Source organism: Paracoccus hibiscisoli (assembly GCF_005048265.1).
Lineage (GTDB): Bacteria > Pseudomonadota > Alphaproteobacteria > Rhodobacterales > Rhodobacteraceae > Paracoccus > Paracoccus hibiscisoli.
Window position 1 is genome coordinate 1 of record NZ_SUNH01000012.1, and the last position, 56,472, is coordinate 56,472.

Sequence of the window (56,472 nt, forward strand, 5' to 3'; positions counted from 1 at the left end):
TACAACTTCGCGCGCCGGCTCAAGACGCTCGCCAGCCATGGTCCTCGGACCGATGGCGGCCCATGGCTGGCCCTCACGCCTTACGAATACATCTGCAAGATCTGGACATCCGAGCGAGACAGATTCACCCTAAATCCGATCCACCAGATGCCGAGACTGAACAGCTAGCATCCGCGATACCAGCGTCAGGTCCAGCCCGGTCAGGTGCGCCGTTCCCATCCCGCCATCGCCGATCAGCGCCGGGCTAACCACCCGCGCCAGCGTCGGCACGGTCATCAGCGCGACCATCGCCAGCGGCAGGCCCAGGATCATCTTGGCCTGTCGCGACAGCGGCTCCAGCATGGACAGAAAGGCCAGCGTGGACAGCGTGGACAGCGTGGACAGCGTGGACAGCGTGGACAGCGGCGCGACCGCAGCTCCGCCTGCAGCACCAGTGCCGATCGGTCATCGGTCTTCCAGACCGTCGCCAGAGCCACCAGCGCATAGAGGATGAGGGCCATCTCGGCAAAGTGGCGCAGCCCATATTGCGTGCGCAGCTTGATCAGCAGCACGGGCAGGGCCGCGCGTGGGATCTCGTAGGCCGCCAGCAGCCAGGCCGCCGCCGGGGTTGGTCCCCCCGGATCGCCTGCGATCTGCGGCAGGCTGGTCCTGACGAACCCCTGCTGCAGACCCTGCACCAGCCCGATGACCGTGACCGCCCCATCAGGGCCAGCGCCCGCAGCGGCGGTTGGCCCGGGGGGCGGGGCCGCGCTCATGGCCGGTCCAGCCGGACGATGGTGCGCGCGATCAGGTTCAACACCCGTACTGCGCGGTCCGGATCGTCCGGCGCGATCCCCTCCAGCAGCGCGTGGCGCAGCTGACGTGGAAAGGCCACGATGGCGCTGTCGCAGCCCGCAGGCGTCAGGACCAGTGCGTTCTTGCGCTTGTCCCCCTGCTACGAGCGGCGCTCCAAGAACCCGCCCGCGACCAGCGCGTCGACCTGACGTTTCGGCGTCGGCGGCTCGATCGCCAGCAGGGCGGCAAGCTGGGTCTGGGTGATGCGGCCATGGCGGGCCAGCGTGGCCCGCGACATGTCAGCCAGACCTCTAGCCCGCGCGCCCGTCACAGCTGCGCCGCAGGTCGCGCATGACCTGCAGCAATCGGTCCGGAATAAGACTGTCCTGCGTCCTGGGGCGTTCCGCCGACCTGAATTGGTTCGCCAGCGAAGGACCATGCAAAGCGGGATCAAGGCGCGCCCGGGCATTCTTCGCCCATCGCGCAATGCAGCGCCCGCTCAGGCCGCCAGCCGCGCATAGATGCCGCCCCGCGCCAGCAGGTCGGCATGGCTGCCCGTCTCGGCGATGCGGCCCCGGTCCATCACCACGATGCGGTCGGCAATGCGGATCGTGCCCAGCCTGTGCGCGATCACCAGTATGGTGCGCCCCACCGACAGCGCGTCCAGCGCGGCCTGTATCTCGCGCTCGGTCTGGCTGTCCAGGGCGCTGGTGGCTTCGTCCAGGATCAGGATCGGCGGGGTCTTGAGGAACGCCCGCGCGATGGCCACGCGCTGCGTCTGGCCGCCCGACAGCATCACGCCGCGCTCGCCCACGATGGTGTCCAGCCCCTCGGGCAGCGCGGCCACCAGCTGCGCGCGCTGCGCGGCCTCCAGGATCTCGGCCTCCGTCGCGTCCAGGCGGCCATAGGCGATGTTCTGGCGCATCGTGGGCCGGTCCAGCCCGTCGATGGTAATGCGCCCCGCGCCCGGCTCCTAGAACCGCGGTAGCAGCGCCAGCAGGGTGGACTTGCCCGCGCCCGACGGGCCGACAAAGGCCACCGTCTCTCCGGCGCTAACGCTGAGGTCGATCGGGCGGTCGGGGTCATAGCCAAAGCCCACGCCCCGGAACACGATCTCTCCGCGCAGCGCGGGCGCCGCGACGGCATCGGGGGCATCGGCGATCTCGGGGTCGGTGGCAAGCGGCTCCTGATAGCGGCGGAACCCGGCGATGCCGCGAGGATAGGTCTCGATCACGGCGGCGATCTTCTCCAGCGGGCGATAGAACACGCCGACCAGCAGCAGGAACCCCACGAACCCGCCGGTGGTCAGATCGCCCGTCAGCACGAACCCCGCCCCGACCACCATCACGATCACCTGCCCCAACCGCAACCCCATGTATTGCAGCGCGGAACTGACCGCCATCACCTTGTAGGCCTCTAGCTTGGTGCTGCGATAGCGGGCGTTGTCGGCGGCGAACTGGTGGTTCTCATGCGCCTCGTTGCCAAAGGCCTGCACCACGTGGACGCCGCCCAGAGTCTCCACCAGGCGCACGTTGAAATCGCACACCCGCGCATAGGTGGCGCGCCAGATCCGCGTCATCCGACCGCCATAGACGATCACCAGCGCCAGCATCGCCGGAATGATCGTCGCCACGATCAGCGCCAGCTGCGGGTTGATCCAATGCATCAGCCCGAAGGCGCCCGCAAGGGTCATCAGCGCGATGAAGGCACCTCGGGGCCGTGATGGGCGAGCTCTCCGATCTCCTCCAAGTCGCGGATGACGCGGGCCACCAGCTTGCCGGTGCGGGCGCGGTCGTACCACCGCCAGGACAGCCGCGTCAGGTGGTCAAAGGCGCGCTCCCGCATCGCGGTCTCGATGTTGATGCCCAGCTTGTGGCCCCAATAGATCACCACCGTCAGCAGCCCCGCATTCACCGCATACAGCACCAGCAGCCCGCAGGCGGCCGCCGCCGTCAGCCTCCAGTCGCCCTGCGGCAGCTGGTCGATGAACAGCGTTACCGCCAGCGGAAAGGCCCGCTCCAGCAGACCCGAGATGACCGCACAGTCGAGATCCAACCAGAACAGGCCCAGGAACGGACGATATAAGAAAAAGAAATCTATCAGCATTGCGGGTTAATCGGCTAATCACTTGGAAAAGTGGTCGATCTGTCGTCCGTATTCCGTGCCCTGCCTACTGATATCACACCAAGCTTCTGATTATTTTTGTCAAAGATGTTAATCAGCGGTTTCCCCGTTTAACCGTTCATTCTGACCGAAATGCTCACCCGCAACGACCAGCTGATCGGCCTACGGCGTGACACACTTGGGGGCGACGCTAACCGACAATCTGGTGTTCACCATAAGCACTGCAGGTGTCCCATTGACGCGCAGCCTGGCTCGGCGGGCATCGCAGTTCTCGGAGGAATCATTAAGTACGCTTTATCAATGACTTGCGCACTTTTCTCTCCGCGAATTATGGAGGGAGGACAGGGGCACAAGCCCCCTGCCCCCCAAGGTTTCGCAGCGAAACCTCAGCGCTCCAGCAGCGCGCGGATTTCCAGCATCAGACTATCCATCAGCTCCGAGGTCAGCGCAGACCCCTCCAGCCGCAGCACATGCCCCCGGCTATCGGCGGACCTGCGGATCGTGATCCCGCCAGAGGTCCGCAGCGTCTTGTCGTCGATCCAGCCCATGTTGGAGGCCGCCCGCTTGGGCCGACCGCCCCGCGCCGGGTCGCGGATACCCGCCTCCTGCAGGCGGATGACCGGCTCGATCACCCCCCATTCCTCATCGGCATCCACCGGCGTCGCCCGCGACAGCGCCTGGCGCACCTGCGCCTCGGCCCCCTGCCGCAGCGCGGTGGCCAGCTGCAGACCGCGCCGTTCGGTCAGCTGCTCGGGGAACTGCAGCATGTCGCCCAGCTCCTCAAAGATCAGCGCAAAGGACCGGATCTTGGACCGCTTGGCCTTGGACCCGGTCGCGAACAGCTTGTCCACCGCATCCTCGGTATTGGCAAAGGCCCCGTGATTGGCCGCGATGACGGCGATACGCCCCCTCTCGAAATGGCTCAGGTTCTCGCGGACTTCGTTCTCTTCGATCATCGAGACAAAGGCCTGCCCCGTATCCGACCGTGGCCGGATGATCGCCCGGATGGTGGCATAAGTCGGGGCCTGGGTCAGCTCCCGCAGGCCGCGCGTGGCCAGCAACCGCCGATAGCCCGACAGCAGGCCATAGCGCTGCCCGTCCCTGCCCGGCTGCTCCAGCTCGAACACCTCGATCGGCAGCCGCAGGCCATGCGCGGCGATCGACTGGCGCAGCTCCAGCATCTCGGCCTCGCCCATGGTCATGCGGTCGCGGATCATCGCGTCCTCGTCGATCTGCTCCAAGGCCAGATCGGCCATCAGCAATCCGCGCGTCTCTGCGTCGTGCAGACGGGCGGCATCAACCTCGGTCCGGGCGCGGTTGGCGCGGGCCTCCGCCCCCTCGGCCTGGACGTGGGACGCGCTGTCGGCGGCGACCTGCGCGATGGGTGCGATGCCCCGGACCGAGGCCGCCCGATCAAAGGTTTCGCTGCGAAACTCTGCCTCGATCCGGCTCAGGTCGTCGGTGCTGGGGGTTTCAAGGCGTCGGCGCTTGACCATCTGTCGTCTCCTCCTTCTCCATCTGCAGATCGCGCCACCAGGCGCCCAGGATCAGTTCCTTGACCTCAGCCCAGGTCCGGTCAAAGGTCTCACGGCCGCGGACATAGGTGTCGCGGTTGAACTCTCGGTAATCGGCCTCATAGATGCCGTTCACCTGCTCTCCTGCCTGGCCGACCATGGCGGTCAGCTCCTGGCGATAGGTGGTCATGAAATCGCCGAAATAGGCCTGGATCACGTTGGCCAGATCGGTCTGCTGACCGGCCTCGAAGCGGGTGATGATGGCGCGCACCGCGTCCCATTCGAACCGCATCTCGGGCAGGCCGTCGCGGCGGCGGGCGGTATTCTCTCCCTCCTCGACGCTGGCGAAGGTCGAATAGAGCATATCAAAGAACCGGCCCGTCGAATCGAACTCCAGGAAGGTCGCGCCCAAGGGGACCAGCAAAATATCGGCCGCCGCCAAGGCGTTAATGGTCAGATAGCCCAGGGCAGGGGGGGTGTCGATGATGATGATATCGTATTCATCGACGACCCCGTCATGGGTCAGCCCGTTCGACAGCGCGTCCCACAGGGGCCAGCCGCGCAGACCCATGCGCCAGACCGGCACCTGGAATTCCGCCCAATAGAGGTTCAGCTGCGCGCCCAGCAGGTCGATATTGGGCCAATGCGTCTTCTGGATCAGGTCGCGGGCGCCGATGTTCAGCGCCTCGGTCAGGGTCTCGTCGAAGGGCAGGGGGGGCTGGCCGCGGGCCTCTCGGACGCGGTTCTCGTCCTGCAGGGCCAGGGCATAGTCCTTGGCCAGCAGGGGGAAGGCGGTCGACCATTCATCCGTCACCTGACCGCCCATGATAGAGGTCATGCTGCCCTGGCTGTCCAGGTCGATCACCAGCACCTTGTAGCCGTCCAGCGCCGCGGACATGGCGAGATGCGCGGCGGTCGAGGTCTTGCCCACGCCGCCCTTGAAATTCGCGACCGCAAGGATCTTGGCGGGCAGGCCCTCGGGGCGCCAGGGGCGGTATTCGCGGTCGGGCGCGCCTTCGCTGGCGAAATGGTCGCGCAGGCGCAGGACGTCCTCGAGAGTGAACCATTTGGAATTGCCCTCACCAACGCCCTGGGGCAGGTCGGGATGCTTGCGCAGCACGCGACGGAAATGGGCGGTGGCCACGGGGATCAGATAGCGGCAGACTTCCCAGGTGGAGAAGCGGCGCAGACGCTTGCGGCCATCGGGGGCATAGCCCCGCTCGGCCAGATCCTGTCGGCCACGGGCGGCAAAGGCCGCGGCCTTGGCGAATCGGGCGGTGCCGATGGGTTCCGACAGCCGCTTGGCGGCACGGGCCGGGTCGATGCTGAAATAGGGCGGAAGCGGCTCTTTGCCTGACATCATGTTCCTGCTGTGATGTATCATATTGCGAGGCTTAGCCCCTGATCTATCGCACATCAAAAGGCAGTTGGGAATCACGGATGCCCGGTTTCGCGGCGAAACCCCTCATTCCAAGCCAGAAAGACACCCTCAAAGCTTGTATTTAGTTTAGGAACTTTAGAATCTTTGGGACCATAAAATCATTCAGGTTCAATGGTTTTGAGGCAATCTGGTGCCCGTTTCCGGGTTGAAAGGTGCCCGAAAGCGGGCTGAAGGGTGCCCGAATGCGGGGGCAGGGGTGCCGATTCGCGGTTTGAGGGGTGCCAAGCTGCGGGAAGGGCCTGACGAGAGACGAAAAAGGCAGGCCCACGCCCTGAAACCGGTCCGGTCGTCCCGAATGTGGGTGCCTTTGGCTGACGGGACCGTGTTCAGGTGCCCGGTTACGGGACGGCGGAAAACCGGGCTGGGGTGCCCCTTGGGCGCTTGCCGACGGGTGCCTTTTGGGGCAGCATGAAGAAAAAGGAAGCCGGCCCCGGTGATGGACGACATACCCCGCGAACATCTGTCAGGCGCCCTGCGGCGCGGTGCGGTCAAGAAGCATGTGGCCGCCATCCATGTGTCGGGCAAGCTGACGCTGCTGCAGCGCAAGCTGTCGAACGTGCTGCTGCTGAATGCCTATGACACGCTGATGTCGCGGCAGAGCCACCAGATCGACGCGCGCACGCTGTGCCTGATGATCGGCTACAACAGCAACGACATGGACACGCTGAAACAGTCGCTGCGCGGGCTGGTCGAGACGGTGGCCGAATGGGACATGCTGGATGACAAGGGGCGGCAGGAATGGGGCGTGTCCAGCCTGCTGAGCTATGCCAAGCTGAAGGGGGGCGTGTGCGAATATGCCTATTCCCCGGCCTTGGCCGAGAAGCTGCACGATCCCAAGGTCTTTGCGCTGATCAACCTGAACATGCAGCGGCGGTTCACGTCGGGGCACGCGCTGGCGCTGTATGAGAATTGTTACCGGTTCGTGCGGACCGGATCGACGGGCTGGTGGCCGCTGGACCTGTTCCGCCGCCTGATGGGGGTCGAGGGGTCGGCCTATTACGAGGTGTTCAAGCAGCTGAACGCCAAGATCATCAAGCCCGCCGTGACCGAGGTGAACAAGACCTCGAACATCATCCTGGCGCCCGAGACCAAGAAGCAGGGCAGGGCGGTCACCCATATCCGGTTCCTGATCAAGGAGAACCCGCAGCTGGCGATCCTGGACATGGATGACGGCGAGGGGGCGCGCCACGGGCCGGTCTATGCCCGGCTGCGCGCGCTTGGGGTCAGCGACCGGCTGGCGCGGCAATGGCTGTCGGCGCATGGCGATGCGGTGGTCGCCGCCAAGCTGGATTACGTCGAGGCGCGCCAGAACGTGGTCAGCAAGGTGGGTTACCTGAGCGCCGCGCTGGACGGCGATTTCGGCGCGCCCGAGGCGGAACCCGCGCCCGCGAATCCGCAGGCCGAGCGTCTGCGCCGCATCCTGGAGGTGATCCGCGCCCGCACGCCCACGCAGCGCGATGCCGACCGGCGGCTGTTCGCCAGCCAGCTGACCGACCGCGCCGCCCGCGCCGATTTCGAGCGCCACGGCTGGATGTCGCCGCTGAACGCCGCGCGCATCGCGGCCTTCTGGGAGGACATGTCGCCGGGCCTGTTCGCGGATGCCGCAGGGCCGGTCGGCGCCCGCTGAGGGTCAGCCCGGCGCCTGCGGCCATTCCCCACGCTCGATCAGCGCCTGGCGGATCATCGGGCGGGTGATCTTGCCATAGGCCGATTTCGGCAGGCTGTCCCACAGGATCAGGCGTTTGGGCCGTTTGTACCCCGCGATGCGCGGCGCCAGCCAGTCCAGCACCGCCTGCGGATCGGGGGTATGGCCGGGGCGGGGGACGCAGACGGCCAGCCCGGCCTCGCCCCAGACCGGGTCGGGGGTGCCCAGGACCACGGCCTCGGACAGGTCGGGATGGGTCAGCAGCTTTTCCTCGATCTCGCGCGGGTGGATGTTCGATCCGCCCGAAATGAACATGTCCGACGACCGCCCCGTCAGATAGAGAAACCCCTGTTCGTCCATATGGCCCAGATCGCCGGTCAGGAACCAGCCGTCGCGAAAGGCTTTGGCGTTGGCGTCGGGGTTGTCGTGATAGCCCGCAAAGACGGCGGGGCCGGTGACGGCGATCTCTCCGGTCTGGCCGGGGGGCAGTTCGGCGCCCTGGTCGTCCTGGACCTGCACCTGCATGCCGGTGCGCGCCAGACCGCAGGTGCCGATGCGCATCGACGCGTCATCGGTCGCGTGATGCGCAGGCGGCAGGACGGTGATGTTGCCGGTGACCTCGCCCAGGCCGAAATACTGGACCAGGACGGGGCCCAGGGTCTGCAACGCGCGGATCTGGTCGGCGCGATACATGGGCGCGCCCGCATAGATGACATAGCGCAGGCTGGAATGGTCGTGGCGGGCGACGGAAGGGTCCTCGACCAGCAGTTTCAGGATGGTGGGGACGGTGAACATGTTGCTGACCCGGTGGCGTTCGACCAAGGCCCACAGATGGCCCGCGTCAAAGCGGTCGCCCGTGGGCAGGATGGTCGGCACGCCGCGCGCGATCTGGGTCAGGGCGTGGATGCCTGCGCCATGCGACAGCGGCGCCACCACCAGCGAGGCGTCCTGTTCCGTGGTGCCGGGCATCAGATCGCAGAGGTGGTTGGTCACGACAAAGGCCATCTGGCCGTGGGTCAGCACCGCGGCCTTGGGGCGGCCCGTGGTGCCCGAGGTGTAGAAGAACCAGGCCGGATCGTCGCGGGTCATCGCGGCCTCGGGCGGCATCCGGCCCATGTGGCGGGCGATCAGCGCGTCGTGGTCGGGACCAAGGTCAGAGGCGCCGATGGGGATGATCGCCGGGATATGGGGCGCGCAGGCGGCGGCATGGTCGGGGAACTGCGCGCCGCAGAACATGGCGCGCGCGCCCGAGGATTGCGCCAGATACGCCAGATCGTCGGGCGAGAGGCGGAAATTGGCGGGCACCCAGACAGCCCCGATGCGCCAGCAGGCGAACATCGTCTCCAGCATCTGCAGGCAGTTGGCGGATTGCACCAGGACGCGATCGCCCTTGGTCAGGCCATGGTCGTGGATCAGCGCATGGGCCAGCGCGCCGACGCGGGCCTGCATCTGCGCCCAGGTGGTGATGTGGTCGCCATGGATCAGGGCAGGGGCGTCGGGCAGGCGGCGGGCGTTCTGGGTCAGGAAATGGCCCAGGTTCATCACCCGGTCAGAGACGGGGGTCATCGCACCCGCTCCAGGATCGAGACATAGTTCGTCACCGCAGCGCCCCCCATGTTGAAGACGCCCGCCATGGTCGCACCGGGCAGCTGCATGTCGCCCGCATCGCCGGTCAACTGCATCGCGGCCATGACATGCTGCGACACGCCGGTCGCGCCGATGGGGTGGCCCCTGGATTTCAGCCCGCCCGACAGGTTCACCGGCAGGCGCCCGTCGCGATGGGTCACGCCGTCGCGGATCACGCGGTGGCCCTGACCCGGTTCGGCCAGGCCCATCGCCTCGTATTCCAGCATTTCGGCGATGGTGAAGCAGTCGTGGGTCTCGACCAGGGACAGGTCGTCCAGGGTCACGCCCGCGCGGTCCAGCGCCTGTGTCCAGGCGGCGCGGGCGGCGCGCATCGCCAGCATGTCGCGGCGCGACAGGGCCAGCGGGTCGTTGGCCTGGGCGCGGGCGCGAAAGGCGATGGCGCGGCGCATCGTCAGCGCGGTCTCCGCATCGGCCAGCACCAGCACCGCCGCCCCGTCCGAGATCAGCGAGCAGTCGCTGCGCCTGAGGGGCCCCGCCACACGGGGGTTGCGGTCCGACACGGTGTTGCAGAAGGCCACGCCCAGATCCTTGCGCATGTGCGCGTAGGGGTTTCGCATGCCGTTTTCGTGGTTCTTGGCCGCGATCATCGCCAGCTCCTGCGAGCGGTCGCCGTTCTGCTGGAAATAGCTGGCGGCGATCTGGCCGAACAGGCCCGCGAAACCGGCGTCGATCTGCGCCTCCTCGGCGTGGAAGCTGGCGCCCAGCAGGATGTCGCCGACCTCTGCGGTGGGGGTGGCGGTCATCTTTTCCGCGCCCACCACCAGCGCGATGCGGCCCCGGCCCGCGGCGATGAAATCCATCGCGCCATGCAGCGCGGCCGATCCCGTGGCGCAGGCGTTCTCATAGCGCGTGGCGGGGACATGGGCCAGCGCGGGGACCGCCATCCCGACCAGCGCGCCCTGAAAATCCTGGCGCGAAAAGCCGTTGTTGAAGACCCCGGTGAAGATGCCGTCCACGTCGGCTGCCGTGATGCCCGCGTGGTCCAGGGCCTGCGGCACGGCCTCGGCCATCAGGGCGCAGGTGTCGGGGGCGTCGGATCGGCCGAACCGCGTATGGCTCCAGCCGACGATCATCGGGTCGGTCATGTCTGTTGGTCCTTGCTCAGGCGGGATTCGATCTGCGCGGCCTCGGCGCGCAGATGGCGGGTCAGGTCGGGCAGGCGATCGGGGCGCATCCGCGCCTCGACCGTGGCGATGGACAGCGCGCCCGCCAGCCGCCCGTCGGGATGGTGCAGCGCGATGCCCAGGCCCCAGGACCCCTCGATCACCAGGCCGGGGTTGAGGGCCACGCCATCGGCGCGGGTGCGGGCGATCAGGTCGCGCATCCGGTCGGGGGTCAGGGCGGGAAATCGCTCGGCCAGAACCGGCGCGATGGCGCGCAGGATGGTCGCGCCCTCATCGTCGGGCAGGGCGGCCAGCATGGCCAGCGACCCCGCGCCGACGCCCAAGGGATGGGTCTGGCCCGCGACCAGCGCGTGGCTGCGCAGCGGGTGGCTGCCCTCCTCTCGCATCAGGCACAGGGAGCTGGCGCCGCGCCGCACCGACAGCAGCGCCGCATCGCCCGTCACCTGCGCCAGGCGCATCACGCTTTCGCGCGCCGCCGCCATCAGGCCGGGGCGGCGCGCGGCCTGCGCGCCCAGCACCTGAACCTGTACGCCCAGGTGATAGCGGCTGGCGGCGTCCTGTTCGGCCATGCCAGCCCGGATCAGCGCCAAGGCCAGCCGCCGCACGGTCGCCTTGTTCAACCCGGACCCGGCGACCAGGCTGGCCAGCGTGGCCCCATGGTCGCCGCTGGCGCCGATCAGCGTCAGCAGCAGCAGCGCCCGGTCCACGCTTTGGGTGCCGGTCTCGGGCAGGTCCATGATATGAACCGATGGGGCGGGCTGGGTCATGCGAATTTCCGGTCGTTCGGGCCAAGATGGCAAGGGAATCGCGGATCGTGCAAGTTTTTTCTTGCCATGCCGCAAAGGGTCGCACCATGATATGAACCGACGCCACGGGAGGGTGGCAGGTTTCAGGGAAGGGGATTGCGATGTCACGGATGGGATGGGGACGGCTGGCGCTGGCCACGGCTTTGGTGTCGGCGATGGGCATGGGGGCCGCGCTGGCCGAGACGCTGCGCCTGTCGCACAACACCGGCGACGGCACGACCTGGCACAAGGGGGCCGAGCGGTTCGGCGAATTGCTGGCCGAGCGCACCGATGGTGAGATGGCGCTGCGCGTGTTCCCGAACGCCCAGTTGGCGGGCGGCGACCAGATGCGCCAGGCCGACATGGTGGGCCGGGGCGCGCTGGATTTCGTGATGACATCGGCCATCAACGTGACGCCGCTGGTGCAGGAGATGGCGGTGTTCTCGCTGCCCTACATGTACGAGAACTACGCTCAGGTGGATGCCACCACCGCCGATGGCGGCCCGGCCGAGGCGCTGCGCGACATCCTGCGCGACAAGGGCATCGAGGTTCTGGCCTGGGGCGAGAACGGGTTCCGCGAGGTCACGAACAACACCCGCCCCATCCGCACCCCCGCCGACATGGCGGGCCTGAACATGCGGGTCGCAGGCCCGATGTATATCGACGTGATGAACGCGCTTGGCGCCAACCCCCAGCAGATGCAGTGGACCGAGACGCTGACCGCCCTGCAGCAGGGCGTCGTCGACGGGCAGGAGAACCCGATCGGCGCGGTGATCATTCCGCAGCAGGTCTATGAGGTGCAGAAATACCTGACGGCCTGGCATTATTCCTATGACCCGATCTTCCTGGGCATCTCCAAGGCGAAATACGACGCTTACGACGCCGAGACCCAGGCCATGCTGCGTGAGGTCGCGGCCGAGGCGATGGCATACCAGCGCCAGATCACCCGCGAGGGGACCGAGACCGGCGTGGCCTTCCTGCGCGAGAAGGGCATGGAGGTCCATGAGCCCACCCCCGAGGAGCTGGCCGCATTCCGCGAGGCGACGCAGCCCGCCTTCGATCAATGGGCCGAGCGGGTCGGACCCGAGCTGGTCGCGTCCTTCCAGGATGCCATCGCGCAGGCCCAGTAACGCAGGCGCAATCACGCGGGGGGCGTGCGCGCCCCCCATCCCCGCCGGAGGTGCCGATGCTGTCCTTTCTGTTGCGCGAGGCCGAGCGGCTGATCTGCGCCGTCCTGTTTCTGGGCATGACCCTGCTGGGGTTCGCGAATGTGGTGGTGCGCTATGCCACCAACTATTCGCTGGCCTCGTCCGAGGAGCTGCTGACCAACGGGTTCCTGCTGCTGACCGTGTTCGGCGCGGCCATCGCGGCGCGCCAGGGCCAGCATCTGGCGGTCACCGCGGTGGTGTCGATGCTGCCGCGCCGGGCGGCGCAGGCGGTGGTGGTGCTGTCGGTGATCCTGTCGGTGGGGCTGCTGATCGTGTCGGCCTGGCTGGCCTGGGGGGCGGTGCAGGTGCTGTATCGCAACGGCCTGACCTCCTATGCGCTGCGGATTCCGATGTGGTATTATCAGGCGGCGGTGCCGTTCGCCTTCCTGCTGATCGCCTGGCGGTTCGTGCAGCATGCGATGGCCGAATTCCGGCAGGCGGGGGCGGATCATGGCTGAGATCCTAGGGGGGATCGGCCCCGGCACGCAGATGATCGTGCTGTTCTTTGCACTGCTGGCGCTGCGCGTGCCGGTGGCGTTTTCGCTTGGCCTGTCGGCGCTGTATGCGATGTGGCGGATGGGGTTCGGGCTGGAACTGGCGGGCGATCTGATCACCGCGGGGGTCGCGCGCTATTCGCTGCTGGCGATCCCGTTCTTCATCCTGGCGGGCGCGCTGATGGGGTCGACCGGCATCGCGGAACGGATGATCCGGTTCTTTCGCGTGCTGGTGGGGGGACTGCCCGGCGGCATGGGGGTGGTGGGCACGGTCGTGTGCCTGTTCTGGGGCGCGGTCAGCGGCTCGGGTCCGGCATCGGTCGCGGCCATCGGCCCGATGATCATCAAGGGCATGGAGGAGGACGGCTATACCCGCGCCCATGCCGCCGGGCTGGTCTGCGCGGGGGCGGCGCTGTCGATCGTCATTCCGCCCTCGATCGGGCTGGTCCTGTTCGGGGTCATCGCCGAGGTCTCGATCTCGCAGCTGTTTCTGGCGGCGATCATTCCGGGGCTGTTCATGGGGCTGACCATGCTGGCCGTGCTGCCCTTCATCGCGCCGAAAGGGGCGGGCGGGTCGCTGGAGCGGCTGATCCCCGACCCCTATGCGGGCCTGCCCTATGGCGCGCGGCTGTGGCGCAGTTTTCGCGACAGCTTCTGGGGGCTGATGACGCCGGTGGTGATCCTGGGCGGGATCTATTCGGGCATCTTCACGCCCACCGAGGCCGCCCTTGTCGCCACCGTCTATGCGCTGTTGGTGGGCGGGCTGATCTATCGCAGCCTCAGCCTGCGCGCGCTGTACGACACGCTGGCCGATGCGGCGGGGTCGTCGGCGACGGTCATGCTGATCGTGGCCTATGCGGGGCTGTTCGGATGGGTCATCACGGTCGAGGATCTGGTCGGCACCTATTCCGGCGGCCTGCTGGCCCTGTCCGACAACGGGTGGGTGATCCTGCTGGTGATCATGCTGATCCTGCTGGTCGCGGGCATGTTCATGGACGCGATCACGGTCATGTTCATCACCCTGCCCATCGTGCTGCCGGTGATGCGCGAACTGGGCTGGGACCCGGTCTGGTTCGGCGTCATGGTGATGATCAATCTGGCCATCGGGCTGATCACCCCGCCGGTCGGCGTGAACCTGTTCGTGGCCGCCAATGTCGCCCACCTGCCGATCGAGCGCGTGGCGCGGGGCGCGCTGCCGTTTCTGGTGGCGACCCTGGCCGGTCTGGCCGTGGTCGCGGCCTTTCCGCAGATGTCGCTGTGGCTGATCCACTGGCTGAGATGAATTCCCGAAAGGACGATCCATGACCGACAAGACCGCCATCATCACCGGGGCCGCGCGCGGCATCGGCCTGGCCACCGCCCGCCTGCTGTCGGAGCGCGGCTGGCGCGTGGTGCTGGCCGATATCGACGCCGAGGAACTGGACCGCGTGGCGCCCACCGTGCCGGGCGCGCATGCCATCACCTGCGACGTGTCGGACCCCGATCAGGTGGCGGCGCTGATCGCGGAGGCGGTCGACTGGTCGGGGCGCATCGACGCGCTGGTCAACAATGCGGGCATCGCCGATTTCCGCCCGATGGGGGAAACCGACCTGGCCACCTGGCGGCGCATCATGGCGGTGAACCTGGACGGGGTGTTCCTGTGTTCGCAGGCGGCTGTCCCGCATCTGGCGCGGACGGGGGGCGCGATCGTGAATGTCGCGTCGATCTCTGGCCTCAGGGCCAGCACGCTGCGGGTTGCCTATGGCACATCCAAGGCCGCGGTGATCCACCTGACGCGGCAGCAGGCGGCGGAACTGGGCCAGCAGGGCATCCGCGCCAATTGCGTGGCCCCCGGCCCGGTGGACACCAAGCTGGCGCTGGCGGTGCACAGCCCGGCGATCCGCGCGGCCTATCACGACGCGATCCCGCTGAACCGCTATGGCCGCGAGGATGAGATCGCGCAGGCCATCGCCTTTCTGTGCAGCGACCAGGCGTCCTATGTCACCGGACAGGTGCTGGCCGCTGATGGCGGGTTCGAGGCGACGGGCGTGGGCCTGCCCGCCTTGCGCGCCGGGAACTGAGGGCCGATCAGCCCAGGGCGTATCCCACGCCGCGCACCGTGCGCAGCGGGTCGTCGCCGCCGTTCCGCATCAGCGCCTTGCGCAGGCGGCCGACATGGACGTCGATGGTGCGGGTGTCGACATAGATGTCGCGCCCCCAGACCCGGTCCAGCAGCTGTTCGCGCGTCCAGACGCGGCCCGGTTTCTCCATCAGCGTGGACAGCAGGCGGAATTCGGTCGGGCCCAGATGCAGCGTCTGGCCCGCGCGGAACACCCGGTGTTCGGCGGCGTCCAGGATGATGTCGGCATAGGACAGCCGTTCGCCCATCGTCGCGGGCCGGGTGCGGCGCAGCTGGGTGCGCAGGCGGGCCAGCAGTTCGACCACGGAATAGGGTTTGACGACGTAATCGTCGGCGCCGGTTTCCAGGCCGCGGACGCGGTCGACCTCTTCGCTGCGCGCGGACAGCATGATGATGGGGATGTTGCGGGTCGAGGGGTCGGCCTTGACCTGGCGGCAGACCTCGATGCCCGACACCTTGGGCAGCATCCAGTCCAGCACGATCAGGTCGGGCTGTTCCTCGGCGACCAGCAGCAGCGCGTCCTCTCCGTTGTCGGCCATGACGACGTCGAACCCCTCGGCCTCGAGGTTGTAGTGCAGCACCTCGCGTTGGGCGCCCTCATCCTCGACGACCAGCACGCAGGGCGCCTGGCGGGCCATGATCAGCCCTCCCCCAGGGGGGCCACGACCGGCACGCTGTTGCTTTTGGGCCGCGCCTCGTCGGGCAGGTCGCCCGTGACCAGATAGACGACCTGTTCGGCGATGGACGTCGCGTGGTCGCCCATGCGCTCGACGTTCTTGGCGATGAAATGCAGGTGCATGCAGGGGGTGATGTTGCGCGGGTCCTCCATCATGTGGGTCAGGAACTCGCGGAACAGCGCGTTATACATCTGGTCCACCTCCAGGTCGCGCTGGCGGACGTCCTGGGCCAGCTCGGCGTCGCGGCGGATATAGCTGTCCAGCGCGTCCTGCAGCATCTTGTTCACGGCCTGGCTCATCCGGCGCAGCGCCATCCCCGAGCCGGTGATGACCGGCATCTGGGACAGCACTTCGGTGCGCTTGGCCATGTTCTTGGCGTAATCGCCGACCCGCTCCAGCGAGGCCGAGATCTTCATCACCGCCAGCACCATGCGCAGATCGGTCGCGGTGGGGGCGCGCAGCGCGATCAGGCGGGCGGCCTCCTCGTTGATCTGGGCCTCCAGCGCGTCGATGGCGCGGTCGCGGCGGCGGACCTGATCGGCCAGCTCCTGGTCGCGGGTGTCCAGCGCGGTGGAGGCGTCGGTGATCGCGGCTTCGACCATGCCGCCCATCTTGACGACCATCGCCTGGATCGTCTCCAGATCGCGGTCGAAGGCCGAGGAGATATGCTTGTCGCGGTTCATGTCACGTCCTTTCGATCAGCCGATGCGGCCCGAGATATAGGCCTCGGTCCGGCTGTCGCGCGGCCGGGTGAAGATGTCGTTGGTGTCGCCGTATTCCACCAGGCTGCCCAGGTGGAAGAAGGCGGTCTTCTGGCTGACGCGGGCGGCCTGCTGCATCGAATGGGTCACGATCACCACCGAAAAGCGGGTGCGCAGCTGCTCGATCAGCTCCTCGACCTGGCTGGTGGCGATGGGGTCCAGCGCGCTGCACGGCTCGTCCATCAGCAGGACCTCGGGGGCGGTGGCGACGGCGCGGGCGATGCACAGGCGCTGCTGCTGGCCGCCCGACAGGCCGGTGCCGGGTTCGTGCAGGCGGTCCTTGACCTCGTTCCACAGGGCCGCGCCGCGCAGGGCGGTCTCGACGATCTCGTCCATCTGGGCCTTGTCGCGGGCCAGGCCGTGGATCTTGGGGCCGTAGGACACGTTGTCATAGATGGATTTCGGGAAGGGGTTGGGCTTCTGGAAGACCATCCCCACCTTGGCGCGCAGCTGCACCGGGTCCACGCCGCGGTCATAGATGTTCTGGCCGTCGATGGCGATGCGCCCCTCGACGCGGGCGGTGTCGACGGTGTCGTTCATCCGGTTGATGCAGCGCAGAAAGGTCGATTTCCCGCAGCCCGACGGGCCGATGAAGGCGGTGACGGTCTTGTCCAGGATCTCGACGTTCAGGTCCTTGATGGCCTGTTTGGGGCCATAGAACACCTGCACGTCGCTGGCGGAAATCTTGATGTCCTGCTGGCCCACGGCAGCCTCCGGTCGGTTGGTATCATACATGGTCATGTCTCCTGACGGGCCGGGTTACCAGCGACGCTCGAACCTGTTGCGCAGAAAGATGGCGATGGCGTTCATCAGCACCAGAAAACCCAGCAGCACCAGGATAGCAGCCGAGGTGCGCGCCACGAACCCCCGTTCGGGGCTGTCGGCCCAGATGAAGATCTGCGTGGGCAGGGCGGTTGATGCGTCGAAGGGCGTGCCGGGTGCCGAGGTGACAAAGGCGTTCATGCCGATCAGCAGCAGCGGCGCGGTCTCGCCCAGGGCCTGGGCCAGGCCGATGATGGTGCCGGTCAGGATGCCGGGCATGGCCAGCGGCAGGACATGGCCGAACACCACCTGCTGTTTCGATGCGCCGACCCCCAAAGCGGCCTCGCGGATCGAGGGTGGCACCGCCTTGAGCGCCGCGCGGGTCGCGATGATGATGGTCGGCAGCGTCATCAGCGCCAGCACCAGCCCGCCCACGAAAGGCGCCGACCGCTGCATCCCGAACCAGTTCAGGAAGACCGCCAGACCCAGCAGGCCGAACACCACCGAGGGCACGGCGGCCAGGTTGTTGATGTTCACCTCGATGATGTCGCTGATCTTGTTCTTGGGGGCGAATTCCTCAAGGTAGATCGCCGCACCGATCCCCAGGGGGAACGAAATCAGGAAGCAGACCAGCAGCGCATAGAACGACCCGATGATCGCCCCGCGCAGGCCCGCCAGTTCGGGGAAACGGCTGTCGGCATTGGTGAACAGCGCCCAGTTGAAGGGCAGGGTGATGCGGCCCTCGGCCTCCAGCTGGCGAAAGGCGCGGATGTCCTCGTCGTTCAGGCGGCGGGTGGATTCGTCGCTGGCCTCGTTGACGTTGCCCTTGTTCAGCTGGTCATAGGTGTCCGAGGTCGGCACGCGGATCTGCACGACCTGGCCGATCAGCTCGGGGTCGGCCACCACGCGGTCGCGCAGCACGAACTGCGCGGCGTTCGACAGGATGCCCGACAGGGCGCGCATCCGCTCCTGCGGGGCGTCGGGGAAGGTCGCCTGCATCGCCTCGGCGATCACGCCGCGGTAGTTGCCCGCCGCCGGGTCCGCCGGATCGACCATCTGCGCCGAGATCGGCACGTCCAGCGTCACATGCGTCTGCCGGAAGGCCTGCGCCCCGCCCGAGATCAGCGTCCACAGCAGGATGCCCAGCATCAGGAAGGCCAGGGTGAGGGCGCCGAGGCCCAGCAGTTTCAGCCCCAGCTCCTTGCGATGGCGGCGGGCCAGGCGGTTCTTGAAGGCGTCCGAGGACCAGGCGGTGTCGGATGCGCGGCCGTTGTCGGGGAGATCGGTCATCGGGCGCCTCAATCGTATTGTTCGCGGTATTTGCGCACGATGCGCAGCGCGAGGATGTTGATGAACAGGGTGACGATGAACAGCATCAGGCCCAGGGCAAAGGCCGCCAGCGTCTTGGGGCTGTCAAAGGCGGTGTCGCCGATCAGCAGCGTCACGATCTGCACGGTGATGGTGGTCACGCTGTCCAGCGGGTTGATGGTCATCTTGGCGATCAGTCCGGCCGCCATCAGCACGATCATCGTCTCTCCGATGGCGCGGCTGACGGCCAGCAGGACGCCGCCCATGATGCCGGGAATGGCCGCCGGGAACAGCACGTTCAGCACCGTTTCCGACCGCGTGGCGCCCAGGGCGATGGCCCCGTCGCGCAAGCTGCGCGGCACTGCCGACAGCGCGTCATCGGCAAAGGACGAGATGAACGGGATCAACATGATCGCCATGACGCTGCCTGCCGCCAGCGCGGTGTTGGGCGCCACCGGGATGCCAAGCGCGGCCCCCCAGGCCCGCAGCGCCGGGGCCACCGTCAGGATTGCGAAAAAGCCATAGACGACGGTCGGGATGCCCGCCAGCAGTTCCAGGATGGGCTTGGCCACCGCGCGAAAGCGGCGGCTGGCGAATTCGTTCAGATAGATGGCCGACAGCAGGCCCACCGGCACGGCGATGACGATGGCGACGAAGGTGATGACCAGCGTGCCCAGAAACACCGGCAGCACGCCGAAGGCGCCTTCGGCCGCGACCTGATCGGCGCGGATCGGCATCTGCGGTTCCCACCGGGTGCCGAACAGGAATTCGGTCAGCGGCACCATCTGGAAGAAGCGCACCGATTCGAAGACCAGCGAAAACACGATGCCGATGGTCACGAAGACCGCGATCAGCGAGCAGGTGATCATCAGGCCCATCACGATCCGCTCGGCCGCCTGACGGGCGCGGAAATCGGCGGTGACCTGGCGGCGCGAGACATAGAGCAGCGCCGCCGACAGCGCCGCGATGACCGCGACCAGCAGCCAGCCCGAGGTCGCGCGCAGCGAGGCCATGCGATCCGCGGCCTCCAGCTTCCAGGGGTCGGGGGTGCCGAAGATGCGGCCGCCGGCGATGGACTGGATCTCGGTCAGGATCAGCTGCGGGTTGGTCGCGCCGGCCAGCACGCCGTCGGGCAGGCCCGACAGGGTCAGCGCGTTGATGACCGACCCCTCCAGCATGATCCACAGGATGGTCGCGACAAAGGCCGGCACCAGCACCAGCAGCAGCGCGTAAAGCCCGTGGAACGAGCCGAGCGAATGCAGCCGCTCTCCGCCGTTGCGCAGCGCCAGGGCCGCCCGCCGGTTCATTGCGTATCCTGCTAGCGCCGCACTCAGCAGCACGGCAAAGGCCAGACCTGTCATGGCACCCTCTTGATCGGTAAAGGTCCGCCCCGCACAGGCGGGACGGACCAGGCATCGGGGTCGTGATTACTCGGCGACCGAGAATTCACCCTCGCCCGAGGTCACGCGGGCCTGCAGCTCGCTACGCTCGTCATCGGGCAGCGCGACCAGGCCGCGCTCGGCCAGATAGCCGGTGGGGGCCAGGGCGTTCTCGGACATGTATTCGGTCACGAATTCCTGCAGGTTCGGGATCACGCCGCGATGCGCGTCCTTGACGTAGAAGAACAGCGGGCGCGACAGCGGGTACTCACCCGAGGCGATGGTCTCGATCTCTGCGTCAACGTCGTTCAGCTTGACGTCGATCAGGGTGTCCTGGTTCTCGTAGAGGAACGAATAGCCGAAGATGCCCAGGGCGTTCGGGTCGGTGTTCAGGCGCTGCACGATCAGGTTGTCGTTCTCGCCGGCCTCGATGAAGGGACCGTCGGTGCGCATGCGCGAGCAGTTTTCCTTGACCCAGTCCGATTTCTTTTCGGCGGCCTCGGCCAGCGCCATCGCGGCGTCGTTCTCTTCGCAGCCGGCATGCATGGCCAGTTCCACGAAGGCGTCGCGGGTGCCCGAGGTCGGCGGCGGGCCCATCACGGTGATCGCGACGTCGGGCAGCGATTCGTCGATTTCCGACCAGTTGCTGTAGGGGTTGGCGACCAGGTTGCCGTCCTGGACGACCTCTGCGGCCAGGGCCAGATAGACCTGCTCCAGCGTCAGGTTCCAGTCGGCCTCGCTGTTGCGGGCGACGGCCATGACCAGACCGTCATAACCGATCAGCGCCTCGGTGATGTCGGTGACGCCGTTCTGGACGCAGAGGTCGTATTCCGACTTGGTCATCGCACGCGAGGCGCCGGTGATGTCGGGGGTCTGTTCGCCCACGCCCGAGCAGAAGATCTGCATGCCGCCGCCGGTGCCGGTCGATTCGACGATGGGCGCGGGCGCGCCGGTCTGGTTCGAGAACTCCTCGGCCACGGCCTGGGTATAGGGGAACACGGTCGAGGAACCGACGATGCGGATCTGGTCGCGCGACTGAGCGAAGGCGCCGCCCGCCGAAAGGGCGATCACCGAAAGCGCGGTCGCTGTGAGGCCGAGGGTCTTCATGTGCCGTCTCCTGTGGAGTTGATCGTTGCCCGACCCGCTTACAGAGTGTTTGTGACGGCTATGCCCCAGTTTTGTGACACCTTCATGACGCCCGGTGTCGCGGTGGCCGAAAAGGTCGGTGGGTGTCGGTGGCGCGGCTTGGGTCACGGCCCTGGGCCCGGCAGGGTGGCCCTGGTCCGTGACGGCATCAGGAGGGGGCGGCCCGCGCTAGGGCAGGGGGGCGGCCAGGGCGGCCACCGCCCGGTCGATGATCTGCGCAGGCGGCAGGGCCACGTCGACCCACTGCGCGTCTTCGGCGGTGGGGTCGGGCGGTTGCAGCGCCGCCAGCTGGCTGTCGATCAGGCTGGGCGGCATGTAGTGGTCGTGCCGCGCCGCCATCCGCGCCGCGATCAGCGCGCGGTCGCCATGCAGGAACACGATCTCCAGCGGTCCGGCCCCCGCACGCAGCCGGTCGCGATGCGCGCGGCTGAGGGCCGAACAGGCCAGCACCGCGCGGTTGGGCGCCGCCGTCACCTCTGCTGCCAGCCGGTCCAGCCAGCCCCACCGCATGTCGTCGGTCAGCGGCTGGCCCGCGCGCATCCGCGCGACGCTGGACGCGTCGTGATAGAGGTCCGCCTCGATGAAGGTGCCGCCGATGCGTTCGGCGATGCCGCGGGCCACGGTCGATTTTCCCGTGCCGCAGATGCCCATGACCAGAACAGGCCGCGCCGTCATGATGTCTCCTTTCGATGACAGCGCGACCATGGAGGACCGCGCCATCAGTCGTCAACGGATTTCCGCGCTGACCATGCCCGGGTCCCGGTCAGGCGGGCACCATGCCCATCCGGGCCAGCTGGTGCAGGATCAGCGGCGGCACGTGGCGGCGGTCGTCAAAGCGGCGCGCGATGGCGATATGGCGGGCCAGGGATACGGCGCGCATCAGGGGCACATGCGCGGGCAGCGGGCACAGGGTCGCGTATCCGGCCAGGAAAGCCGCGGCCTGGGGGTCCAGCGCGGCGCAGTCCCATCCCCGGCGCAGCGCGTATTCGTCCAGATGGGCCAGCATGTTGCCCAGGTCGATGGCCGGATCGCCCCTGGCATAGAGGTCCAGGTCCAGCAGCCAGACCCGGGCGCCGTCGATCAGCACCTGATCGGGGTAGAAGTCGCGATGGATGCCACAGACCGGCCCCGGCGGCAGGGCCAGCGCCGCGCGGCCCAGATGGTGGGCCAGCGCCCGCGCGTCGGGGGTGTCCAGCGCGCGGTCCATGACGGCGACCTCATCCGCCATGCTCCAGTCGCGGTCGGCGGGGACGCCCGCCGCGTGCAGGCGGGCCAGCGCACGGCCCGTCGCGGCCAGCGGCGCGGTGGGTCCGTCCGGCGCGATCAGCCCGGTCAGCAACTGGCCGGGCGCGATGTCCTGCAGCCATAGGTTCAGCGCATCGACGCGACCGCGCTGCGCCGGAACGCCCGTGTCGCCCGTGCCGTCCAGACCCGCCGCGCGCAGGCGGTCATGCAGCCCGGGCGTGCGCCGGTCGCGGCCCTTGACGCGCATCTTGCCGATCAGCCGGTCGTCATAGCGAAACAGTGCGCGGCGCCCCGGCTTGTGGCGGATCAGGGCGGCATGGGCGATGGGCTGCCCGCTCAGGCGCGTCATCAGCGCCGGGTCGGCGGCGGCCGTGACGGGGTCGGTCTGCGGCACGATCTGCAGCGCGCGGTCCAGCAGGCGGCGGGCCAGGTCGGGCCAGTCGGGGCGGCGGGTGCGGAACCCCTCGGTCGCCAGGGCCGCCAGCGCCGTCGCGTGATGGGCGGCCAGGTCGGGCGGGGGCGGGCCATAGCCTTCCAGCAGCGCCTGCGCGCGGTCTTGGGTCGGCGTGCCGGTCAGCGTGTCGTGGTCCAGCCGCGCCAGATAGGTGCCCAGGTCGTGGGCGGCGGGGGCCAGCCCGGCCTCGTCCCAATCGACGATGGACAGGGTGCCGTCGGGCGCGATCATCACCTGATCGGCGCTGAAATCGCCATGGCTGGGGACCAGCGGCCCCTGAGGGTGCAGCAGCATCAGCGCGTCGCGCAGCCGGTTGATGCGCTCCGACAGGTCGGGGGCCAGCACGGCCAGGTCGTCCAGGGCGGCGGGCGGGGCAAAGGGCGCGCGCGGCGGCAGGTCGGCGGTGCCGCGATGCAGGGCGGCCAGGGCTGCGCCGATGCGGGCGTGGACCGGGGCGGGGGCGGCTTCGGCGCTGTGGCCGGGCAGCCAGGCGGTGGTGATCAGGTGGCGGCGGGCGTCCAGCGCCAGGACCTGCGGCCCGCCATGGCCTGCGCCGAACTGCGCGCCCCGCAGGGCGCGGTCCCAGGTGGCGGGGGACATCGCCTTGATCATCGTGTCGCCCCGGCGCAGGACCAGCCGCCGTTCGGGCTTGAAGCGCAGCGCCACGGCATCGTCGGGCACGGCGCCCTTGCGCAGGGCGGTGATGCGGCGGTCGGCCTGGGGCGGCTGGATGATGACGGCGTGATCGGGCAGCCGTCGTTGCAGGGCGGCGCGGCGGGGGCTGGGGCGGTCGTCATCGAACCGCGCGCGGGTCAGGGCGCGCAGGGTGACAAAGGCCGCACCCATCCGAAAGGTCGCCATGCAGCTGGTCCCGGGCTTGTAGCGCAGATGCACCGGATCGACCGGCGCGCCCAGCAGGGCCGCCACCGCCTGCGCGTCCAGCAGCAGCGCCAGCCCCGGCAGGGCCGGGTCGCGGTTGACGATGGCGCGGTCAGCCGGCTGCAGCATCGCGCACCCCCCGTCCCTGTTGCAGCCGCCACATCGCGGCATAGCGTCCGCCCTGGGCCAGCAGCGTGTCGTGGGTGCCGTCCTCGGCCAGCTGGCCATCGGACAGCAGGATAATCCGGTCCATCCGCGCGGCCAGCGACAGGTTATGCGTCACCATCAGCGTGGTGCGCCCCTGCGACAGCGCGTCGATGGCGCGGGCGACGGCATCCTCGCTGGTGCTGTCCAGACCGGCGGTCGGCTCGTCCAGCAGCAGCAAGGGCGCGGGGCGCAGGGCCGCCCGGGCGATGGCCAGCCGCTGCCGCTGCCCGGCCGAGAAATTCGCGCCCCGTTCGGCCACCAGCGTGTCATAGCCCTGCGGCAGCGCCGCGATAAAGCCATGCGCATCGGCCAGGCGGGCGGCCTCCTCGATCCGGGTGCGGGTGACGTCGCCTGCGCCCAGGGCGATGTTTTCCGCGATGGTCGTGGAAAACAGCAGCGGCTCCTGCGCGACAAAGCTGATCTGCCCGCGCAGCGAAGCCAGTGTGACCGCGCCGATATCGGTGCCGTCGATGGTGATCGACCCCGTGACCGGGTCGCGCAGCCGCAGCAGCAGCGTCAGCAGCGTCGATTTGCCGATGCCGGACGGGCCGGTGACGGCGACGCGCTGGTCGGCGGGGATGGTCAGGTCCAGCCCCGACAGGACCGGCGCGCCGCCGCCATAGGCAAAGCCCACGTCGTGGAACCGCACCGTGCCCTGAAAGGCCGGGGCCGCCACCGCGCCGGGGCGGTCGCGGACGGTGGGCACCTGGTCCAGCAGGTCGAACACCCGGTCGCCCGCCGCCGCGGCCTTGGCCAGGCGGCCCGAATATTTGGCGTATTCGCGCACCGGGCGGAAGGTGTTCTTCAGATAGGTCAGAAAGACCAGCATCTCACCGGGCGTCAGCCGCCCCGAGATGACTGCATGCGCCCCGAACCACAGGATCGCCGCCGTGGCGATGCCGACCATCGCGTCCACCATCCGCTCCAGCGCGGCGGACAGACGACCGGCGCGCACGCCGTCGGTCAGGCTGCGGTCATTGGCGCCCGCGAACATGCGGTTGACCGACCCCTCCAGCCCCAGGGCCTGGATGGCGCGCATGCCCGACAGGGCCTCTCCGGCGGTGGCGGCGATAGCGCCCTCGCGCTTGCGTTGGGCGCGGCTGGCCTGGCCGATGCGGGCGCTGACCCGCCGCGTGGCCCACCACAGAAGCGGCAGCGGCACCAGCGCGACCAGCGCCAGCCGCCAGTCCAGCCACAGCATCACGCCGATCATCCCGGTCAGCACCAGGATATTGCCCAGCAGCGGCAGCGTCGCGGTGACCGCCGTGTCCTTGAGCATGCCGACATCGCCCACCAGGCGCAGGGTGATGTCGCCCGCGCGCGATTTCTCGTGGAAATCGGCCGAGAGGCGCTGGACATGATCGAACAGCGCCGCGCGCACCCGCGTCAGGATGCGCCCGCCGACCAGCGAAAACACCGTCGTGGCCAGGAACTGGAACAGCGCCCGCGCCGCCGTGATGGCGATCAGGGCTGCGGCACACAGCGCGATGACGGTGGCCGCGTCGGTCGGCTGTTCGACGCGCAGCACGCTGTCGACGACGAATTTCAGCGGCCAGGGCTCCAGCAGCTTCATGGCGGTGGCGGCGATCAGCGCGGTCATGCCGCCGGTCAGGACCAACCCCTCGCCGCGCATGTAGGGGCGGAAGCGGCGCATCAGCCCGGTCATGCCGGCACCCGCAATCCGGCCAGATCCAGCACCTGCGCCGCCACGCGGTCCCAGGTGTGATGCGCCATGACATGCGCCCGCGCCGCGCGGCCCAGAGTGTCGCGCAGGGCGGCGTCCCCGGCCAGGCGGTCCAGCGCATCAGCCAGGGCCGCAGGGTCGTCGGGCGGAACGGTCAGGCCAAGGCGGCCGTGGTCCAGCAGCGCCTCCATGTCGCCCACGCGGCTGGCCACGATGGGCAGCGCCGCGCCCATATAGTCGAAGAGCTTGAGCGGAGAGAAATAGAAGGGCTGCGTCGCCGAAAAGGGGGCCACGCCCACATCCAGCCGGGCCAGATGGCGCGGCAGGTCGGCATGGGGGACCATGCCCGTCACCTCGGCCCCGATGGCGGTCAGGCGCGGGGCCAGGCGGTCGCGGTCGGGGCCGTCGCCGATGATCAGCAGATGCGCGGGCATCCGCGCCTGCAGCAGCGCCATCGCGTCCAGCAACACGCCGATGTCATGCCAGGGCCGCAGCGAGCCCAGGAACCCCACGGTGAAGGGGCCGGGCACATGCGGCAGCGCCTGGCGGTCCGCGTCAATGGCATTGGGGATGACCGCGACCCGCGCCGCACCGTGGGCACGGGCGTAATCGGCGACCGCGGGGCTGACCGCCACGACCGCGCCCGCCGCCTGCAGGCTGGCGCGGGTGGTGCGGGCGGCCTCATCGGGGTGGGACAGGCTGCGGTGGCGGGACTGTTCCTCGATCAGGGGGGCGTTGATCTCCAGCACCGAGGGAATGCCAAAGGCCGCCGCGTGATCCATCGCCGCATGGGCGTAAAGCGCGTGGCGTTCATAGATCAGGTCGAACGGCCCCTCGGCGGCCAGGGTCGCGGCCAGGGTGTCGTTGGCGGCTAGCAGCGCGGTGGTGCGGCAGCCTTCGGCCATGGGCAGGGCGACGGTGCGCACCGGCAGGACCGCGTCCCCCGCGATGCGCGGAGAGATCAGCGTGACATCGGCCCCCATCGCCAGAAAGGCGCGCAGCATCGCCTGGACATGGATCGAGGCGCCCTTGGTGCCAAAGACCGGGATGCCGGGGTCCATCGAGACATAGGCCACGCGCATCACGCGGCCCCCCGCACCGGGGCCGCCAAGCGGTCAAAGATGGTACGCAGGGCGGCGGCGCTGCGGGTGACGTCGTAATCGGCCTCGATCCGGGCGCGGGCGGCGCGGGACTGGTGCGCGCGCAGGTCGGGGTCGTCCAGCAGCCGCGCCATAGCCTGCGCCAGGCTGGCCGCGCAGCCCTCATCGGCCAGCAGGCCGGTGGTGCCGTCCACCAGTTCGGGGATGCCCGTGACCGGCGTCGCCACGACCGGACAGCCAAGCGCCATCGCCTCCAGCAGGACGGTCGGCATGCCGTCGCGGTTGCCGTCATCGCCCACCACACAGGGGCAGGCCAGGACCGCCGCGCCCCGCATGGCGGCGATCACCGCATCCTGGGGCAGGGGGCCTGCCAGCGTCACGCCGGTCAGCCCCGCATCGGCGATCTGGGCCGACAGTTCGGCCTGCATGTCGCCGCCGCCGATGATGCGGGCGCGGACCGGGCGCCCTTCGGCCTGCAGCATGCGCAGCGCCTCGACCAGGATGTGAAAGCCCTTCTTTTCGACCAGGCGCCCCACTGCCACGATCTCGGTCGCGTCGGGGGGCGGCGCGGTCCAGGGAAAGCCCTCAAGGTCCAGCCCGTTGAAGATGCGCGTGACCGGATGGCCAAAGCGGTCCTCCAGATAGCGGCGGTTGAAGTCGGATACGGTGACGGTGGCGGGCGCTTCGGCGATCTTGAGGGCCAGATTCCGGTTCTCGGCGTAATCCATGAAGATGTCCTTGGCGTGCAGCGTCATGGACCAGGGAATCTCGGCCAGCCGCGCCGCGATCCGCGCGACCGTCGAGGCGACGGTGCCGAAATGGGCGTGCAGATGCGTGACGCCGCGGTCGCGGCACTCCAGCGCCAGGCGGATGCCCTGCAGGATGTCGCGGCCCGAGGCTTCGGGGAAATCGGCCAGCCGCGCCCATGCGCCGGGGATGGCCTGGGCGGCGGCCAGCTGGGGCCAGCCCTCGTCGATGCCCTTGATGCGGTCGGGGATGCGGGTGACGGGGGCCCGCACGCGCGAGATGATGTTCTGGAAATGCGTCTCCTCGACCGAGCGCAGGGCAAAGATCTGGACCGACCGGCCCGCGGCCTCATGGGCCAGGATCTCGTTCACGACGAAGGTTTCGGAAAAGCGCGGATAGCGTTTGAGGACGTAACCGATGCTCATGCGACGGCCTCCAGCGGTGCGGGTTCGGCCAGCAGCATGCGGGCGCGGGCCTGCATGCGGTCCAGACCGCCCATGTCCAGCATGTCCTGACCCATGCCCGCGCAGGGCGGCGGCCCGGCCATCCAGGCGGTCAGCCGGTCAGGCGTCAGGTGGTCGGGCAGGATCATGCCGATCGCGCCCTTGGCCGACAGGCGTTCGGCCCGCAGCAGCTGCTCCAGCCGGGGCCGGGTGCGCGGCACGATCAGCGTGGGGCGGCGCAGCGACAGCGCCTCGGTCACGGTGTTATAGCCGCCCATGGCGATGATCCGCGCGGCGCCCTGCATCAGGGGCAGCGGCTCGGCCAGGAAATCGACGATCTCCATGTCGGGGCGGGCGGCGATGCTGGCCTCCAACTGGGCGCGGGCGGCGGCGGGCATCTGCGTGCCGGTCAGGATGATGCCCCGATGGCCCGCGGGCAGGGTGGCCCCGGCAAAGGCCCGGCACAGCGCCGCGCCGTCGCGGCCTCCGCCCACCGCGCAGAGGATATAGGGCTGATCCGGCAGATCGGTCGCGGCCATCCCGTCCAGCCGCTTGCGCTGGTCCAGATAGCCCAGGAAATGCGCCTTGGCGGCAAAGGCATCGCCAAAGGCGTATTCCTCGATCAGGTCAAAGAAATTCGGGTCGCCATAGACCCAGATCTCGTCGAACCAGTCGCGGATGGCGGCGAAGTTGCGCCGCTTGAGCCATTGCGCGCGCACCGTTTCGGGGGCGTCGATCACGTCGCGCAGGCCCAGAACGATCCGCGCCCGGCCCCGCTGGCGCAGCGCGGCCAGGGGGCGGTCCAGTTCCGACTGCGCGCCGCGCGGCACGTTGTCCACGATCACCAGGTCGGGGTCATAGGCCTTGAGCGCGCCGCGGATGATGTCGGACCGCAGCCGCGCCAGGTCCTTCAGCTCCAGCCCCAGGCTGCGGGCGTGATAGCTGCCGTCGGCACGCTTGCCATAGGCGGGCAGGGTCAGCACGTCGACGCCCGGCGGCAGCGTGAAGGCCCCGGCCTCGGCCATGCCCGCGATCATCAGCACATCGGGCGCGGGGTCCATCCGCTTGAGCGCCCCGGCCAGCAGCATGTTGCGCCGCAGATGGCCGAACCCAAGCGTATCGTGCGAATACAGCACGACCCGTTTCTGGCGGATGATGTCAGCGGGCATGTCGGTCATCGTCTGGTCTCCTTGGTGCAGGTCGCATTGGGGGGTGACGGCGGGGCCGTCGGTTTTATTCCCGCAAGGGCCGCGGGCAGGCGCAAAAAGGTCTGACGGAATGCTTTGCAAGCACGTCTGTCGCATGCGATCGACGTGGAGACGGCAGGGCCGTCCTTCAAATTAGAAGTTTACGAGACAGGCCGATCGGGCATGGCGGGTCGCGGCGATCCGCCTATCCTGTGACCAGCCGCAAGAGGAACGGGCATGAAGATCCGCAACAAGCTTCTGGTCAGCCACGGTGCGCTGGCGGTCTGCGTGGCGGTCATCTGCGCCTTCATGCTGGTCGCGCTGGAGACGACCGACCGCAACCGCCGCCGCATGGCCGACAGCTATGAAAGCCTGCGCCAGCTGAACGAGCTGAACTCAGACAGCAACCGCATGGCCGAGCAGATCTCAGAGCTGCTGAGCATCGGGCTGTCCAACCGGCGCGAGGTGACCGAGGTGTCGCGGACCCTGCTGGCGCGGCTGGAGGGGGTTCGCGATCAGCTGCGCGACGACATCGCCACCGCCGCCAGCGACGCCGCCCGCCAGCGCGACGCCGAGATGCTGGAGTGGATCGAGGTGATCCTGGACCGGACGGTGCGGCTGGCCGATATCGGCACGCGCATGGCCGATCTGGTGGCGGATGGCCGCATTGAGGAGGCGCGGCGCATCTATGTCGTGCAGGTCGAGGACGGGCTGGACGACGAGATCTCGGACCTGCTGCGCAGCGCGACCGCCGCCGACGAGGCGCGGGTGCTGGACGCCATCGACCGGTGGGACCGCCAGACGGAGCTCCTGCGCGCGCTGGCGATCAGCACGGTGGTGCTGGGGACGGGACTGGCCGTAGGCGCCGCGCTGGTGATGGACCGGCTGGTGTCGCGGCCCATCGAGGCGCTGGCCCGCGCGGTCGACGACCTGGGCCAGGGCCGCGTGACCCGCCCCCGCCCTGCCCCCGGCGGGGACGAGCTGGGGCGGCTGGCCACGCGGTTCGACCAGATGGCCCGCGCCATCGCCCGCCAGCAGGGCGATCTTCGCACGGCCCGCGATTCGCTGATGGTTCAGGTGGCCGAGCGCACCGCCAGCCTCAGCCAGCGCACCAGCCAGCTGGAGGCCGCGAACGCCCGCCTGACGCGGCTGAACGACACCCGCACCCAGTTCTTTGCCGATGTCAGCCACGAGCTGCGCACCCCCCTGACCGCCATCCGCGGCCAGGCCGAGGTGGCGCTGCGCCAGCCGCAGGCGACGGTGGCCGACCTGCGCCAGACCCTGTCCCAGATCACCCGGCGCAGCGGGCAGATGGGGCGGCTGGTCGATGACCTCCTGTTTCTGGCCCGCTCCGAGGCCGGGGCCATCGCCTTCGCCTTTCGCGACACCATGATGCAGGAGGTGCTGGCCGAGGTGATGATGGATGCCGCCCTGCTGACGCGGCAGCGCGACGTGACGATCAGCGTCACCCAGCCCTCGGGGCCGATCGTGCTGCGCGCCGATCCCGACCGGTTGCGTCAGGCCATCGTCATCGTGCTGGACAACGCGATCAGCCACGCCCCCGATGGTACCGCCGTCACGCTGGACCTGGACGAGGCCGGGGGCCGGATCCGCCTGGCCGTGTCCGACCGCGGCCCGGGTTTCACCGAGGACGAGGCCGCGCGCGTGTTCGAGCGGTTCTATCGCGGCCACAGCCGGGGCGCGCGGGGGGGCGCGGGGCTGGGCCTGCCCATCGCGCGCTGGCTGCTGGAGCAGCATGGCGGCGCCATCGCCATCGCCCGCACCGAACCCGGCGCGCGGGTCGAGATCACGCTGCCCCCGGGCGGCGCGCAGGGGGGCGCGGCATGGACATCCTGATCGTCGAGGACGACCCCGAGATCGCGGCCTTTCTGGTCCAGGGCCTGACGGTCGAGGGCTATGCCCCCCATCATGTGGCGACCGGCGCGGCGATGCAGGCTGCGCTGGACGCGCGGCGCTGGTGCCTGGTGATCCTGGACCGGATGCTGCCCGATGCCGAGGGGGCGGATCTGTGCACCCAGCTGCGCCGCGCCGATCCGGGGCAGCTGATCCTGATGCTGACCGCCCGCGACGCGCTGGAGGAAAAGCTGGACGGCCTGCGGTCGGGGGCCGACGACTATATGACCAAGCCCTTTGCTTTCGAGGAGCTGCTGGTCCGCATCGAGACTCTGCGCCGCCGGGGCGGCTCCCGCCAGGAGGCGGTCCAGATCGCCGACCTGACGCTGAACCTGGCGCTGAAAAGCGCGGCACGCGGCGGCCGCGATCTGGGCCTGACGCCCACGGAATTCGCGCTGCTGCGGTTCCTGGTCGAACGGCGCGGCACCATCGTCAGCCGGATGGAGATCCTGGCGGGCGTGTGGGGCAAGAGTTTCGACCCCAACACCAATCTGGTCGAGGTCTATATCGCCTATCTGCGCAAGAAGGTGGACGGCCCCGGGGCCGAACGGCTGATCCGCAATGTGCGCGGCTTTGGCTATGTGATCGACGACGATTAGGGGTCAGGGGGTCAGCAGCAGCGCCTCCTCCTGCGGGGACAGGACCGGGCCCGCGCCGACCTGGGTCAGCCAGTCGTCCAGCGCCTCCAGATCGCCCGAGGCGGGGCGATAGTCGTCGCCCGCGGGCAGGTCCATGGCAAAGCGTTCCTCGAAGGGCTGGCCGGGTGCGGCGCGGCACAGGACCGCCAGACGTGCGCTGTCGTCGCGCAGCGTCTCGACCTCGCGGCACAGCGCGTCGCCGCCGATGCGAAAGCTGGCCAGAACCGTCAGGTCGGTGCCGTCGGGCAGCACGGTCCCTTCTCCGGCGGGCAGCTGGGCCAGGGCGGTCTGCAGCGGCGACCCATCGCGGCGCCCGTCGGTCAGCACCAGCCCGGCCATGACCGCCACCGCGCCCAAGCCTGCCGCCAGCGCCATCCAGGGCGCGCGATTGGCATTGGCCGCACGCATCCCGGTCTGCGGTGGGGCCATGGCCGGGGCCGCTGTCGGACGGGGAGGTGCCGTTGCCGGCGCCGGGCCGGTCGATCCCTGCCGGGGCGCGGCCCCGCCCGTGGCCGCCCGGATGCGCGCGATCAGCGCCGCGTCGCCGGGTGCCGCCTGCGGGGTATCGTCGCGCAGCGCCTCCAGCCGGGCGCGCGTCCGGCGGAACAGCACCAGCCGCGCCTGCGCCGCGGGGTCGGTGGCCAGCCGCGCCTGCACGTCGCGGGCCTGATCGGGGTCCAACTGGCCATCGGCCAGCGCCATCAGGGTCTCGTCGTCAATCGTCACTGTTCCTGTCCTTGCCTGATGGCCCCGATCGCATTGTTGACGTGCCGCATGCTCAGTTTATTCCCAACAGGGCGGCCAGGGCCAGCCTGGCGCGGGACAGGCGGCTCATGACGGTGCCCTTGGGGACGTCCAGCACCTGAGCCGCCTCGGCATAGCTGAGGCCCTCGATGCAGACGAGGGTCAGGATCTCCTCCTGCTCGGGCGACAGGCGGGTCATGGCGCTGCGCGTGGCGGCCAGCATCAGCCGCGCCTCGATCAGCGGGGCGTCGTCGGTCGAGAGGATCTCGGGGTGGTCGGTGACATCGACGCCGGTGCCCTCGGTGCGCTGGCGGCGGGTCGTGTCGATGAAGGCGTTGCGCAGGATGCGGAACAGCCAGGCCTCCAGCCGCTGCGCGGGGTCGCGGGCTGCGTGATGGGTGATCGCGCGCTCGACCGTGATCTGCACCAGGTCATCGGCCAGCTCGGGGCGGCGGCACAGCGACAGCGCATAGCGGCGCAGGTTCGGCAACAATCGGATCAGCGCATCACCGAATGCCGCATCCATGTGGTTCCACCTTGCTGCCTGCCCCGGTCCTGGGGGAATATCTGAAAGGCCGGGGCGTCATTGTCCAGTGCTGACGTCAGGCGGAGAGACCCATGCAACGACTTGTCCTGTTCACCCTGCTGTTCGTGCTGGCCCTGGGGGCCCAGCCCCGCCTGGACCTGGACGGCATCGGATTGCTGTCCAAGGCCATGGCCCAATCGGACGACGATGACGACGATGATGATGACCGCGACGACGACGATGACGATGATGACGACCGGGGCGACGGGGGCCGCAGCAGCGGCGGCACCTCGTTCTCGGGGCGGTCGGGGGATCGCGACGACGACGACCGGCGCCGCGCGACGCCGCGTCGGGCCGCGCCCCGCCAGGCGGCCCCTGCGCCCGTGCGGCGTGCAGCGCCCGCCCGCGCGCCTGCCCCCGCGCCCCTGCCCGACCGTGCCGCCGATGAGATCATCGCGCGGGGCGTGTCCGCGGACGATCTGGCGCAGCTGCAGACCGACGGCTTTGTTCTGATCGAACAGCGCGCCCTGACCGGCGGTGCGAACCTGGTGCGCCTGCGCAAGCCCGGCCCGCTGGATCTGGACGCCGCCCGCGCGGCGGTGCGGGCCCGCGCCTCGGGCACCAGCGCCGATTTCAACCATTTTTATCGCACCGACCAAGGCGCGGCGCAGCCGGCCGACGCTTGTCCGGGTGGGTTGTGCCTGGCGCGTCAGGTGATCGCCTGGCAGCCGATCGCGGGGTGCGGGCCGCTGCCTGCTGTGGGGATGGTCGATACCGGCGTCAATGCCGATCACGCGACCTTCGCACAGGCCGATCTGACCGTCCACAGCCTGGACCCGGCGGCGGAACGCGCGCGCGCCACGGCGTCGGATGCGCTGCACGGCACCGCGGTCGCGGCGCTGCTGGTCGGCGCGCCGGACACGCGCAGCCCCGGCCTGATCCCCGGCGCGCGGCTGGTCGCGGTCGACGCCTTCGTCCGCCAGGGCCAGGATCAGCGCAGCGACGCCTTCAGCCTGATCGCGGCGCTGGACTGGCTGGGCGCGCAGGATCTGCGGCTGATCAACATGTCGCTGGCCGGGCCGCCCAATGACGAACTGGCCCGCCAGATCGCGCTGCTGGTGGCGCGCGACGTGCTGATCGTGGCGGCGGCGGGCAATGTGGGCCCGCGTGCCGCGCCCGCCTATCCCGCCGCCTATGACGGCGTGCTGGCCGTCACCGCCGTCGATCGCGGCCGCCAGATCTATCGCCGGGCGGGCCGGGGGCCGCATATCGACCTGGCCGCGCCCGGGGTCGAGGTCTGGACGGCGGCCTCGATCAGCGGGGCGCGGACCAAGACGGGGACGTCCTTTGCCGCGCCCTTCGTGACGGCGGCGGCGGCCCTATGGCTGCGGGCCGAGCCCGCGCTGTCGGCCGCCGATCTGGCCCGCCGCCTGACCGAACGGACCGAGGATCTGGGCGATCCGGGCCGCGACGAGGTCTTTGGCGCGGGGCTGCTGCAGGCGCCGCCGCCCTGCGGGGGGGCGGGCTGAGGCGCTGCGAAAAAATTTGCGGCATGACGGAATAAGCCGGTCCCTGGCGCGTTATCGGGGGGACGCGCATCCTGCAGGGCAGGACGCCGTCAGGCCCGCGGGGATCGGCGTCGACCGGTGGGCCATCCTGATACCGGGCGCCTATTCCTTCTGGAGGATATCTCATGGCACGACTGTTCGGAAACGACGGCGACAACCGGCTTAACGGGACCAGCGTCGCCGACCTGATCTATGGCCGGTCCGGCGATGACACGATTCAGGGCTTTGGCGGCAACGACACCAGTTATGGCGGTGAGGGCAATGACGTCATCTATGCCGGTGCCGGCAACAATCTGGTCCATGGCGGATCGGGCAATGACCGCATCTGGGCCGGCGGTGGCAATGACCGTATCTTTGCCGGCGAGGGCAATGATCTGGTCTTTGCCGGGGCCGGCAACAACCGCGTGGTCGGCGGTGAGGGCAACGACACGCTGAACGCGGGCAATGGCCGCGACACGATGGAGGGCGGGTCGGCAATGACCGGATGTTTTCCAACGGCGGCGATGACATCCTGTTCGGCGGAGAGGGCGACGACCTGATGGTCGCGGGCGGCGGCAACGACCGCCTGCGGGGCGGCGAGGGCAATGACACGCTGAACGGCGGCGCGGGCAACGACCTGATGACCGGCGGCGAGGGGGCGGACCGCTTTGTCTTCAACGGCGGGCGCGACCGGATCACCGATTTCGAGAATGGCGACGATCAGATCGACCTGTCCTCGTTCGCGGCGATCAACAGCTTTTCCAACATCCGCGCCGCTGCAAGCCAGCAGGGGTCGGACGTGGTGATCAACATCGGCCCCAACAGCCTGGTGATCGAGGATTTCCGGCTGTCGCAGATGAACGCCGAAGATTTCATCTGGTAGGACACGCCCCCCGACAGACCGGACGGGCCGGGGCGCGATCCCTGGCCCGTCTGCCCGTGAAAGGGGCAGGGCCCGCACCGTCGTGACATTTTGGTTTACACACCGCATCCCACCGGGCAGTCTGGGTTTATAAACCAGTTTACTAAACCGCTTTATCAGGCGGATCCGGGGGAAATGGTGGCCAATCTGCAGGATGTCGCGACCGCTGCCGGGGTCTCCAAGGCCACGGTGTCGCGCTATCTGAACGGCTCGCTGGAGCTGCCCGAGCGGACCGCGTCGTTGATCGATGCGGCGATCCGGGCGCTGGATTATACCCCCAACCCGCATGCCCGCCGCCTCAGCCTGGGGCGGTCGGACACGATCGCGCTGATCGTGCCCGACATCTCCAGCCCGTTCTTTGCGACGCTGGTCGGCGCGGTCGAGGCCGAGGCCAGCGAGCAGGGCCTGGCGCTGGCCCTTTACGCGACGCTGAACAGCCCCGCCCGGGAACTGTCCTATCTGGACCTGGTGCGGACGGGCCATGCGGACGGGCTGATCTTTGTCACCAACCATGCCGGCACGCGAGAGCTGGCCGCCAAGATCAACCGCCTGCCGCGCTGCGTTGTGGTGGACGAGGATGTGCTGGGCGCCGATGTCCCCAAGATCTTCTGCGACAACCGCCAGGGCGGCTGGCTGGCCGGGCAGCATCTGGCGCAGGCGGGCCATCGCCACGTCCTGTTCGTGGGCGGTGTCGATGAGATGGTCAGCGGCGCGCGCCGCCATCAGGGCTTTGCCGAGGGGATGGCCGCCATCGCCGGAGCCCACCACCGGATCGAGCGTATCCGCGGCCCCTATACCATCGACGCCGGTCGCGCGGCGGGCCGCAGTTTTGTCGACCGCGCCCCGCACACCCGCCCCACCGCGATCTTTGCCACCTCGGACGAGCTGCTGATCGGCCTGTGCGAGGTGCTGGCCGAGGCGGGCGTCGCCATTCCCCATCAGGTCTCGGTCATCGGTTTCGACGATGTCGGGCCCCTGCACCTGTTCGCACCCGCCGTGACCGCGGTGCGTCAACCCGTCCGCGACCTGGGCCGCCACGCGCTGCGGCGCCTGCTGGCCATGGACGGCACGGATCCCGCAAAGCCCCCGTCAGAGGAGCTGCTGGATGTCACGCTGATCGCGCGGAACTCCGTTGCGCCGCCGATCCGTTCTTTCCACCGCAACCCCAACAGCGAGGAATGACCATGACCACCCTGACCCGCCGCACCCTGGGTGCGCTGATGACGACCGGCCTGATCGCCGCCGCCCTGCCTGCCCTGGCGCAGGAGGGCAAGACCTTTGCGCTGGTCCAGATCAACCAGCAGGCGCTGTTCTTCAACGACATGAACCGCGGCGCACAACAGGCCGCAGATGCCGCGGGCGCGACCCTGCTGATCTTCAACGCCAACAACGATCCGGCGGCGCAGAACAGCGCCATCGAGACCTATATCCAGGAGGGCGTGGACGGCATCGCGGTCGTGGCTATCGACGTGAATGGCATCATGCCCGCCGTCCAGCAGGCCGTCGATGCGGGCATCCACGTGGTGGCCATCGACGCGATCCTGCCCGAGGGGCCGCATTCCGCCCAGATCGGCGTGGACAACGCCCAGGCCGGCGCCGATCTGGCGGCCGTGGTGAACGACGCGCTGGACGAGGGGTCCACCCTGGGCATCGTGGGCGCGCTGAACTCGTTCATCCAGAACGTGCGCAAGGACGGCTTTGAGGCTGCGCTGGACAGCGCCCGCGTCACCGTCGCAGGCACCGTGGACGGCCAGAACGTACAGGACACGGCCCTGGGGGCGGCGGAAAACCTGATGACCGCGAACCCGGCGCTGACCGCGATTTATGCCACCGGAGAGCCTGCCCTGCTGGGCGCCATCGCCGCGGTCGAAAGCCAGGGGCGGCAGGGCGACATCGCCGTCTATGGCTGGGATCTGACCGCGCAGGCCATCGCCGGGATCGAGGCGGGTTACGTCAAGGCCGTGATCCAGCAGGACCCGGCGGGCATGGGCGCCGCGGCGGTCGAGGCCCTTGGCACCCTGTCGGACGGCGGCAGCGTCGAGGCCGAGATCTCGGTGCCGGTGACCATCGTGACCTCCGAGAACGTGGACGAGTTCCGGGCGGCGTTCGAGTGATGCAGCCGGTCCCCTCAGCCGTGGCGCGGGGGGACCACCCCCCCGCCATCCTGTCGCTGTGCGGCATCACCAAGACCTTCGGATCGCATCAGGCGCTGCGCGGGGTCGATCTGGACGTGCGGGCGGGCGAATGCCTGGGCCTGATCGGCGACAATGCCGCGGGCAAATCGACGCTGTCCAAGGTGATGTCCGGCACCTATGTCCCCGATGGCGGCCAGATCCTGCTGGACGGCCAGCCGGTGCGGTTCACCACACCCTCCGAGGCCCGCGCCCAAAAGATCGAGATGGTCTATCAGGACCTGTCGCTGTGCGATCACGTGGATGTCGTGGGCAACCTGTTCCTGGGCCGAGAGCTGAAGCGCGGCCCCTTCCTGGACCAGCCCCGCATGCTGGCCGAGGCCGAACGCATGCTGGCCGCGCTGGAGATCCGCATCCCGCGCCTGACCGCCAAGGTGGAAAAGCTGTCGGGCGGCCAGCGCCAGGCCATCGCCATCGCCCGCGCCGCCAGCTTCGACCCCAAGGTCCTGATCATGGACGAACCGACATCCGCCCTGGCCGTGGCCGAGGTCGAGGCCGTGCTGGCCCTGATCAACCGCGTCAAGGCGCGCGGCGTGGCGGTGGTGCTGGTCACCCACCGGATGCAGGACCTGTTCCGCGTCTGCGACCGCATCGCCGTCATGTACGAGGGCACCAAGGTCGCTGAACGCCGGACGGAAGACACGAACCTTCAGGAACTGGTCGACCTGATCGTCGGCAAGGGAGGCCATTGATGGCTGTCTATACCGAACGCAAGGCGGGCTCCGCATGGGCGGATTTCATCGGCGAACACGCGCAGGTCCTGTCCATCGCGATGTTCTTTCTGCTGTGCATGACCATCTTCGGGCTGTCCAGTTCCACATTCCTGACCACCGGCAACCTGCTGAACGTGCTGCGTCAGGCCGCCCCCATCCTGATCGTCGCGGTCGCCATGACGCTGGTCATCACCACCGCGGGCATCGACTTGTCGGTCGGATCGCAGGTGGCGCTGGTCAACGCCGTCTGCGCCATCGCCATCGGCGCGGGCCTGCCCTGGCCGGTCGTCGTGCTGCTGATGCTGGCGCTTGGCGCGGGCGTGGGGGCGGTGCAGGGGTGGTTCATCTCGTATCAGGGCATCCCGGCCTTCATCGTGACGCTGGCGGGCCTGTCGATCCTGCGCGGCTTTGCGCTGTATCTGACCGAGGGCTATTCGATCCCCATCACCAACGTGCCCGGTTTCTTCTGGCTGGGGCGCGGGACGCTGGCGGGCTTTCCGGTGCCCGCGCTGATTGCGCTGCTGATCGCGGCCCTGGGTTTCGTCGTCATGCTGCGCACGCAATACGGGCGGCAGGTGATCGCGGTGGGGTCCAACATGGAGGCCGCGCGCCGCGTGGGCATGCCCGCAAAACGCGTGCTGGCCTCGGTCTACGTGGTGGCGGGGCTGGCCTCTGCCGTGGCGGGGATGCTGATTGCCGCGCGGCTTGGCTCGGGGTCGTCGAACGCGGCGCAGGGGTTCGAATTGCAGGTGATCGCCGCCGTGGTGCTGGGCGGCACCTCGCTGATGGGGGGCAAGGCGTCGATGCTGGGCACGGTGCTGGGCACGATGACCATCGCGGTGATCGGCAACGGGCTGATCCTGCTGCATATCTCTCCGTTCTTCACGCAGATCGTGACGGGCGCGATCATCCTGATCGCCATCTGGCTGAACACCAAGCTGTTCGACCGGGGCTTGCGCATCGGAAAGGCGCGGACATGAGCGAACTGTCCCTCTGCCACACCCGGTCCGGTCAGGTGATGACCGTCACCGGACCAATCGCGTCCGCCGATCTGGGCCACACGCTGATGCATGAGCATCTGCAGAATGACTGTCGCTGCTGGTGGAACGCGCCCACGGACCCCGCGCGGCAATATCTGGCGGACAGCCCGGTCAGCATCGAGATCCTGTCCGAACTGCGCCAGGACCCTTTCGTGAACCGCCACAACATCGCGCTGGACGACCCCGATCTGGCGATCGCGGAGCTGCGTGCCTTCACCGCCGCGGGCGGGCGCAGCGTGGTTGACCCGACCTGTCGCGGCATCGGGCGCGACCCCACAACCCTGCGCCGCATCGCGCGGGAAACCGGGCTGAACATCGTGATGGGCGCGGGCTATTATCTGGCCAGCTCCATGCCTGAACAGGTGGCGCATCTGTCCGTGGACGCCATCGCTGATGAGATCGTGGCCGAGGCGCTGACCGGCACCGACGGCACGGACGCCCGCATCGGCCTGATCGGAGAGATCGGCGTATCGTCGGATTTCACGGCCGAGGAGGAAAAATCCCTGCGCGGCGCGGCGCGTGCGCAGGCGCGCACCGGCCTGCCGCTGATGGTGCATCTGCCGGGCTGGTTCCGGCTTGGGCATCGGGTGCTGGACGTGGTCGAATCCGAGGGCGCCGACCTGCGCCACACGGTGCTGTGCCACATGAACCCCTCGCACGCCGATCCGGTCTATCAGGCGACGCTGGCGCAGCGCGGCGCGTTCATCGAGTTCGACATGATCGGGATGGATTTCTTCTATGCCGATCAGGGGGTGCAATGCCCGTCCGACGATCAGGTCGCCCGCGCCATCCTGGGCCTGGCCGAACAGGGGTTCCTGGACCGCATCCTGCTGTCGCAGGACGTGTTCATCAAGATGATGCTGACCCGCTATGGCGGCAACGGATACGCCTTTGTCACCCGCCATTTCCTGCCGCGCCTGATGCGGCACGGCCTGTCCGCCGGTGACTGCGACCGGCTGATGGTGACGAACCCGCGCCGCGTCTTTGACGCCACCTTCTGACATCCGCGAAAGGAACGACCCATGACAACCCGCGTGCTTTTGGTGGGCGAAAGCTGGACCACCTCGGAAACGCATTACAAGGGCTTTGACCAGTTCGGCTCGGTCCGGTTCCATACCGGCGCGACGCCCCTGCTGACCGCGATGAAGGACAGCGAATTCCAGATCGACTACATGACCGCCCATGACGCCGCCGAGGGCTTTCCGTTCGAGATCGGTGGCCTGGCGGATTATGACATCGTGATCCTGTCGGATATCGGCGCGAACACCTTTCTGCTGCCGCCCGATGTCTGGCTGCGGTCGAAAACCGTGCCGAACCGGCTGCGGATGCTGCGGGACTGGGTGGCGCAGGGGGGCAACCTGCTGATGATTGGCGGCTATTTCTCGTTCCAGGGCATCGACGGCAAGGCGCGTTGGCGAAACACCGCGGTCGAGGACACCCTGCCCGTCACCTGCCACCCCTGGGACGACCGGGTCGAGATCCCCGAGGGCGCGCAGGCCGACATCCTGCTGCCCGACCACCCGGTCATGGCCGGGATGCCCGCCGCCTGGCCGCCGATCCTGGGCGTGAACGAGGTTATGGTCCGCGACGGCGCCACGGTCGTCGCCCGCCTGCCCCAGGATCAGGGCGGCCACCCGCTGCTGGTTCTGGGCGGGCATGGTCAGGGGCGCACAGCGGCCTGGACGTCCGACGTGGGGCCGCATTGGCTGTCGCCCGAATTCTGCGACTGGCCAGGCTACGGCACGCTGTGGAAGAACCTGTTCGGCTGGCTGGTCGCACGGTGAGCGGGTCAATCCCCCGCCAGGATTGCGCCCATCGCGGCCGTGTCGGGAAAGGCGCTGACCGTGCCCGCGCGCCCGACCGTCCAGGCGGCCGCCTGAGCCGCATGGCGCAGCGCGCGCGCATCCAGGGCCACGCCCCGCAGCGCGGCAGAGGCCAGCGCCACCGCCATGAAGCAGTCACCCGCCCCGGTCGTGTCCACCACCGCGCAGGGCGCGGCGGGCACGTCGATGCGCGCGCCCGCTCGCACCAGCGTGGCACCCCGCGCGCCAAGGGTCAGCACGACCTCGGCCACGCCCTGGGCCAGCAGGCGGGCGTCACCGCCCAGGGCTGCGGCCTCGTCCTCGTTGACGAAGGCGCAATCGACCAGCGGCCAGAGGTCTGCCACGTAATCCTGCAGGGGCGAGGGGTTCAGCGCGGTCCGCATGCCTCGCGCCCGGGCGTCGCGCAGCGCGGCGCCGGTGGTGTCCGCCCCCAGATTGCCCTGCAGCACCAGCAGATCGCCGGGGACGGCGCGCGCCAGGGCGGCGGTCGCGTGGTCGGGGGTCATGGCGCCCGCGGCGGCGCGGGTGGTGATCACGGCATTTTCGCCATGCCCCGCCATCAGGATGATCGAATTGTCGGTGGCCACGCCCGGCAGCGCGATCAGCTGCGCCATCACCGGCTCGGCCGCCAGACGGGCGGCGATCTCGCGTCCGCGGGCGTCCTGGCCCACCGCCGCGACCAGGTGACAGGCCAGCCCCGTGCGGGCGATGGCGACCGCCTGGTTCACGCCCTTGCCGCCCAGATCCTGCGACAGCGCGCGGCCAAAGATCGAGGCGCCGGGCCGGGGGAAATCCTCGACCGACACGGTCTCGTCAAGGGCCGCGTTTCCGATCACAAAAGCCTTCATCGCCCGTCTCCGCTTTTTCGAAAGGCCAACCCATGACACTGATCTCAGACCGCCCGGCAGGGGCCATCCGCGACATCTTCGGGCGCGACAAGGCCTTGATCGGCATGATCCATTGCCCCGCCTTTCCCGGCGCCCCCCGCTATCGCGGCGCGTCGATGGACGACATCTATGACACCTGCATGCGCGATGCGGAACGTCTGGTGCAAGGGGGAATGCACGGGCTGATCGTCGAAAACCACGGCGACATCCCGTTTTCCAAGCCTGACGATATCGGACCCGAAACCCCCGCCTTCCTGTCGGTCGTGACCGACCGGATCAGGCGCGCCTTTGGCCTGACCATCGGCATCAACGTGCTGGCCAACGCGCCCTTGCCCGCACTGGCCACCGCCGTGGCGGGGGGCGCCGATTTCATCCGTGTGAACCAATGGGCCAATGCCTATGTCGCCAACGAAGGCTTCATGGAGGGCCGCGCGGCCGAGGCCCTGCGATACCGGTCCCTGCTGCGGGCCGAGCATGTGCGCGTCTTTACCGACGCGCATGTCAAGCACGGCAGCCACGCCATCGTGGCCGACCGATCCATCCCGGAGCTGACCCGCGACCTGGGCTTCTTCGACAGCGACTGCATCATCGCCACCGGCCAGCGCACCGGCGACAGCGCCAGCATGGACGAGATCGACGAGATCGGCGGTGCGACCCATCTGCCGCTGCTGGTGGGGTCCGGCGTGACGCCCGACAATGTCGCGGCGATCCTGGGCCGCACCAATGGCGTGATCGTGGCATCGTCGCTCAAGGAGGGGGGCGTGTGGTGGAACCCGGTCGACCCCGAACGCGTCCGCCGCTTTGTCGCCGCAGCCGAGGCCGCGCTGTGAGCCTGTCCGACCGGATGCTGGCCGAACAGGCCGCCAGTTTCGCCGCGATGGTCGCGCATCCCTTCGTGCGCGATCTGGCCGCCGACCGCCTGCCGGAGGTCGCTTTCGACCGCTATCTGCTGATCGAGGGCGCCTTCGTGGAGACCGCCATCGCCATCTTCGGCTATGCCGTGGCCAAGGCGGGCGATCTGGACGACCGGCGCAAGCTGATCGCGTCGCTGGATGGGCTGGCCCATGGGCAGATGGATTATTTCCGCGACGCCCATGCCCGGCGCGGGCTGGTCGCGGACCCCGGCCTGCAATCCGATCCGCGGGTGGCGGCGTTCCGGGACGGCATGCTGGGCATCGCCCGGGACGGCGATTTCGCCGATATCGCCACCGCGATGTTCGCCGCCGAATGGATGTACTGGACCTGGTGCGACGCGCATCGCGACGCGACCATGCGCGATCCGATGCGCCGCGACTGGATCGCGCTGCATGCGGCGCCCGCCTTTCGCGACCAGGCGCGCTGGCTGCGGGACCGGGTCGACCGCTTGGGCGCGGACCTGTCTGCGGATCGTCAGCAGGCGCTGATCGCGATGTTCGGCCACGTCCAACGGCTGGAGATCGGCTTTCACGACGCCGCCTGGTCGGGTGCGGCATGACGGCGCGCGGGCCGTCATGCCCCTGTCACATCGCTGTGCCAGACAGCGCCCATGCCGCGGCGCAGCATCAAATCCCATCCGTTTCAAGGCCTTGCGGGGCGTCTTGGCGGTGGACAGGGCCGTCCGCGTGCCGCTAGGCTGAACCGAGAGGATGGGACGGGCACCGCACCCGCCCCCAGAGGGAGAGATCGCATGAACCGCCATTTTGCCTGCATCGCCGCCACGGCGCTGACCGTCCTGCCTGCCACCGCCTTCGCGCAGGCGGATGAGCTGGTGCTGTATTGCTCGGTCAACGAGGAATGGTGCCGCGCCCAGTCCGAGGCGTTCCAGCGCGAAACGGGCATCAACGTCCTGATGACCCGCAAGTCCAGCGGAGAGACATTCGCCCAGATCAAGGCCGAAGTCGGCCAGCCGCGCGGCGACGTGTGGTGGGGCGGCACGGGCGACCCGCATCTGCAGGCCGCCCAGGAGGAGCTGACCGAGGAATACCGGTCCCCCCTGCTGGACCAGCTGCAGCCCTGGGCGCTGGCCCAGGCCGAGACCTCGGGCTATCGCACCGTGGGCATCTATGCGGGTGCGTTGGGGTTCGGCTACAACTCTGACCTGGTGGCCGAGAACCCGCCCGCCTGCTGGGCCGACCTGACGGACGAACGGTTCCGCGACGACATCCAGGTGGCCAACCCCAATTCCTCGGGCACCTCCTATACCATGCTGGCCACGATGGTGCAGCTGATGGGCGAGGACGAGGCCTTTGCCTATCTGGCCGATCTGCACGCCAATGTCAGCCAGTACACCCAATCGGGCGCCGCCCCCGCCCGCGCCGCCGCCACCGGAGAAACGGCGGTGGGCATCGTCTTCATGCATGACGCCGTGGCCCAGACCGTGGACGGCGCGCCCGTCGTGACCGTCGCCCCCTGCGAGGGCACCGGCTATGAGGTCGGCTCCATGTCGATCATCAAGGGTGGCCCCAACCCCGAGGCCGCGCGCCTGTGGTATGACTGGGCCCTGTCCCCCGAAGCGCAGGAGATCGGCGCGGCGGCCAAAAGCTTTCAGGTCCCCTCGAACCTGAACGCCTCGACCCCGCCCGAGGCCCCCGACCTGGAGGACATCAAGCTGATCGACTATGACTTTGCGCGCTTCGGCTCGGCCGATATGCGGGCGGGCCTGCTGGCCCGGTGGGACGCGGAAATCGGCGCCCTGGCCCGGTGAGCGGAGTCGACGCCCGCCGCATCGGGTTGGTCTGGTCCGGCCTGCTGCTGCTGGCGGTCCTGCTGCTGCCCTGGTTCAAGGGCGGCGGCGGATCGGCCCTGACACAGGCGTTGGAGGGGCGCGTCTGGCTGATGCCGCTGGTCGCTATCGGCGGGGGGCTGGCGCTGCTGTCGGCGATGGCGCGGGACTGGCGCATCCATCCGGCGGGCGCGGTCCTGGTCGGTGCGGGGCTGGTCTGGCTGATCCTGCAGGGCTTTGCCATCGGGCTGCGCGGCCCCGCCATCGCGGGGCTGGAGACGCTGCTCCCGGCCAGCGCCGCGGGCCAGCCCGGCTTTGGCTGGGGCGCCTGGATCGCGGGCATCGCGCTGATCGGCGCGCTGGCCGATCTGTTGGCGGGGCGTGGCTTCTGTCGGGGCGAACGCTTTGCGGCGCTGTCGATCATCGGCATCGTCGCGGCGCTGTCGCTGTTCGTGTTCTTTCCGATCCTGCGGCTGGTCGCGACAGCCTTCGTGGCCGCCGACGGCACCGTGTCGCTGGCCCCCTTTGCCGCGCGGCTGACCGCGCCGGAGCTGTGGGCCACGCGCTGCCTGACCGGGGCGGGGCGCTGCGGCGTGGTCATCAACTCGGTCATTCTGGGGGTGCTGTCGGCCACGCTGGCGACCGCGCTTGGACTGGCGCTGGCGCTGCTGGTGGCCCGCACCGATTTCCGGCTGAAGCGCCTGCTGCGCGCGCTGTCGATCCTGCCGATCATCACGCCGCCCTTTGTCGTGGGCGTCGCGATCATCGTGTTGTTCGGGCGCACCGGCATCGTCACGGTCGAGCTGGCCGAGTTGATGGGCATCCGCCCGACCCGCTGGATCTATGGCCTACCGGGCATCCTGATGGCGCAGGTGCTGGCCTTCGCCCCCGTCACCTTCCTGGTGATCCTGTCCGCGCTGGAGGCGATCAATCCGACGCTGGAGGAGGCCTCGACCACGCTTGGCGCGCGGCCCGTCACCACCTTTCGCCGCGTGACCTGGCCGCTGCTGCGCCCTGCCCTGGCGGCGGCCTTTCTGCTGGCCTTCATCGAAAGCCTGTCCGATTTCGGCAACCCCATCGTGCTGGGCGGCAGCTATGACGTGCTGTCCACGCGCATCTTCTTTGCGGTGGTGGGCGCGCAATACGACCTGGGCCATGCCGCGACCCTGTCGCTGATCCTGCTGGCGCTGACCGTGGGCGCCTTCTGGGTGCAGCAGCGGTGGGTGGGCCGCGCCAGCTATGTCACCGTCACCGGAAAATCCGATGCGGGCCTGACCGCCGCCGTGCCGCCGCTGGTCAAATGGGCGGCCATCGCGGCGGTCGTGCCTTTCGTGGTCTTCACCACCGGCATCTACGCCATCGTGCTGGTTGGCGGTTTTGTGGGCGACATCGCGCGGATGGACCTGACGCCGACCATCGCGCATGTCTGGACGGCCTTCTCGTTCGAGATCACGGACCGCGGCGTGCAGCTGTTCGGTTCCGCCTGGAACAGCATGATCACCACGCTCTGGGTGTCCGCGCTGTCCGCGCCGCTGACCATGGGCATCGGCATCCTGACCGCCTGGCTGATCACGCGGCAGGATTTCACCGGCAAGCGGCTGTTCGAATTCGGCACGCTTCTGTCCTTCGCGGTGCCCGGCACGGTGGTGGGGGTCAGCTATATCGCGGCCTTCAACGTGCCGCCCATCGACATCACCGGCACGCTGTGGATCCTGGTCATCTGCTTCGTCTTCCGCAACATGGCGGTGGGCATGCGCGCGGGCGTGGCCGCGCTGGCCCAGATCGACCGCAGCATGGAGGAGGCCAGCCAGACCATGGGCGCCGGCGGCGGTCGCGTCATGGTCGACGTGGTCCTGCCGCTGATCAAGCCCGCGATCTTCACCGCGCTGGTCTATGCCTTTGTCACGGCCATGACGGCGGTGTCGGCGGTGATCTTTCTGGTCTCGGCGCGGCACAACATGGCGACCGCCTATATCATGGGCCGGGTCGAGAACGGTGAATTCGCGCTGGCCATCGCCTATTCCACGGTGCTGATGCTGGTCATGATGGCCTGCATCGCGCTGATGAACCTGGGCATCGGACGGCGCAAACTGGGACGGCGCAGTGCGCTGTCGAAAGGCAAGGCAACATGACCGAGACCGCCATCGAATTCCGCGGCGTGGTGAAACGCTATGGCGAGGCCGTGGCCGTGGCGGGCATCGACCTGACCATCGCCAAGGGAGAGCTGGTGACCTTTCTGGGGCCGTCGGGCTGCGGCAAGACCACGTCCCTGCGCCTGATCGCGGGGTTGGAGCTGCCCTCCGAAGGGCAGGTGCTGATCGCCGGGCGCGATGTCAGCCGCGACCCGGCCTCGGCGCGCAATGTGGGGATGGTGTTTCAGTCCTATGCGCTGTTCCCGCATATGTCGGTGCTGGACAACGTGGCTTACGGCCCCGTCATCCGCGGCACGAAACGCCCCGCCGCCCGCGCCCGCGCCGCCGAGATCCTGGACCAGGTGGGCCTGTCCGGCCTGCATCAGCGCCTGCCCTCCGAGCTGTCGGGCGGCCAGCAGCAGCGCGTGGCCGTGGCCCGCGCCATCGTCCAGCAGCCCGACGTGATCCTGTTCGACGAACCCCTCTCCAACGTCGACGCGAAACTGCGCCGCAAGGTCCGCGAGGAGATCCGCAGCCTGCAGCGCCGGTTCGGCCTGACCGCCGTCTATGTGACCCATGATCAGGAGGAGGCGCTGGCCGTGTCCGACCGCATCGTCGTGATGCAGCAGGGCCGCATCGCCCAGATCGGCACGCCTGCCGATCTGTACGAACGCCCAGCATCGCCCTTCATCGCGGATTTCATCGGCGATGCGAACCTGATCGCGGGTCATGTGGCGCAGGGGCGGTTCACCGCGCCGGGCCTGTCGCTGGACGTGCCGGGCCCTGAGGGGCAGGCGATGCTATCGCTGCGCCCCGAACGGATCGGGCTGGACCCCGGCGGCCCGGACCTGATCGCCAGCGCCACCTATCTGGGCAGCCGCATCGAATATGGCATCCAGACGCCCGCCGGCGATCTGCTGGTGTCGCGCCCCATCACCGAAACCCCGCTGCCGGTGGGCACCCGCGTCCATCTGCGCATCGACCCCAAGGACGCCAGCCGCGTCGCCTGAGAGAGGCCCCATGACCGACCCCCTTCGCGCCCGTTTCGACCTGGCCTGCGACGCCGCCACCCGCGGCGGCGCGCTGGCGCTGCGCTATTTCCACGACCGCGACCAGCTGGTGATTGAGGCCAAGGCCACGCCCCAGGACATCGTCAGCCGCGCCGACCGCGAGGTCGAGGATCTGATCCGCGCCGCCATCACCACCGCCTTTCCCGACGACGCCATCCTGGGAGAGGAGGGCGGCGAGACCCCCGGCACCACCGGCTATCAATGGGTGATCGACCCGATCGACGGCACCTCGCCCTATCTGGCGGGGCTGCCGCATTGGTGCGTGGTGATCGCGCTGGTCCGGGACGGTCAGGTCGCGGCCGGGGTGACCGTGCATCCGCTGTCGGGTGACCTCTATACCGCGATCCGGGGGCAGGGCGCCTGGCTGAACGGCCAGCCCATGGCCTGCAGCCCCGATCACCGCATCGACAACAGCCTGGTCGCCATCGGCGCCAGCCACCGCACCGACCCCCAGCACGTGGCCGATGTGATCGTGGCCCTGATGGGGCAGGGCGGGATCTTCTATCGTAACGGGTCCGGCGCGCTGATGCTGGCGCAGGTCGCATCGGGGCGGCTTGGCGGATACTATGAGCCGCATATGAACCCCTGGGATTGCCTTGCGGGCGCGCTGATGATCACCGAGGCCGGGGGCCGGGCCCTGCCGGTCGCCATCGCGCCGTCCGGCGGCCCGGTGCTGGCCGCCGCCCCCGGCGTCTTCGACGCGCTGCGCCGCGTGGTGGGCGGCGACTGACGCGTCAGCCCGCCAGCAGCGCCGCGTTGCCGCCCGCCGCCGTCGTGTCCACGCACAGATGCCGCTCATGGCACAGATGCGCGCGGTCGGGCAGGGCGGTGACCAGCGCCACCAGCGGCCCGTCCCGCTGCGCCAGCGCCCGCGCCAGATCGCGCCCGGTGGCGGCATCGCCCCACCACAGCACGCAGGCCAGATCGGGCAGGTCGGTCAGCGCCGCCACATCCGGCATGCCCTGCGCGGCCATCGGCTGACCGCCGCCCTGCGTCACGGCGGCGACCTGCGCGGCCACGGCATCGGGCCCTGGACCCAGGCACAGGACCGGCCCGCGCGCCAGGGTCTGCAGGCGGTTCAGCTCTCCGGTCGGGCCGGGCATCAGCTGTTCGGTGGGCGCAGGCGGTGCGGGCGGGGCTGACAGCGCGTCGCGCAGCCGGTCGGTGCTGTCGGGCGTGGTCCAGGCCGTCGCGGCGGGGGCCTGCGCGGGCGCGGAGAACCGCGGCAGATACAGCGGGCCGCCTGCCTTGGGTCCGGTGCCGGACAGGCCCTCTCCGCCAAAGGGCTGGCTGCCGACCGTCGCGCCGACCTGGTTGCGGTTGACATAGATGTTGCCGACATGGATGGCCTGCGTGATCTCCTGGACACGGCTGTCGATGCGGGTGTGCAGGCCAAAGGTCAGCCCATAGCCGCGCGCGTTGATGTCGGCCACGACCCGGTCCAGATCGCGCGCCTTGTAGGTCGCGACATGCAGGACGGGGCCAAAGACCTCACGCTCCAGCGCGGCGATGCCGTCGACACGCAGCAGCGTGGGCGGCACGAAGAACCCGGTCGCGGGCGCCGCGATCTGATGCAGGATGCGGTCCGGATGCTGGTCCAGATAGGCCAAGATGCCCGCCTGCGCCTCGGCGTCGATGACGGGGCCCACATCGGTCGACAGGTCCCAGGGGTCGCCCACGCGCAATTCGTCCATCGCACCCTGGATCATGCGGATCAGCTGCGGGGCCACGTCCTCCTGGACGTAAAGGCAGCGCAGCGCTGAACAGCGCTGACCCGCGCTGCGGAAGCTGGAGGCCACGATGTCGCGCACCGCCTGTTCGGGCAGGGCGGTGCTGTCCACGATCATCGCGTTCAGCCCGCCGGTCTCCGCGACCAGCGGCGTGCCGGGCGCCATGTGATCCGCCATGCTGGTCGCGATCAGCCGCGCGGTGTCGGTGCCGCCGGTAAAGACCACGCCACCCACGCGCGCGTCGCGGGTCAGCGCCGCGCCGACCGTGCCGCCGTCGCCCGGCAGCAGTTGCAGCGCGGTCGCGGGCACGCCCGCACCGTGCAGCAGGCGCACGGCATGGGCGGCGATCAGCGGGGTCTGTTCGGCGGGCTTGGCCAGGACCGCGTTCCCCGCCATCAGCGCCGCCGCGACCTGACCGGTGAAGATCGCCAGCGGAAAGTTCCAGGGGCTGATCGCCGCGATGATGCCGCGCGGCGTGTCGGTGTGCGCCTCGCCCTGCTGGGCGTAATAGCGCAGGAAATCCACCGCCTCGCGCAGTTCGGCCACGGCGTCGTTCAGCGTCTTGCCCGCCTCGCGCGCCAGGATGCCGAAGATCGGGCCGAACTCGGCCTCATAAAGGTCGGCGGCCTGGCGCAGGACGCGGGCGCGCTCGGGCGCGGGGGCGTCCCAGGGGCGGGCCGCGTCGATCGCGCGGGCGACGGTGGCGGCATCGGCCTGGGTGACCTGGCCCACCATCTCGCCCGTCGCAGGGTTGGTGACCGGCTCTGGCGTGCCCTGGCCCGCCTGCCCATCGGCCAGCATCGGCGCGGCGTCGGGCACGCCCGCGCGGCGCGCGTCAAAGATCGCGTCCAGCCGGTCCGTGGCGGTCAGATCGAACCCCTGCGCATTGACGCGCCCCGCGCCATAGATCGCGTCGGGCGCCAGCAGCGCCTCGGGCGGGCGGGCGTCGGCCAGGGCGTCGAACGGGTCCTGGGCGATCTGCTCGGGGGTCACGTCTTCATCGACGATCTGGTTGACGAAGCTGCTGTTGGCGCCATTCTCCAACAGGCGGCGGACCAGATAGGCCAGCAGGTCGTGATGCGCGCCGACCGGGGCATAGATGCGGCAGGCGGTGCCGTGATCCTTCAGCACGATGTCATGCAGGCGCTCGCCCATGCCGTGCAGGCGCTGGAATTCGAAGGGCGCATCCCCGGCCATCTCCAGCACGGCGGCGACGGAATGGGCGTTATGCGTGGCGAATTGCGGATAGATGCGGTCGGTCATGCCCAACAGCTTTTTCGCCAGCGCGACATAGCTGACATCGGTGGCGGTCTTGGAGGTGAACAGCGGGAAATCCGGCAGCCCCTCGACCTGGGCGCGCTTCATCTCGGTGTCCCAATAGGCGCCCTTGACCAGGCGCAGCATGATGCGGCGGTCGTGACGGACGGCCAGCGCGTGCAGCGCGTCGATCATCGGCCCCGCCCGCTTGCCATAGGCCTGCACGACCACGCCGAACCCGTCCCACCCGGCCAGGTCGGGGTCGGGCAGCACGGCCTCGATCACCTTCAGCGACAGGGCCAGGCGGTCCTGCTCCTCGGCGTCGATGTTCAGGCCCATGTTGGCGGCGCGCGCCAGACGCGCCAGATCGCGGACCACGGGGACCAGCTCGGCCATCACCCGGCCCTCCTGCGCGACCTCATAGCGGGGGTGCAGCGCCGACAGCTTGATCGAGATGCCAGGGTTCCGGGCCACCGATCCGTGGGTGCAGGCGCCCGCGATGGCCGCGATGGCCTTGCGGTATTCCTCCGCATAGCGGGCGGCGTCATGGGCGGTCATCGCCGCCTCGCCCAGCATGTCATAGCTGTAGGTATAGCCCTTGGCCTCCTGACCCTTGGCGCGCTCCAGCGCCGCGTCGATGGTCTGGCCCAGCACGAACTGGCGCCCCATCTCGCGCATGGCGCGGGTGACGGCGGTGCGGATCACCGGTTCTCCCAACCGCCGGATCGCGCCGCGCAGCGTGCCCGCCAGCCCCGGCTTGCTGTCGTCCAGCACCCGCCCCGTCAGCATCAGCGCCCAGGTCGAGGCGTTGACCAGGCTGGACGAGCTGTCGCCCAGATGCCGGCCCCAGTCCGAGGGCGCGATCTTGTCCTCGATCAGCGCGTCGATGGTGGCGCGGTCCGGGACGCGCAGCATCGCCTCGGCCAGGCACATCAGGGCCACGCCCTCGCGCGTGGACAGGCCGTATTCGGCCAGCATCAGCTCCATCATGGTGGGTTTCGATTCGCTGCGGATGCGGCGGATCAGCCCGGCCGCGCGGGCGCTGATGCGGGCGCGGATGTCGGGCGACAGCGCGGCATCGCGGACCAGACGGTCCAGCAGGGGGCCTTCGGGCGCGAATTTGGCGGTGGAATCGAGTGCGGTCATGGCAGGTCCCCCTTGGGTCATACTGCATCCTATCGCGGCAGGTGTGGACGATGGGACCGATCTTGGGGCAGACTGTGGACGATCAGACCAAAGATGGGGCGACAGACAGACCGTGACCGACCTTCTTGACCCGATCAACCGCCGCATCCTGGCTGAGCTGACCGCCAATGCCCGCATCCCCATCACCGATCTGGCGCGCAAGGTCGGCCTGTCCAAGACCCCCGTCGCCGCCCGCATCCGCCAGCTGGAGGAGGCGGGGCTGATCACCGGCTACCGCGCGATCCTGTCGCCCATGCGCCTTGGCCTGACCCATGTCACCTATGTCGAGGTGCGCGTGACCGACACCCGGCCCAAGGCGCTGGAGGCGTTCAACACAGCCGTCCGCGCCGTCCCCGAGGTCGAGGAATGCTATATGATCGCGGGGGGGTTCGACTATCTGCTCAAGGTGCGGTCCCGCGACATGGCCGATTACCGGCGCATCATGGCGGAACGCATCTCCAGCCTGCCGCATGTCAACGCGACCTCCAGCCATGTGGCGATGGAGGCCGTGGTGGAACAGGGCCAGCTGCCCCTAACCGAATAGGTCCAGCCGGTGCGGGTTCAGACGTCTGAGATCGCCTCGGCGCAGCGTGACTCCGTGGCGGTCTAGGAAATCCAGGATCTCGATCGCGACCTTGCGGCCGTTCTGCACCCGGTCGCGGAACAGGGCGGCGGTGAACCACCCGTCATCCGTCGCCGCCGCCACGTCGCGCAGGATGGCCACCATCTGGGCCGTCACCGGGCGCGAGAAGAAGTGGTCATGCGCGATCTGATCGGTCCGGCCCAGTTTCTGCGTCAGGCGCAGGATGCGGCGGATCTCCTTTTCATCGGCGCCCAGTTCGGTGGCGAAATCGCGCACGCGCGGCGGGCGAAACCGCAGATCGCCCAGCAGGACCGGGCTGATGCGGTCCCACAGGGCCTCATCCTCGGGCGACAGGCGGACCTCGTGGCCGGGCTGGCGGACGAACGCCCCGTCCAGCGTGATACGCCCGGCCTCGGCCTCAATGCGCAGCAGCGCCAGAAAGGCGTCCTTGGGCAGGCGCGGGGTCAGCGACATGCGCAGGCGCTCGCGTCCCAGGCCGGGCAGGTCGGGGTTCTCGGCGTGGAGCCGGGCCAGCATGGCGGCGATGCCCTGCTGCAGCGCGTCGCGATGGGCGGCGACAGGGCCAGCCCGGCGATGACCACCGCGCCGGACAGGGCCGCCGCCGTCTGCGCGGGCGACAGCGCGCGATCGCGGGCAAAGACGGTCGCATCGACCGGCGCCGTGGCCAGCATCGCGGCCAGCGGTTCGGGCGCCTCGGCGGCGGCGATCAGCGCCAGGCGGTCAGGGGTGCGCCGCTTGCGCGCGGGCGCGCGCAGGTCCAGGAAATGCCCGCCGCCGATGGTCCGGCTGGCCGACACATCGCGCAGGATGAAGCGGTCGCCGATGGTGGCCGCGATGGGGCGGTCCAGCACGATCTGGACCGGGCCGCCGCCCCCCGGCGCGATGGGGTCGGACAGGAGCACGATGCGGGCGCCCACCTCGGTCGCGTGGGTGTGCAGGCGGGCGGGGAACCAGGTGCCGATGGGTTTCGGCTCGGACTCCAGCACGCTCAGGCGGGCGTCGATGCGGTCAGTGGGGGCGTGCAGCGCAGGCGTCAGCACGATGTCGCCGCGATGGATCGCGTCCTTGGCCACGGCCTCTCCGGCCAGGTTCAGGGCGCAGCGCTGGCCCGCCAGCCCTTCGGTCGCGGGGCGGTTCTGGGCGTGGATGCCGCGCACGCGCGCGGCGGTTCCGGAGGGACTGATCGTGACCAGATCGCCGATGGCGACACGCCCCGACAGCGCCGTGCCCGCGCCCTGCAGGGTAAAGCTGCGGTCGACCGCCAGGCGAAAGCCCGCATCGGCGGCGCGGGCGGCGGTCTGCGCCTCGGCCCGGATCAGGGCGTGGCGCAGAGCCCCCACGCCCGTCAGGGACGACACCGGGATGATCGGCGCCTCGGCCAGCCCGCCACCCGCCAGCGAGGCGCGAATCTGGGCGGTGACCTGTGTGCGCCGGTCGGCATCGGCCAGATCGGCCTTGGTCAGCGCCACCAGCCCGCGCGACAGGCCCAGCAGCTGCAGGATCGCCAGATGTTCGCGCGTCTGCGGCATCATCCCGTCGTCGCAGGCCACGACCAGCAGCGCCAGGTCGATCCCGCCCGCGCCCGCCAGCATCGTGTGGATCGGCCGTTCATGGACCGGTACGTCGCCGCCCGTCCCCGTGATCCGCAGCCTGGCCAAGAAGATCGTGTCCGTCGGCAGCGACCCCGAGCCCATCTGGCTGGCGCAATCGGTCGTGGTCACGCGGTGATCGGGCAGCAGCGCCGCGACCTGCGGGGCCAGCCGCGCGGCTTGGGCCGCGATGTCGGCCTGCGCGCGGGACAGCATCCGCAGCACCGGCAGGCGGTCCGGCAGCCGGTCCGGGTCGCGATAGAGGCGCAGCGTCGCCTGCAGCGCGGCGATGCGGATCTTGTCCAGGCGGAGGGCGCGCTTCATCGGGTTCCGGTTGATCCGCGCGATCAGGTCGCGGCGACCGACGATGAAACCCGCCTGCGGACTGCCCAGCAGCTTGTCGCCGGAGAATGTGATCAGGTCCGCTCCGTCGGCCACGGCCTCGGCCACGGTGGGTTCGCGGCGCAGCCCCCATCGCGACAGATCGACCAGCGACCCCGCGCCCAGGTCGTTCAGCATCACGACCCCCGCCTGGCGCGCCAGCGCCGCCAGCTCCGGTGCGGCGACCTCGGCCGTGAAGCCCTCGATGCGATAGTTCGAGGTGTGGACCTTGAGGACCAGGCCGGTCCGGTCCGTGATCGCGTCCTGATAATCGCGGGGATGGGTGCGGTTGGTGGTGCCGACCTCGACCAGGCGGGTGCCGGCGCGGGCCATGATGTCGGGCATGCGGAAGGCGCCGCCGATCTCGATCAACTCGCCGCGCGAGACGATGCTGTCGCGGTCCAGGCCGAACGTGTTCAGCGCGATCAGCACGGCGGCGGCATTGTTGTTGACGACGGTGGCATCCTCGGCCCCGGTCAGCTCGCACAGAAGGCCGCGCAGATGGTCGTCGCGCTGGCCGCGCCCGCCCGAGGTCAGGTCGTATTCCAGGGCCAGCGGCGCGGCCATCGCGGCGGTGGCGGCGGCGATCGCCTCATCCGCCAGGATCGCGCGGCCCAGATTGGTGTGCAGCACGGTGCCGGTCAGGTTCAGGATCGGACGCAGCTGCGTGGCCGCCGCTGCCGCCAGATCGGCGGCCAGCAGATGCGGCAGGCGCGCGGCCTCGGCCGCTCCGTCACGGATCGCCGCGCGGGCCGCGTCCAGGCGCAGCCGTGCGGTCCGGGTGACCGCCTGGCGGCCATGCCTGTCCACCTGATCGGGCAGGGCCAGCAGCAGCTGGTCGACCGAGGGCAGCGCCCGGAATCCCGACATCAATACCCCGCAAGAAACGGGTTGAAGCCGCCGCGCCGGAGGGGCGTGTCCTTCATCAGCAGGTCCAGGCCCAGGCTGGCGACGTCGTCGGCGATGGGCTCCAGGCTGGGATTCTTGTTCTGATACAGCACCTTGACCCAACTGTCGCAGTCGCCGCAGACCTCGGCCCGGACGGTCGCCTGATCGGTCTCGACGCTGCGATAGCTGATCTGGCCGGTCTGGCCGCAGCACAGGCAGGTCAGGCGGACCTCGTTCCATTGCGTCTGGCAGCAGGCGCAGTCGGCATAGCGCACGCCGTCCAGATCGCCGACCCCGATCACGCTGGAGGTCGCGGGCCTGCCGCCGCAGGCCGGGCAGACCCCGGCGCGGATCTTGACCAGCTGATCGGCGGCATGCGGTTCTCGCGCGCCAGGCGGATGCGGTCGGCAGCGCTCCGGGCCGAACCGGCCACAGGGGATGCCGGTGATGGTGGCCGGCAGATTACTCTGCCGGGCCCTTGTTGTCGCGGCTGGCGATTTCTCGCAGCCATTTGCGGTGGTGCCGCCAGGCCCATCCGCCGGTCACGGTGCCCCGCGTCATCGCGCGCAGGGTGCCCCGCGTCCAGATCGCGGCATAGACATGCATGATGAAGACCAGGATGATCGCCACCGCCGCCAGCGCATGGACCAGAACCGCGATGCGGCGGGCCGGCACGCTGACCAGATGGCCCGCGACCTGCTGCCATATCATCACGCCCGACACGATCAGGACGATGATCAGCCCGGTCATGGCCCAGAACACGAATTTCTGGCCCGCGTTGTACTTGCCCAGTTCGGGCAGGTTTTCCTCGCGGCCCTTCACCACGTCGCCGATATTGGCGACCCAGGTCGTGTCCTCGGGCTTGGGCATGTTCAGGCGCCACAGCTGGATGAACATCAGCGCAAAGCTGAAGAACAGCACCACGCCGATGATCGGGTGGATCCAGCGCGTCATCTGCCCGCCGCCGAACAGGCCGGTCAGGAAATACAGCGCCGGGTCGAACAGCGCCAGCCCCGACAGGGCCAGCGCGATCAGGCTGAACGCCGTGACCCAGTGGTTCGCGCGGGTGAACCCGCGATAACGGCTGACCTCGACCGGCTGGACGCTTTCCAGCCGGTCGCCCGGTTCCGAGTAA

Annotated in this window: 52 protein-coding genes and 1 pseudogene (1 of these 53 only partly in view); 23 read left to right on the plus strand and 30 right to left on the minus strand. The window is 69.3% G+C overall.

Translation table 11 applies throughout. From position 1 onward, the window contains the following. Window positions 1-129: 129 nt before the first annotated feature. The 7 genes and pseudogenes from FA740_RS09340 to FA740_RS09365 form a co-directional block, all read right to left on the minus strand. Window positions 130-342 (minus strand): hypothetical protein, encoded by a 213-nt coding sequence (locus FA740_RS09340; protein WP_136856511.1) that lies wholly within the window; start codon window positions 340-342, stop codon window positions 130-132. Beyond that, complete coding sequence (locus FA740_RS09345) at window positions 309-755, minus strand: hypothetical protein (RefSeq protein WP_136856512.1); 447 nt, start codon at window positions 753-755, stop codon at window positions 309-311. Before FA740_RS09345 ends, FA740_RS09340 begins: the two co-directional genes overlap by 34 nt. Then, on the minus strand, window positions 752-874 hold the full coding sequence (locus tag FA740_RS20345; protein WP_277355200.1) for a hypothetical protein: 123 nt from the start codon (window positions 872-874) through the stop codon (window positions 752-754). The genes FA740_RS09345 and FA740_RS20345 overlap by 4 nt, the downstream gene beginning before the upstream one ends. A gap of 60 nt (window positions 875-934) precedes the next feature. Then, window positions 935-1,072: a MarR family transcriptional regulator gene (locus FA740_RS19695; RefSeq protein ID WP_169306267.1), complete on the minus strand. Its 138-nt coding sequence runs from the start codon at window positions 1,070-1,072 to the stop codon at window positions 935-937. A 201-nt stretch (window positions 1,073-1,273) separates the two neighbouring features. Next, a pseudogene (locus FA740_RS09355) lies at window positions 1,274-2,880 on the minus strand (ABC transporter ATP-binding protein). 404 nt (window positions 2,881-3,284) lie between these two features. Beyond that, window positions 3,285-4,394 carry a ParB/RepB/Spo0J family partition protein gene (locus tag FA740_RS09360; RefSeq protein WP_136856514.1) on the minus strand — a complete coding sequence of 370 codons (1,110 nt, stop codon included), beginning with the start codon at window positions 4,392-4,394 and terminating at the stop codon, window positions 3,285-3,287. Then, window positions 4,372-5,772, minus strand: a complete 1,401-nt coding sequence (locus FA740_RS09365; protein ID WP_136856626.1) for an AAA family ATPase — start codon at window positions 5,770-5,772, stop codon at window positions 4,372-4,374. The genes FA740_RS09360 and FA740_RS09365 overlap by 23 nt, the downstream gene beginning before the upstream one ends. 517 nt (window positions 5,773-6,289) lie before the next feature. Between FA740_RS09365 and FA740_RS09370 the strand changes: the two genes are divergently transcribed. Further along, a complete protein-coding gene (locus tag FA740_RS09370; RefSeq protein ID WP_136856515.1) occupies window positions 6,290-7,480 on the plus strand; it encodes a replication initiation protein in 1,191 nt (396 codons plus the stop codon). Window positions 7,481-7,483: 3 nt separating this feature from the next. Here FA740_RS09370 and FA740_RS09375 read toward each other — a convergent pair whose 3' ends face one another. From FA740_RS09375 to FA740_RS09385, 3 genes are read right to left on the minus strand one after another with little or no spacing between them, the layout of a single operon-like run. Beyond that, a complete protein-coding gene (locus FA740_RS09375) occupies window positions 7,484-9,064 on the minus strand; it encodes an acyl-CoA synthetase (protein ID WP_136856516.1) in 1,581 nt (526 codons plus the stop codon). Further along, a complete protein-coding gene (locus tag FA740_RS09380) occupies window positions 9,061-10,230 on the minus strand; it encodes an acetyl-CoA acetyltransferase (RefSeq protein ID WP_136856517.1) in 1,170 nt (389 codons plus the stop codon). Before FA740_RS09380 ends, FA740_RS09375 begins: the two co-directional genes overlap by 4 nt. Further along, window positions 10,227-11,036 (minus strand): IclR family transcriptional regulator, encoded by an 810-nt coding sequence (locus FA740_RS09385; RefSeq protein ID WP_211243673.1) that lies wholly within the window; start codon window positions 11,034-11,036, stop codon window positions 10,227-10,229. Before FA740_RS09385 ends, FA740_RS09380 begins: the two co-directional genes overlap by 4 nt. A gap of 140 nt (window positions 11,037-11,176) precedes the next feature. Here FA740_RS09385 and FA740_RS09390 point away from each other — a divergent pair, with 140 nt between their 5' ends. The 4 genes from FA740_RS09390 to FA740_RS09405 are packed head-to-tail and all read left to right on the plus strand — an operon-like array spanning window position 11,177 to window position 14,816. Beyond that, a complete protein-coding gene (locus FA740_RS09390; RefSeq protein ID WP_246053557.1) occupies window positions 11,177-12,184 on the plus strand; it encodes a DctP family TRAP transporter solute-binding subunit in 1,008 nt (335 codons plus the stop codon). 56 nt (window positions 12,185-12,240) lie between these two features. Continuing rightward, the gene (locus tag FA740_RS09395; RefSeq protein ID WP_246053558.1) at window positions 12,241-12,720 is read left to right on the plus strand and encodes a TRAP transporter small permease; all 480 of its coding nucleotides are present in this window, start codon (window positions 12,241-12,243) and stop codon (window positions 12,718-12,720) included. Next, window positions 12,713-14,038: a TRAP transporter large permease gene (locus FA740_RS09400; protein WP_136856518.1), complete on the plus strand. Its 1,326-nt coding sequence runs from the start codon at window positions 12,713-12,715 to the stop codon at window positions 14,036-14,038. Before FA740_RS09395 ends, FA740_RS09400 begins: the two co-directional genes overlap by 8 nt. 19 nt (window positions 14,039-14,057) lie before the next feature. Next, window positions 14,058-14,816, plus strand: coding sequence for an SDR family NAD(P)-dependent oxidoreductase (locus tag FA740_RS09405; protein ID WP_136856519.1), 759 nt, complete (start codon window positions 14,058-14,060; stop codon window positions 14,814-14,816). A gap of 7 nt (window positions 14,817-14,823) precedes the next feature. Here the strand turns inward: FA740_RS09405 and phoB are convergent, their stop codons facing one another. The 12 genes from phoB to FA740_RS09465 all read right to left on the minus strand — a co-directional run bounded on the left by phoB (window position 14,824) and on the right by FA740_RS09465 (window position 28,845). Continuing rightward, complete coding sequence (phoB, locus tag FA740_RS09410; RefSeq protein WP_136856520.1) at window positions 14,824-15,513, minus strand: phosphate regulon transcriptional regulator PhoB; 690 nt, start codon at window positions 15,511-15,513, stop codon at window positions 14,824-14,826. A gap of 2 nt (window positions 15,514-15,515) precedes the next feature. Next, the gene (phoU, locus tag FA740_RS09415) at window positions 15,516-16,235 is read right to left on the minus strand and encodes a phosphate signaling complex protein PhoU (RefSeq protein ID WP_136856521.1); all 720 of its coding nucleotides are present in this window, start codon (window positions 16,233-16,235) and stop codon (window positions 15,516-15,518) included. Window positions 16,236-16,250: 15 nt separating this feature from the next. Next, window positions 16,251-17,048, minus strand: a complete 798-nt coding sequence (gene pstB, locus FA740_RS09420; RefSeq protein ID WP_136856522.1) for a phosphate ABC transporter ATP-binding protein PstB — start codon at window positions 17,046-17,048, stop codon at window positions 16,251-16,253. Window positions 17,049-17,072: 24 nt separating this feature from the next. Then, entirely contained in the window at window positions 17,073-18,365 is a 1,293-nt protein-coding gene (pstA, locus tag FA740_RS09425; protein ID WP_136856523.1) for a phosphate ABC transporter permease PstA, read from the minus strand. A gap of 8 nt (window positions 18,366-18,373) precedes the next feature. Continuing rightward, window positions 18,374-19,744, minus strand: coding sequence for a phosphate ABC transporter permease subunit PstC (gene pstC, locus FA740_RS09430; RefSeq protein ID WP_136856524.1), 1,371 nt, complete (start codon window positions 19,742-19,744; stop codon window positions 18,374-18,376). A 66-nt stretch (window positions 19,745-19,810) separates the two neighbouring features. Continuing rightward, on the minus strand, window positions 19,811-20,869 hold the full coding sequence (locus FA740_RS09435) for a substrate-binding domain-containing protein (protein ID WP_136856525.1): 1,059 nt from the start codon (window positions 20,867-20,869) through the stop codon (window positions 19,811-19,813). 207 nt (window positions 20,870-21,076) lie between these two features. Beyond that, on the minus strand, window positions 21,077-21,583 hold the full coding sequence (locus FA740_RS09440; RefSeq protein WP_136856526.1) for a gluconokinase: 507 nt from the start codon (window positions 21,581-21,583) through the stop codon (window positions 21,077-21,079). Window positions 21,584-21,671: 88 nt separating this feature from the next. Next, on the minus strand, window positions 21,672-23,615 hold the full coding sequence (locus tag FA740_RS09445) for a phosphotransferase (RefSeq protein ID WP_136856527.1): 1,944 nt from the start codon (window positions 23,613-23,615) through the stop codon (window positions 21,672-21,674). Beyond that, entirely contained in the window at window positions 23,599-25,359 is a 1,761-nt protein-coding gene (locus FA740_RS09450; RefSeq protein WP_136856528.1) for an ABC transporter ATP-binding protein, read from the minus strand. Before FA740_RS09450 ends, FA740_RS09445 begins: the two co-directional genes overlap by 17 nt. After that, a complete protein-coding gene (locus tag FA740_RS09455; RefSeq protein WP_136856529.1) occupies window positions 25,356-26,459 on the minus strand; it encodes a glycosyltransferase family 4 protein in 1,104 nt (367 codons plus the stop codon). The genes FA740_RS09450 and FA740_RS09455 overlap by 4 nt, the downstream gene beginning before the upstream one ends. After that, window positions 26,459-27,649 (minus strand): glycosyltransferase family 4 protein, encoded by a 1,191-nt coding sequence (locus FA740_RS09460; RefSeq protein ID WP_136856530.1) that lies wholly within the window; start codon window positions 27,647-27,649, stop codon window positions 26,459-26,461. The genes FA740_RS09455 and FA740_RS09460 overlap by 1 nt, the downstream gene beginning before the upstream one ends. Continuing rightward, complete coding sequence (locus FA740_RS09465) at window positions 27,646-28,845, minus strand: glycosyltransferase family protein (protein ID WP_169306268.1); 1,200 nt, start codon at window positions 28,843-28,845, stop codon at window positions 27,646-27,648. Before FA740_RS09465 ends, FA740_RS09460 begins: the two co-directional genes overlap by 4 nt. Before the next feature lie 246 nt (window positions 28,846-29,091). Between FA740_RS09465 and FA740_RS09470 the strand changes: the two genes are divergently transcribed. Continuing rightward, window positions 29,092-30,711 (plus strand): sensor histidine kinase, encoded by a 1,620-nt coding sequence (locus tag FA740_RS09470; protein WP_136856532.1) that lies wholly within the window; start codon window positions 29,092-29,094, stop codon window positions 30,709-30,711. Continuing rightward, complete coding sequence (locus FA740_RS09475; protein WP_136856533.1) at window positions 30,699-31,367, plus strand: response regulator transcription factor; 669 nt, start codon at window positions 30,699-30,701, stop codon at window positions 31,365-31,367. The genes FA740_RS09470 and FA740_RS09475 overlap by 13 nt, the downstream gene beginning before the upstream one ends. A 3-nt stretch (window positions 31,368-31,370) precedes the next feature. Here the strand turns inward: FA740_RS09475 and FA740_RS09480 are convergent, their stop codons facing one another. Together FA740_RS09480 and FA740_RS09485 are read right to left on the minus strand one after the other, a co-directional pair. Next, window positions 31,371-32,132, minus strand: coding sequence for an anti-sigma factor family protein (locus FA740_RS09480; protein ID WP_136856534.1), 762 nt, complete (start codon window positions 32,130-32,132; stop codon window positions 31,371-31,373). Between the two features lie 52 nt (window positions 32,133-32,184). Next, on the minus strand, window positions 32,185-32,676 hold the full coding sequence (locus FA740_RS09485; RefSeq protein ID WP_136856535.1) for an RNA polymerase sigma factor: 492 nt from the start codon (window positions 32,674-32,676) through the stop codon (window positions 32,185-32,187). A gap of 92 nt (window positions 32,677-32,768) precedes the next feature. Between FA740_RS09485 and FA740_RS09495 the strand changes: the two genes are divergently transcribed. The 9 genes from FA740_RS09495 (at window position 32,769) to FA740_RS09530 (ending at window position 40,874) form a co-directional block, all read left to right on the plus strand. Then, window positions 32,769-34,205 (plus strand): S8 family serine peptidase, encoded by a 1,437-nt coding sequence (locus FA740_RS09495; protein ID WP_169306269.1) that lies wholly within the window; start codon window positions 32,769-32,771, stop codon window positions 34,203-34,205. Between the two features lie 164 nt (window positions 34,206-34,369). Further along, on the plus strand, window positions 34,370-34,783 hold the full coding sequence (locus tag FA740_RS20055; protein WP_246053559.1) for a calcium-binding protein: 414 nt from the start codon (window positions 34,370-34,372) through the stop codon (window positions 34,781-34,783). Next, entirely contained in the window at window positions 34,729-35,106 is a 378-nt protein-coding gene (locus FA740_RS20060) for a M10 family metallopeptidase C-terminal domain-containing protein (protein ID WP_246053560.1), read from the plus strand. The genes FA740_RS20055 and FA740_RS20060 overlap by 55 nt, the downstream gene beginning before the upstream one ends. Window positions 35,107-35,280: 174 nt before the next feature. Beyond that, window positions 35,281-36,327, plus strand: a complete 1,047-nt coding sequence (locus FA740_RS09505; protein ID WP_246053561.1) for a LacI family DNA-binding transcriptional regulator — start codon at window positions 35,281-35,283, stop codon at window positions 36,325-36,327. Window positions 36,328-36,329: 2 nt separating this feature from the next. Further along, a complete protein-coding gene (locus tag FA740_RS09510) occupies window positions 36,330-37,259 on the plus strand; it encodes a substrate-binding domain-containing protein (RefSeq protein WP_136856538.1) in 930 nt (309 codons plus the stop codon). After that, window positions 37,259-38,029 carry an ATP-binding cassette domain-containing protein gene (locus FA740_RS09515; protein ID WP_136856539.1) on the plus strand — a complete coding sequence of 257 codons (771 nt, stop codon included), beginning with the start codon at window positions 37,259-37,261 and terminating at the stop codon, window positions 38,027-38,029. Before FA740_RS09510 ends, FA740_RS09515 begins: the two co-directional genes overlap by 1 nt. Continuing rightward, on the plus strand, window positions 38,029-39,030 hold the full coding sequence (locus FA740_RS09520) for an ABC transporter permease (protein ID WP_136856540.1): 1,002 nt from the start codon (window positions 38,029-38,031) through the stop codon (window positions 39,028-39,030). Before FA740_RS09515 ends, FA740_RS09520 begins: the two co-directional genes overlap by 1 nt. Further along, window positions 39,027-40,091: a phosphotriesterase family protein gene (locus FA740_RS09525; RefSeq protein ID WP_136856541.1), complete on the plus strand. Its 1,065-nt coding sequence runs from the start codon at window positions 39,027-39,029 to the stop codon at window positions 40,089-40,091. The genes FA740_RS09520 and FA740_RS09525 overlap by 4 nt, the downstream gene beginning before the upstream one ends. Window positions 40,092-40,112: 21 nt before the next feature. Beyond that, window positions 40,113-40,874, plus strand: coding sequence for a glutamine amidotransferase (locus tag FA740_RS09530; protein WP_136856542.1), 762 nt, complete (start codon window positions 40,113-40,115; stop codon window positions 40,872-40,874). A gap of 5 nt (window positions 40,875-40,879) precedes the next feature. On the opposite strand, the gene FA740_RS09535 is transcribed toward FA740_RS09530, so the two are convergent. Continuing rightward, window positions 40,880-41,761: a ribokinase gene (locus tag FA740_RS09535; protein WP_136856543.1), complete on the minus strand. Its 882-nt coding sequence runs from the start codon at window positions 41,759-41,761 to the stop codon at window positions 40,880-40,882. Window positions 41,762-41,793: 32 nt separating this feature from the next. Here FA740_RS09535 and FA740_RS09540 point away from each other — a divergent pair, with 32 nt between their 5' ends. From FA740_RS09540 to FA740_RS09565, 6 genes are all read left to right on the plus strand, one after another. Next, window positions 41,794-42,630 (plus strand): BtpA family protein, encoded by an 837-nt coding sequence (locus tag FA740_RS09540; RefSeq protein ID WP_136856544.1) that lies wholly within the window; start codon window positions 41,794-41,796, stop codon window positions 42,628-42,630. Then, on the plus strand, window positions 42,627-43,274 hold the full coding sequence (locus FA740_RS09545; RefSeq protein WP_246053562.1) for a TenA family protein: 648 nt from the start codon (window positions 42,627-42,629) through the stop codon (window positions 43,272-43,274). Before FA740_RS09540 ends, FA740_RS09545 begins: the two co-directional genes overlap by 4 nt. Before the next feature lie 192 nt (window positions 43,275-43,466). Then, the gene (locus FA740_RS09550) at window positions 43,467-44,483 is read left to right on the plus strand and encodes an ABC transporter substrate-binding protein (RefSeq protein ID WP_136856545.1); all 1,017 of its coding nucleotides are present in this window, start codon (window positions 43,467-43,469) and stop codon (window positions 44,481-44,483) included. Further along, window positions 44,480-46,633, plus strand: coding sequence for an ABC transporter permease (locus FA740_RS09555; RefSeq protein WP_136856546.1), 2,154 nt, complete (start codon window positions 44,480-44,482; stop codon window positions 46,631-46,633). Before FA740_RS09550 ends, FA740_RS09555 begins: the two co-directional genes overlap by 4 nt. Continuing rightward, complete coding sequence (locus FA740_RS09560) at window positions 46,630-47,643, plus strand: ABC transporter ATP-binding protein (RefSeq protein ID WP_136856547.1); 1,014 nt, start codon at window positions 46,630-46,632, stop codon at window positions 47,641-47,643. Before FA740_RS09555 ends, FA740_RS09560 begins: the two co-directional genes overlap by 4 nt. Before the next feature lie 10 nt (window positions 47,644-47,653). Beyond that, window positions 47,654-48,433 carry an inositol monophosphatase family protein gene (locus tag FA740_RS09565; protein ID WP_136856548.1) on the plus strand — a complete coding sequence of 260 codons (780 nt, stop codon included), beginning with the start codon at window positions 47,654-47,656 and terminating at the stop codon, window positions 48,431-48,433. A gap of 4 nt (window positions 48,434-48,437) precedes the next feature. Here FA740_RS09565 and putA read toward each other — a convergent pair whose 3' ends face one another. Beyond that, window positions 48,438-51,836, minus strand: coding sequence for a bifunctional proline dehydrogenase/L-glutamate gamma-semialdehyde dehydrogenase PutA (putA, locus tag FA740_RS09570; protein WP_136856549.1), 3,399 nt, complete (start codon window positions 51,834-51,836; stop codon window positions 48,438-48,440). Between the two features lie 112 nt (window positions 51,837-51,948). Between putA and FA740_RS09575 the strand changes: the two genes are divergently transcribed. Then, on the plus strand, window positions 51,949-52,419 hold the full coding sequence (locus FA740_RS09575) for an Lrp/AsnC family transcriptional regulator (RefSeq protein ID WP_136856550.1): 471 nt from the start codon (window positions 51,949-51,951) through the stop codon (window positions 52,417-52,419). On the opposite strand, the gene FA740_RS09580 is transcribed toward FA740_RS09575, so the two are convergent. The 4 genes in view from FA740_RS09580 to FA740_RS09595 are tightly spaced (at most 1 nt apart) and all read right to left on the minus strand, a layout consistent with a single transcriptional unit that may run on beyond the window. Further along, complete coding sequence (locus FA740_RS09580; RefSeq protein WP_136856551.1) at window positions 52,408-52,995, minus strand: SelB domain-containing protein; 588 nt, start codon at window positions 52,993-52,995, stop codon at window positions 52,408-52,410. The genes FA740_RS09575 and FA740_RS09580 overlap by 12 nt on opposite strands. Beyond that, entirely contained in the window at window positions 52,923-55,319 is a 2,397-nt protein-coding gene (selA, locus tag FA740_RS09585) for an L-seryl-tRNA(Sec) selenium transferase (protein WP_136856552.1), read from the minus strand. The genes FA740_RS09580 and selA overlap by 73 nt, the downstream gene beginning before the upstream one ends. Then, on the minus strand, window positions 55,319-55,798 hold the full coding sequence (locus FA740_RS09590; protein WP_136856553.1) for a formate dehydrogenase accessory protein FdhE domain-containing protein: 480 nt from the start codon (window positions 55,796-55,798) through the stop codon (window positions 55,319-55,321). The genes selA and FA740_RS09590 overlap by 1 nt, the downstream gene beginning before the upstream one ends. 1 nt (window position 55,799) lies before the next feature. Next, window positions 55,800-56,472, minus strand: partial view of a formate dehydrogenase subunit gamma gene (locus tag FA740_RS09595; RefSeq protein WP_136856554.1) — the 3' portion only. Its footprint extends 17 nt past the window's final position; 673 of the gene's 690 nt are visible here — the last part of the coding sequence; the start codon falls outside the window, past its right edge — the gene reads right to left on this strand; its stop codon occupies window positions 55,800-55,802.

Bases quoted from the DNA above. Each gene is read 5' to 3' on its own strand.
- FA740_RS09375 (WP_136856516.1), bottom strand. From the start codon at position 9,064: ATGACCCCCGTCTCTGACCGGGTGATGAACCTGGGCCATTTCCTGACC.
- FA740_RS09450 (WP_136856528.1), bottom strand. From the start codon at position 25,359: ATGACCGGGCTGATGCGCCGCTTCCGCCCCTACATGCGCGGCGAGGGG.
- FA740_RS09400 (WP_136856518.1), top strand. From the start codon at position 12,713: ATGGCTGAGATCCTAGGGGGGATCGGCCCCGGCACGCAGATGATCGTG.
- FA740_RS09535 (WP_136856543.1), bottom strand. From the start codon at position 41,761: ATGAAGGCTTTTGTGATCGGAAACGCGGCCCTTGACGAGACCGTGTCG.
- FA740_RS09550 (WP_136856545.1), top strand. From the start codon at position 43,467: ATGAACCGCCATTTTGCCTGCATCGCCGCCACGGCGCTGACCGTCCTG.
- phoU (WP_136856521.1), bottom strand. From the start codon at position 16,235: ATGAACCGCGACAAGCATATCTCCTCGGCCTTCGACCGCGATCTGGAG.
- pstB (WP_136856522.1), bottom strand. From the start codon at position 17,048: ATGTATGATACCAACCGACCGGAGGCTGCCGTGGGCCAGCAGGACATC.
- FA740_RS09360 (WP_136856514.1), bottom strand. From the start codon at position 4,394: ATGGTCAAGCGCCGACGCCTTGAAACCCCCAGCACCGACGACCTGAGC.
- FA740_RS09365 (WP_136856626.1), bottom strand. From the start codon at position 5,772: ATGTCAGGCAAAGAGCCGCTTCCGCCCTATTTCAGCATCGACCCGGCC.
- FA740_RS09395 (WP_246053558.1), top strand. From the start codon at position 12,241: ATGCTGTCCTTTCTGTTGCGCGAGGCCGAGCGGCTGATCTGCGCCGTC.
- pstA (WP_136856523.1), bottom strand. From the start codon at position 18,365: ATGACCGATCTCCCCGACAACGGCCGCGCATCCGACACCGCCTGGTCC.
- FA740_RS20060 (WP_246053560.1), top strand. From the start codon at position 34,729: ATGTTTTCCAACGGCGGCGATGACATCCTGTTCGGCGGAGAGGGCGAC.
- FA740_RS09495 (WP_169306269.1), top strand. From the start codon at position 32,769: ATGCAACGACTTGTCCTGTTCACCCTGCTGTTCGTGCTGGCCCTGGGG.
- FA740_RS09505 (WP_246053561.1), top strand. From the start codon at position 35,281: ATGGTGGCCAATCTGCAGGATGTCGCGACCGCTGCCGGGGTCTCCAAG.
- FA740_RS09485 (WP_136856535.1), bottom strand. From the start codon at position 32,676: ATGGATGCGGCATTCGGTGATGCGCTGATCCGATTGTTGCCGAACCTG.
- FA740_RS20055 (WP_246053559.1), top strand. From the start codon at position 34,370: ATGGCACGACTGTTCGGAAACGACGGCGACAACCGGCTTAACGGGACC.
- FA740_RS09345 (WP_136856512.1), bottom strand. From the start codon at position 755: ATGAGCGCGGCCCCGCCCCCCGGGCCAACCGCCGCTGCGGGCGCTGGC.
- FA740_RS09510 (WP_136856538.1), top strand. From the start codon at position 36,330: ATGACCACCCTGACCCGCCGCACCCTGGGTGCGCTGATGACGACCGGC.
- FA740_RS09405 (WP_136856519.1), top strand. From the start codon at position 14,058: ATGACCGACAAGACCGCCATCATCACCGGGGCCGCGCGCGGCATCGGC.
- FA740_RS09340 (WP_136856511.1), bottom strand. From the start codon at position 342: ATGCTGGAGCCGCTGTCGCGACAGGCCAAGATGATCCTGGGCCTGCCG.
- FA740_RS09455 (WP_136856529.1), bottom strand. From the start codon at position 26,459: ATGCGCGTGGCCTATGTCTCGATGGACCCCGGCATCCCGGTCTTTGGC.
- FA740_RS09540 (WP_136856544.1), top strand. From the start codon at position 41,794: ATGACACTGATCTCAGACCGCCCGGCAGGGGCCATCCGCGACATCTTC.
- FA740_RS09445 (WP_136856527.1), bottom strand. From the start codon at position 23,615: ATGCTGCAGCCGGCTGACCGCGCCATCGTCAACCGCGACCCGGCCCTG.
- FA740_RS09440 (WP_136856526.1), bottom strand. From the start codon at position 21,583: ATGACGGCGCGGCCTGTTCTGGTCATGGGCATCTGCGGCACGGGAAAA.
- FA740_RS09390 (WP_246053557.1), top strand. From the start codon at position 11,177: ATGTCACGGATGGGATGGGGACGGCTGGCGCTGGCCACGGCTTTGGTG.
- phoB (WP_136856520.1), bottom strand. From the start codon at position 15,513: ATGGCCCGCCAGGCGCCCTGCGTGCTGGTCGTCGAGGATGAGGGCGCC.
- FA740_RS09385 (WP_211243673.1), bottom strand. From the start codon at position 11,036: ATGACCCAGCCCGCCCCATCGGTTCATATCATGGACCTGCCCGAGACC.
- FA740_RS09465 (WP_169306268.1), bottom strand. From the start codon at position 28,845: ATGACCGACATGCCCGCTGACATCATCCGCCAGAAACGGGTCGTGCTG.
- FA740_RS09380 (WP_136856517.1), bottom strand. From the start codon at position 10,230: ATGACCGACCCGATGATCGTCGGCTGGAGCCATACGCGGTTCGGCCGA.
- FA740_RS09435 (WP_136856525.1), bottom strand. From the start codon at position 20,869: ATGAAGACCCTCGGCCTCACAGCGACCGCGCTTTCGGTGATCGCCCTT.
- FA740_RS09560 (WP_136856547.1), top strand. From the start codon at position 46,630: ATGACCGAGACCGCCATCGAATTCCGCGGCGTGGTGAAACGCTATGGC.
- pstC (WP_136856524.1), bottom strand. From the start codon at position 19,744: ATGACAGGTCTGGCCTTTGCCGTGCTGCTGAGTGCGGCGCTAGCAGGA.
- putA (WP_136856549.1), bottom strand. From the start codon at position 51,836: ATGACCGCACTCGATTCCACCGCCAAATTCGCGCCCGAAGGCCCCCTG.
- FA740_RS09370 (WP_136856515.1), top strand. From the start codon at position 6,290: ATGGACGACATACCCCGCGAACATCTGTCAGGCGCCCTGCGGCGCGGT.
- FA740_RS09565 (WP_136856548.1), top strand. From the start codon at position 47,654: ATGACCGACCCCCTTCGCGCCCGTTTCGACCTGGCCTGCGACGCCGCC.
- FA740_RS09515 (WP_136856539.1), top strand. From the start codon at position 37,259: ATGCAGCCGGTCCCCTCAGCCGTGGCGCGGGGGGACCACCCCCCCGCC.
- FA740_RS09580 (WP_136856551.1), bottom strand. From the start codon at position 52,995: ATGCTGGCCCGGCTCCACGCCGAGAACCCCGACCTGCCCGGCCTGGGA.
- FA740_RS09520 (WP_136856540.1), top strand. From the start codon at position 38,029: ATGGCTGTCTATACCGAACGCAAGGCGGGCTCCGCATGGGCGGATTTC.
- FA740_RS09475 (WP_136856533.1), top strand. From the start codon at position 30,699: ATGGACATCCTGATCGTCGAGGACGACCCCGAGATCGCGGCCTTTCTG.
- FA740_RS09460 (WP_136856530.1), bottom strand. From the start codon at position 27,649: ATGAGCATCGGTTACGTCCTCAAACGCTATCCGCGCTTTTCCGAAACC.
- FA740_RS19695 (WP_169306267.1), bottom strand. From the start codon at position 1,072: ATGTCGCGGGCCACGCTGGCCCGCCATGGCCGCATCACCCAGACCCAG.
- FA740_RS09525 (WP_136856541.1), top strand. From the start codon at position 39,027: ATGAGCGAACTGTCCCTCTGCCACACCCGGTCCGGTCAGGTGATGACC.
- selA (WP_136856552.1), bottom strand. From the start codon at position 55,319: ATGTCGGGATTCCGGGCGCTGCCCTCGGTCGACCAGCTGCTGCTGGCC.
- FA740_RS09530 (WP_136856542.1), top strand. From the start codon at position 40,113: ATGACAACCCGCGTGCTTTTGGTGGGCGAAAGCTGGACCACCTCGGAA.
- FA740_RS09470 (WP_136856532.1), top strand. From the start codon at position 29,092: ATGAAGATCCGCAACAAGCTTCTGGTCAGCCACGGTGCGCTGGCGGTC.